A 52,661-nucleotide genomic window follows, 5' to 3' on the forward strand; every position below is an offset into this window, starting at 1 on the left:
CGAGCATCGCAACCTCACTGCGCCTCAGTCCAGCCACCCGGCGGTGCGTCCCGACAGGCAACCCGGCCTGCCCGGGTGCGAGTTTCGCTCGGCGGGACATGAGGAACTCGCGCACTTCGTTCCGGTTGTTCACACCACCGACGCTACGACCCGGGGGGCTGCTTCAGGGAGTCTCTGTCAGTACACCCCTCATCAGAGACTCCCGCCGGCGGCGAATACGAGATGTCATGGAGATACCGACGAAGAAGGGAAATGATCATGACCGAAAATACTGAAACGGGTTGGACCGGCGGACAGAAGGCCTTCGGTGACTTCGCGCCCGGAATGGTCCACTACACGGACAAAGTCCTGTTCGACGAGGTATGGGAACGTGAGGGCCTGTCCAAGCGGGACCGAAGCCTGATCACTGTCGCCGCACTGACAGCCATGGGCAAGGCCGAACAGCTCACCTTCCATCTCGACTACGCGCGCCGGAACGGCGTCACCGAGGACGAGCTGAAGGAGGCGATCCTCCACCTCGCGTTCTATTCCGGCTGGCCCAACGGCATGAGTGCGATGGCCGTCGCCAAGAACATCTTCAGCCAGGAGAGCTAACCATTACGCACGGAGCCATTATTTACGCCCCCGGCGACGTCCGGTACGAACCGCGCGAAGACCCGCAGATCCTGGCCCCCACCGATGCGGTCATCCGCCTGGCCGCGGCCTGCGCGTGCGGGTCGGACCTGTGGAGCTAGCGAGACATCAACGACGTCACCGTGCGCCGCTGGCTATCTGGCTGGTCTAGTAGACGGAGCCTTCGAGCAGCTCGGAGAGTCTGCCCGCGGCCCGCCGCAGTTCAGGGACACCGGCCGTCAGGGTGGCGTGGCTGGCTGCCTCCACGGGGCTGGTCAGGGAAATGGACTCCGTGTGGCGTCCCAGCCGGTTGGGCACGGCCACAGCCACCGAGTGGACCCCAGTGGCCCGCTCATCGGAGGAGTACGCATAGTCGGTTCCAGGCTCGGGCAGTCGGGAGCGCAGCTCCACGGCCGTGAATGCCGCGTCCTCCTGGCCCATCGCGATTGCCGCCGTCACCACCTGCTGAAGCTCTTCTTCGGATGCTGACGCGAGCAGAATCTTGCCGGCCGCCCCCAGAGTGAGGGGGAGCCGCTTGCCCAGGGGGAGGTCGTAGCGCAGGGGAGCATCACCGTCGACGCGTGCGACCAGGATCCTTTCAAAGCCAAGCCTGGTGTAGAGGGATGCCGTGAGTCCCGTCTGGGAGGCCACCTGCTGGAGTACCGGCCGGGCGGCCACCACGAGGGGGTCGTTTTCCAGGTAGCTTCGGGCCGCAGGCAGGACTGCGGGACCAATCCGGTACGACTTGTCGGTCTGGCTGACCATGCCGAAATCCTGGAGGACCCGCAGGATCCGCAGCGTGGTCGGCAGGCTCATGCCGCAGGTCCGTGCCAGGTCACTCAGGCGCTGGGGCCGCTCCGCGCGCTGGAGTTCTGCGAACACCTCCATCGCCCTGGACAGTGAGCGCATATTTGAGGCCTTCGGGCCGTCTTCCGCTGAACTGCCCGGGCGTGTGGAGGCTGTCGTCGTCATTCTTCCATTCTATGTAACTTCCCGCCGCTTGACAGAGCGTGTGTCCCCTGTCACTATTTCTTCAGACGAAATGTTCTTTCATTCTATGAAATGAACGATCACGCAATGTAAGAAGGAAACGATGACAACGGAGTCACTACTGACCAAACCGGAGCGCGCCATCCGCGTCGCTCCGTCGGTGCTCACGGGCATCGGCGCGTTCACCGCCGTCGGCGTCTATGTCGTGGCCAGTTCGGTCAGCCTCGGCCTGTGGACGTCGCTGGGACCGGGCCCCGGCCTGTTCCCGTTCGCCATGGGCGCTGTGCTGGTCGCGATGTCGGCGCTCTGGCTGGTCCAGGAACTGCGCCGGCCGAGCGAGAGGGCCGAGGGGATCGACCGGGGTGTGGTCATCTCCGTTGTGGTCAGCCTCGTTGTCCTGGCATCCGTCATGGACCTGCTGGGCTTTCAGCTGAGCATGTTCCTGTTCCTGCTCTACCACCTGAAACTGCGCGGCCGCCGGCCTGGGTGTCCTCGCTGATCATCGCCCTCGCCGGAAGTGTCGGCGCGTTCTACGCCTTCAACTACGGTCTGAACGTCGCCCTCCCCGTGTCGGCCTTCGCTCCGCTGAACCTGATCGGACTCTAGACGTGGACACACTTAACGAACTGCTCGGCGGCTTCGCCACCGCCATGACCTGGCAAAACCTGCTCTTTGCCTTCCTCGGCTGCCTGCTGGGCACCATCATCGGAGTCCTTCCCGGTGTCGGCCCGGTGGCCGGCGTGGCCCTGCTCATCCCGCTCACCCTGAACCTGGATCCCGCCGGCTCCATCATCATGCTGTGTGCGATTTTCTACGGCACCCAGTACGGCGGAACCATCACCAGCGTCCTCTTGAACACCCCGGGTGAGGCATCGTCGGCGATCACCACTATCGACGGCTACGCGATGACCAAACTTGGCAGGGCCGGCGCGGCACTGACCCTCGCCGCCGTGGGATCCTTCATCGGCGGAACCATCGCCACCATCGGCCTGGTCTTTGCCGCCAAACCCCTGGGCGAACTGGGGCTGCTCATCGGGCCCCCGGAATTCTTCGCACTCATGGTCGTCGGCATCTCCCTGCTCGTGGCACTGGCCGGCAAGTCCATGATCAAGGCCATCATCTCCGGCGCCCTGGGCCTGCTGATATCCATGGTCGGCATCGACCCCGTCGCCGGCGCCCCGCGCTTCACCTTCGGGATGGACCGGCTCCTGGACGGCGTCAGCTTCGTCGCCGTCATCGTCGGCGTCTTCGGGCTCTCCGAAATCCTCTCCTACCGCAAGAACTCCGAAACTCCCTTGGTGCACGCCCCCGGCATGCGCTCCCTGCTCCCGACCCGGACGGAATGGCGCCGCAGCGCCCCCGCCATAGCCCGGGGCACCGGCGTCGGCTTCGGACTGGGCCTTATCCCCGGCATGACCGGATCAGTGTCCTCCCTGTTGTCCTACGCCGCGGAAAAGAAGTTCTCCCGCTTCCGCCACCAACTCGGCAAGGGCGCAGTCGAAGGCGTCGCCGGTCCCGAAACGGCCAACAACGCCCACGCCAATGCCGCACTCATCCCGCTCTTCACCCTCGGCATCCCCGCATCCCCGACCATCGCCGTGCTGATGGGCGCGTTCCTCCAGCAGGGCCTGACACCCGGGCCCGCCCTGTTCACCGACCACTCCGAGATCGCCTGGGCCATCATCGCCAGCCTCTTCATCGGCAACGTGCTGCTGCTGCTGCTCAACGTCCCCCTGGTCGGCCTCTGGACCTCCATCCTGCGCGTTCCCACCCCCGTCCTGACCGCCATCATCCTGCTCTTCATGGTCATCGGCGCCTACACCATCAACTTCGACGTCTTCGACGTCTTCGTCATGATCGGCTTCGGCCTCCTCGGCCTGGCCCTGAGGAACCTGGACATCCCGCTGGCGCCCATGGTCCTCACCCTGGTGCTGGGCCCGCTGATGGAACGCTCACTGCGCGAATCACTGGAAATCTCCCAGGGCGACTTCAGCGTCTTCACCAGCCGCCCCATCTCCGCCGTGCTGATCGGCGTCGGAGTGCTGATCATCTGCAGCCCGCTGCTCAAGTTCCGCAAACCCAAGGCCCTCACCGAGGATCCCGAAGCCTAAACCTGCTCATCCCACCCGAGTTCCTGTCAACCCGTCTCACTCACACATTTCTTCAAAGGAGAAGACCCTTGTCACCCAAGAAAATCACCGCAGCCCTCGCAGCAGCGGCCCTCATCGCCCTCACCGGCTGCGGCGCCAACGCCAGCGCCAACAACGCCGCCTCCGCGGACGACTTCCCGAAAAAGGGCAAGTCCATCGACCTGATCGTGGCCTTCGGCTCCGGCGGAGCCGTGGACACCGCAGCCCGCCTCGTCCAGCCGATCCTTGAGAAGGAACTCGGAACCAACGTCGAGGTCATTAACAAGCCCGGCGCCGGCGGACAGATCGGCTACACAGCACTGACCAGCGCCAAGCCCGACGGCTACACCATCGGCGCCACCGGTTCCCCCTCCGTCGTCGTCTCACCGCTGGACCCCGCCCGCGGCGCCAAATACACCCGGGCCAGCTTCCAACCCCTCGGCCGCCAGGTCATCGACCCCGCCGTCATCGCCGTCCAGCCCGACAGCCCCTACAAAACGCTGAAGGACCTCCTCGACGCGGTCAAGGCCAACCCGAAGTCGATGACCGCGAGCACCACCGGGCTGCAGACCGGCGAACACTTCGCCCTGGCCCAGATCCAGGAGGCCACCGGCTCCGAGTTCGCTCCCGTGCACTTCTCCGAAGGCGCCTCGCAGGCCACCACCGCGTTCCTCGGCAAACACGTGGACGTGTTGGTCGCCAACGTCAGCGACGTGACCGACCTGACCAAGCAGGGCAAGGCCCGCGTCCTGGGCGTCATGACCGCCGAGCGTGCCCCCTCGCTGCCGGATGTTCCCACCTTCAAGGAAGCCGGCTATGACCTGACCGCCGGCACCGTCCGCGGTTACTCGGCCCCGGCCGGGCTGCCTGACGCCGTCGCCAAGAAGCTCGAAGCCGCCCTGCAGAAAGCCATCGAGGACCCCACCGTCAAGGAAAAGATGAGCGCCCTGGGCCTTCAGACCAGCTACCTCTCCGGCGGCGACTACGAGAAGTTCTGGGCCGGACAGGAAGAGGACTTCAAGAAGGTCCTCCCGCTGGTCCAGAAAAAAGACTAGCCCTCCCACCAACCCCTAGCCCCGGAAGAAACCACCATGACAACGCCCGTCCTTGAGGACATCGACGCAGACTTCGCCCGCCCCGACAAGGACGTGCTCGAGCGCCTCGCCAAACTGCCCGCCGCCAACATCGGCGACGCCATGGACCGCCTCGGAATCGCAGACTCAGCCATCCAGGCCATCTGGCCCGGCGCCCGCCTCGCCGGGCCGGCCTTCACCGTCTGGACCCGACCCGGCGACAACCAGGGCATCCACCGCGCACTGCAGCTCGCCCGCCCCGGAGACGTGATCGTCGTCTCCGGCGGCGGGGACGAATCCCGGGCACTGCTGGGCGAACTGATCGGCGAACGCGCCATCAACCTCGGCATCGCGGGCTTCGCCGTGGACGGTGCAGCCCGCGACGCCGAAGCCCTCGGCGAGATCGGCATGCCGGTCTTCGCCCGTGCCGTCACCCCGGCGGGCCCATACAAAAACGGACCGTCGCGCCTGGGCACCCCCATTTCCTTCGGCGGGATCCCCGTCCTCCCGGGGGACATCATCATCGGCGATTCCGACGGCGTCGTCGTCATCCCCAGGGACCAGGCAGCAGCCGTGGCGGAAGCCGCCGAGGCCGTCTTCGCCGACGAAACCAGCCGCCGGGCCGCCATCATCGCCGACCGCCACGAGACAGAAAAGACACATACCAAATGACAGCGTGCACCGTCATCGGCCTCGGTGAGGCCGGAGCCACCTACGCGGCCGCCCTGGTCGACGCAGGCCACAGCGTGACAGGATTCGATCCCGTCGCCCCCTCCACGCCGGCCGGCGTCACCCGGGCAGCAACCGCCGCAGAAGCCTGCGCCGGCGCGGATATCGTCCTTGTCCTCACCGGGGCTGGCGCCGCACGAAGCGTGGCCCAGGAATGCCTGCCGGTCCTGCCGGCCGGCAGCTGCTACGCGGACTTCACCTCATCCTCACCGCACGTCATGCAGGAACTCGGGCAGCTGCCCGGCGCGGCGGTCTTCGCCGACGTCGCCATTCTGGGACCCGTCCCCACCCAAGGAGTAAAGACGCCCCTGATGGTCAGCGGCCCGGGATCCCGGGCAGTGGCCGGGCTCCTGTCCCCGCTGGGCGCCGACGTCGAAATCGCCGACGGGGAGCCCGGGGCCGCGATGGCCCACAAGCTGCTACGCAGCGTTCTGATGAAAGGCATGGCCTCAGTCGTCGTCGAAGCAGTCACCGCCGGACGGGCCGCCGGCCTGGAGGACTGGATCCGAGGGCAGATCGCCGGGCAACTCGCCGGTGACGGCCACGCCGTCATCGACAGGTTCCTGACCGGCACGGCCAAGCACGCCCTGCGCCGCTCCAAGGAAATGCAGGACACCGCCAGCTATCTCTCCGACCTGGGGGTGCCCGCCGAGATGACGGCAGCCTCAGCTGCCGCCCTGACGCGCATGGCCCAGGACACGGCGTCGGCGGCACCGGCGTTGCGCTGACCCCGGCATCAGGGAGAATCATTTACAGGAATCAACGATGAACCTTCCAGCAAGAAATCCCCTGTCAGGAGCGGCAACATGATCGGCATCTGGGCCCTGGGGGCCTACCTGGCCGTCATCCTGCTCTGGACGACACTGATCAAGCGCAGTGTCGGCGAAGCCATGATCCTCGGGTTCCTGGCCGTGCTCCCGTTCACGGGGGCCGCCGCTGCACAGATCGGCTGGGCGTCCTTGTACTCGGCCGCCACGGACGAAATCGTCTACGCCACCATGGCCTTCGTCTTCATGGGATACCTGCTGGACAAGACAGGGGTGCTGGACAAGCTCATCGACCTGCTGAATTCCCTGATCGGCGGGGTCAAGGGGGGCCCCGCCTGGGTGTCCACCGTGGCGTCCGCTGGCTTGGGCGGGGTGGTCCACAACCAGGCGGCCATCGCCGCTACCGTCGGCTCGGTAACCATCCCTTGGATGGAAAAATCCAAGCTGGACAAGCCCTCGGCCGCGACGCTCGTGGCCGGAAACGCCGGAATGGGCATCACCTTCCCGTTCAGTGCCTCCATGTTCGTCCTCGTCGGATCCGCCACCGTCGGGCCCCTGCTGAACGTCAACGACCTCGTCCGTCCCCTGCTCATCGGCGGCCTCTGGTGCTTCCTGCACCGGCTCATCGTCACCTGGCTGCTGATCCGCAAGAGCGGGATGTCCCCGCTGGACCCCGCACACCGCCTGACCGCCCGGATAGCCTTCGGGCACGGCTGGGCCACCCTGCTGCTCTTCATTGTGGTGGCCATCCCGCTGATCATCACCTCCGGCTCCATCGCGACGGCGCTGTCGGACTGGACCGGAGGAGATATCACCAAAACCGTCAGCGTTATCGTCTGGATTCCGGTTGTCCTCCTCATCACCGGGGCCCTGCTGGGCAGGAAACAGCTTCCGGGCAGCGGCCGCGCCTGGTGGACCCTGCTGCGGGACTCCGCCCCGAGGTTCGGCATCGTCGGCATCACCGTGGTCTTCGCCTTCGCGGGCGCCAACGCCCTCGCCGCCACCGGCCTGCCCAAACAGATGACCGCCCTGCTCAGCCAGCTGAACCTGCCCCTGTGGCTCCTCGCCATCCTCATCGGGCTGATCGTCATCGCCGTCGCCGCACCGCTCTCCGCCACGGCCACGATGGCCGCCGTCGGAACCGTCGGCGTCGCCACACTCGTCGCCGCCGGCGTGCCTGCCACCACCGCCGCCGTCGCCGTGCTGATCTTCTCCTCCTGCGAAGCGGCGGTTCCCCCCGGAGGCGCACCGCTTTACGTGGCCTGCGGCATCGCTGACGTCAACCCGGTCAAGACCTTCTCGCGCCTGCTCACCCACTACGCCCTGCCACTGCTGGGAATCGGCGTGCTGATCATCGTCGGCGTCCTGCCGATCTAAAGGAACAAGACATGCACCAGACCAGACGAGCCATCGAAGTCATCTTCGTACTGACACTCGCCTTACTCCTGCTGGGCGGAGTCGTATTCGTCGCAGGCCAGGCCATCGCCCTCATCGCCGGGCAGGGTGACTGGCTGCAATTCTTCAATGACGCGTTCAAGCCCCCTCTGTGCATCGTTGCCTCGGCGTGCGCCATTGCCGGGTTCCTCCTCAGCTACAAGCACCAGCAGAAAAAAGTAGAGGCGCCCCAGGAGGTAGCGGCGCGATGACATTGCCTGCCGGGGACGGAACCTACCCGACATTTGCCCAACTGCTTGAAAGGGAGGGCGGGCTAGCCGGGACATCCTGGGGATTGTTTCCCGAACCGGAGCGGGGAACGCCATCCTTCATCACCCAGGACACCATCCTGGAAGCCACGAACTGCGTCAGGACCGGCACGGTCTTCGGTCTGGACTACCCGGCCGATGCCTTCGATCCCGGAATGTCGCTGAAACGCAGCGCACCGCGCCACACGATCTACTCCTCCCACCCAGCCCACCGGGACGACTACCTGGACGGCTACTACCTTCAGGGCTCCACACAGATCGACGGTCTGCGGCACCGCCGGGCGGACGACGTCGGTTTTTACAACGGCACTCCGGATGACCGAATCACAGAAGACACGCCGGACCTCGGCATCCAGGAATGGGCCGAAAATCCCATCGTCGGCAGGGGAGTGCTGGTCGACCTGGACGGGCACCGGAACGCCCTCGGCGAGCCCATCGACCATGCGGCCGGTGAACGGCTCAGCCTCGATTTGATCCGGGAAGCCATTGAGGCGCAGTCCCTCACCATCTGCCCGGGAGACGTCCTCATGCTCCATACCGGATGGTGCGAGTGGTTCCTGGCCCTGACCCCCGAGGAGAAACAGCGGACCCGCGACGGCCGGCGTGCCACCGGCATCGCCCAGTCAGAGGATTTCGTCGCCTGGGCCTGGGACCACCGGCTCGCACTCCTTGCCGCCGACAACTTCGCGCTCGAATGCCTCCCGGCCGTGCCCGGAAGCCCCTTCCTACGGTCAGCCCCCAACGACCACGGCATGATGCACCAGCAACTCCTCGCCAAACTCGGCATGCCCCTCGGGGAACTATGGAAACTCGCCCCCCTCGCCCGACACATGAGAACCACCGAAAAATGGGATGCGTTCGTCACCATCAAACCGCTGAACATCACCGGAGGAACGGGCTCGCCGGCCAACGCCACCGCCATCACCTGACCGCAAAGAGCCTCCTTCCCGCCGGGAGCACACGCCGAACGGTCGAAATGTTCAGGGCCGCGAACGCGGTGTCCAGCTGAATCCATGCTTGCGGACCGGCGCCGTTGGTCAGCTGCACCAAAGCTAGGCGATGCAGCTCGGGCGAGTTTTTGCTGTCTGGCGGTCGAGGGCGCCTTTGCCGCACCCCAACATCTGGAGGCTGTGTCGTTCGGCTAGGCGACCAGGTTGTCGGCCGCGGTGTCCATGTGTTCGCGGATGGTCTTGCGGGCCAGGGAGGCGTCGCCGGTTTCGATGGCGGCCACGATGTCCCGGTGGCGTTTGACGCTCATGTTTTTAACGCCCTTTTCCAGCCCTCCGAACATGATGGACATGCGGATGGAGCCTTCGAGGGCGGTCCAGGAGTGGAGAAGTGTTTCGTTGCCGGTGAGCCGGCACAGAGTGCGGTGAAATTCCATGTCGGATTCGATCCTCTCCTCCAGTGACGCGTCCTGGCCGGCTTCCATGGCGTCTATTGCCAGATGCAGGGATTCGATCACCCGTACGCGGTCGGGGAGTTCGCAGAGTGTGCGGGCGGCCAGAGATTCGAGGGCCGCGCGCACGGCGAAGATATCTTTGATCTCTTTTTCATCGAGGTGGCGGACGGACAACCGCCCGCGCGGGCCGGCGGAGAGGAGCCCTTCCTGTTCCAGCTGGCGCAGTGCTTCGCGCAGGGTTCCGCGGCTGATTTGGAGCATGTCGGACAGTTCCGTTTCCACCAGATGGCGGCCGGGTGCCAGTTCGCCGCTGGTGATGGCGGTGCGCAGCGCGGCAAGGGCCTGCTCGCGGAGGCTTTTCTTTTGCAGTCCCAGCAGGGGTGCTGTTGCTCCAGCCATCGTGGTGCTTCCTTACTGTCAGTGGTCGACTGTTTACCGTCGGTGTGTTAACCGTCGATCTTACGGCAGAAGCGCGGGGCGGGGATGGTGCCGCCCCGGGCCGCTGCAGCTCATTCGTTCTAGCCGAGTTCGGCGAGGACTTTCGCGACGATCCGTTGCACGGACAGTCCGTAGCGTTCGTGCAGGGTAGGAAGAGCGCCCGCGTCGAGGAACTGGTCGGGGAGTGCCACGGGCACCACGCGCTTTCCCAGGCCGGCGGTGACGACGGCGGAGGCGACGGTTTCGAATAGGCCGCCGATGACGCTGTGGTTTTCCAGCGTCACTGCAAGGCGGTCGGTGTTGACTTCCGCCAGGACGGCTTCGGCGTCGAAGGGTTTGATGGTGGGGGTGTGGACGACGGCGACATCCACGTTGTGCTCTGCGAGGGCTCTGGCTGCCTGCAGGGCGCGCATGGTCATCAGGCCGGACGAGATGAAGACGACGTCGTTCCCGCCGCGGAGGACTTTGGCTTTGCCGAGTTCGAACGTGTAGTCGTATTCATCCAGGACGGTGGGGACGTTCCCGCGCAGCAGGCGCAGGTAGGTGGGGCCTTCGCTGGCTGCGAGTTGGGGGACGGCCTGTTCGATGTCGATGGAGTCGCAGGGGTCCACGATGGTCAGGTTGGGCATGCCGCGGAAGATGGCCATGTCTTCGGTGGCCTGGTGGCTGGGGCCGTAGCCGGTGGTCAGGCCGGGGAGGCCGCCGACGATGTTGACGTTGAGGTTCGGTTCGGCGGCGTCCAGGCAGAGGAAGTCGTAGGCGCGCCGGGCCGCGAACACGGAGTAGGTTGATGCGAACGGCACCAGGCCCGTCTCAGCCAGGCCGGCAGCGGCGCCGAAGAGCAGCTGTTCGGCCATGCCCATCTGGAAGAAGCGTTCCGGGAACGCCTGGGCGAAGATATGCATGTCCGTGTATTTGCCGAGGTCTGCGGTCAGTCCCACGATCTTGTCGTTTTCCTGTGCGGCTTTGACCAGGGCATGCCCGAACGGGGCGGAGGCGGTCTTCTGGCCGGGATCGGCGAAGGACGCGATCATGGCCGAGGTCTTCAGCTTCGGGGCGGTGGCCTTTACTGCGGTGCTCATCGGGTTGCCTTTCCTTTGTATCCTGCGGTCAGTTGCTCGCGGCATTCCTGCCATTCGTGTTCTTCGATGCGCATGAAGTGCGCCTTTTCGCGGTCTTCCAGCAGCGGCACGCCGCGGCCAACTTTCGTGTCGCAGAGGATCACGGAGGGACGCCCGACGGCGGCGGCCTGGGCGGCCGCGTTGTCGAAGGCGTGCAGGAGTTCGGCCATGTTGTTGCCGTCCACGCGCTGGGTGTACCAGCCGAAGGCCTCCCACTTCTCGGTGACGGGCTCGGTGCGCAGCACCGTGTCCGTCTTGCCGTCGGCCTGGAGGGCGTTGATGTCCACCATCGCGGTGAGGTTGCCCAGCTGGTGGTGGTGTGCGCCCATGGCGGCCTCCCACGTGGAGCCTTCGTCGAGTTCGCCGTCGGAGAGGAAGTTGTAGATCCTCGCCGCGGAGCCCTGGTGCCGCAGCCCGAGGGCCATGCCGACGGCGATGGAGAGGCCGTGGCCGAGGGAGCCGCCGGAGATTTCCATGCCGGGGGTGTAGGTGGACATTCCGGACATGGGCAGCCGGGAATCGTCCGAGCCGTAGGTTTCCAGTTCCTGGATAGGGATGATTCCGGCTTCGGCGAGGGCGGCGTAGTGGCCGATCGCGTAGTGGCCGGTGGAGAGCAGGAACCGGTCCCGGGCTTCCCAGTGCGGGTCATCGGCGCGGAACCGGAGCTGGTCGGCGTAGACCGCAGCGAGCATGTCGGCCGCGCCGAGGGCCTGGCCGACGTAGCCCTGGCCCTGCACCTCGCCCATGTTCAGGGCATGGTGCCGGATCCGGTAGGCCGCGGCCGAAACGCGGTCAGTACGTTCTGTGCTTCCATCGCGAGTGTTGCTGGGGGAGGTTTTTTCCTGTGTAAGAGCCACAAGTCTGCCTTTCGAAAGTGGTGGATGCGTTCTTCAGGGATGCCTTCGATGGCGTCCTGATGGTGTCTTCTATGCGCTCACGTGGGCGGGGGTGCTTTTCGTGGCCTCATCGGCGAGCTCACGCTCCCGCTTGCCCCAGGTCTCCCGGGTCGTAACTGCGGCCCAGAGGCCGATGGCTGCGTACAGGCCGAAGAGCAGCGCGGGGCCCATCCAGCCGAAGCTGACGAACAGGAGCGTGGTGATGAAGGGGGTGAAGCCGGAAACCATGGCGGAGATCTGGTAGGCGAGCGATGCACCCGAGGCGCGGGTCTTGGCCTGGAAGAGCTCCGGGAACCAGGCGCCCTGGGCGCCGGCCAGGGAGTTCTGGCAGACGGCGTAGGAGATCACGAGGGTGGCGATGATGAAGATGAACAGGCCGGTGTTGACCAGCAGGAACATCGGTACAGCGAACGCCACGGCGAAGGCGCAGGACCAGATGTACACGGGCCTCCGGCCGATCCTGTCCGTCAGGCGCGCCCAGGCCTGCGTGGCGAAGATGCCGATCGCGGAGGCGATGCACAGCGCGACGAGGGTTTGGGTCTTGTCAGCCAGGTGCTGGCTGTTGAGGTAGGAAATCATATAGGTGATGGACACGGCATAGCCTGCGGTTTCGGCGATGCGCAGGCCGATGCCCTTGACGATGTTGCGCCAGTCGGTCTTGATGACCTCGACGATGGGGGACTTCACTATGTCGCCGCTGTCCTTGACCTCGTCAAAGACGGGGGATTCCGGGACCTTGGAGCGGATGATGAGCCCGACGATCACGAGGACGATGCTGGCGAGGAAGGGGATGCGCCAGGCGAGTTCGCCGCCGAGCTGGATGCTGAAGAGGAAGACAAGGTTGGCCAGCAGCAGTCCCACAGGGAAGCCGGCCTGGACCATTCCGGTGTATTTGCCCTTGGACTTCCAAGGTGCGTGCTCATAGCTCATGAGGATTGCGCCGCCCCATTCTGCGCCGAAGGCCAGGCCCTGGACAATGCGGACGAAGACCAGGAGGCCAGGGGCGAGCAGCCCGACCTGGCTGTAGGTGGGAAGCAGACCGATGACGAACGTGGCGATACCCATCAGGATCAGGGAGGCCACGAGGACGGGCTTGCGGCCGAGCTTGTCGCCCAGGTGGCCGCCGATGATGCCGCCGATCGGGCGGGCCGCAAACCCGACGCCAAGGGTGGCGAACGCGGCAAGAGTGCCGGTGACGGGGTCGCCGGTGGGGAAGAACGCCGTTCCGAAGTACAGCGCGGCGGCGGTGCCAAAACCGATGAAGTCATAGGTCTCGATCACTGCGCCGACGCTGGAGCCGATGGCAACCCGTCTGGCGGCCTTGGTTCCGTGGACGTGCCCACGCATTTTCAGAGCTTCGTTGCTCATTTGGTGAATCCTTTCGAAGAGCGGACGCCGCTGCGGCGGGGCCACGGTCGACTGTTAACAACGGATACATCAGTGTGATCTGGATCATTCAATTCTGTCAACTGGCAACGTCAGAGGTTGACTGTCAACAGGCCGGCCCGTAACGTGGTCCTCGTCACTTCCACGTAAGGCAAAGAGGCTCAACGACGATGTTCAATTCCCGACTCGGCTGCTCGTCCATCAGCTTCCGCCACCAGGACCTGCCCACGGCGCTGCGGACCATCACGGACCTCGGCTTTAAGGAAATAGATCTGGGCGCCCTCCCCGGAGTGTGCGACCACGTTCCATACGACCTCGACGCCGAGGCCGTCGCCGCCGTGACGGCCGAGGTGGTCGCATCCGGGCTGCGGGTCCGGTCGGTCAACGGGGACATCGGGGACCTGAACGCCGTGCTCGACGCCGACGCACAGGAAGCGCGGAACCGGCACGTTGAGGCCCTCCTCACTTTGGCGGCCGGCATCGGCGCCAAGGCCCTGGTCCTTCCGTGCGGGGCCCTGGGCCACGAGCCGGTCCGGAGCATCGACGCGGACCTGGACGCCATTGCCGCGCAACTTCTCGCTGCCAAGCAGCGGGCGGACGGGTTCGGCGTCGAGCTCTGGACCGAATCGCTGCACTTCCTGCGGTTCTGCTGGAACCTGGAGCGCGCGGAACTGCTGGCCCGCCGACTGGACGGGTCCGGCGTCGGGATCGTTATGGACTTCAGCCATATCGTGGCCGCCGGCGAGGACCCGCTGGAGTACCTCACACGCCATCAGGGCCGGATCGCCCACGTCCACCTGCGCGATGCCGTGCCGGGGAACATCAACGTCAGCATCGGCAACGGCCAGGCCGATTTCGCCGCAGGTCTGGGCGCTCTCGCGGCCGAGGGCTACACCGGCCATTTCTCCCTGGAGCTGGAAACACGGGACGTCACCCACGAGGAACGTCCGGCGGCCGCCGCCAAAGCAGCCAGCTACATCACTGACCTCATCTGACCGTCGACTGCTCCGTAGCTGCCTTTATGAGCCCTCAAAACGGCAGCTACGGAGCAGTCGATCCAACTCACAGACACACGAAGCAAACCCAAGGAGCATCATGACCACCACCACCCAGCGCACCGCCGTCCTCACCGGGGCAACCTCGGACCGGGGCATCGGCATCACCACCGCACGCCGCTACGCCAGCCAGGGCTGGGCCGTGGTGATCCTGGACCTCGACGGCGAGAAGTCCGCCAAGGTCGCGGCCGAAATCGGCAACGAATTCAACGTTCCGGCCTTCGGCCACGAGATCGACGTCGCCAACGAGGATTCCGTCAACGCCGCTTACAAGGCAGTGGCGGCCGAGGTCGCCTCCGGCGCGCTCCCGGCAGTCGGCGCCCTGGCCAACATCGCCGGCATCACCTCGCCCTTGCCGTTCCTGGAGACCACCCTGGAACTTTGGAACAAGGTCATGGCCGTGAACGCCACCGGCACCTACCTGGTCACCAAGGCGTTCCTGCCGGACATGATCGCCAGCGGTTGGGGGCGGATTGTCAACATGTCCTCTGTGTCCGCCCAGCGCGGCGGCGGCGTGTTCGGCAAGGTGCCCTACTCGGCCGCGAAGGCCGCCATCCTCGGCTTCACCAAGGCCCTCGCCCGCGAGATCGGCGCCACCGGCGTCACCGTCAACGCCATCACTCCGGGTGCCGTGGACACCAACATCCGCGTAGGCAGCACCGCGGAACAGGAAACCGCCATCAACGCCGGCATCCCGCTGGGCCGCAATGCCAGCACCGAGGAAATCGCAGCCGTCATCACGTTCCTGTCGTCCGAGGAATCCGCCTACCTCACCGGAACCACCATCGACATCAACGGCGGCAGCCACATCCACTAACAACCACGACACGCTGTACTGGAACACGGCTCAGTGCCCGACCCTCAGGACCCGTGCAGCCAGCGGCAGGCTCCCAGGGGTAGTTGATGGAATTCCTGGCAAGGTCCGATCCACTCCTCCCAAAATGCGCAAATGGAAATGCGTAGCGCCCGGACCTGTAGAACGACGATGCGTGCCTGCTCCATGTTCACAGCTTGCGACGCCTGCTTGGCCGCTCCGGCCGCCAGCTTGTCATAATCGCTGCTATCGGGAGTGTAGTAGCGCGGCCAGGCCTCAGATTCGGCAGGGTTCGCGCTGTTTCAGGAAGTCACGTCCCTCCGGGTGTCTCGCTCACGTCACATCCACGCTGGGCCAAGATCCCCATCCTGTGTTGACGCCGATTGGGCCATCAGGCGAGGTGGGGCACGCTGGCGAGGATGTAGTCGGTAGCGGCCGGTCCGGTCATCGTCAGACGGTTGTCCGCCGGGTTGATCCGGCGTTCCTTCAGTGCGGCCCAAAGGGACTGGGCCGTCTGTGGCCGGTCTTGGTTGATCAGGCACCAGCTGGTGTAGAGGCCGTAGAGTTCGTCTTTGCCCAGTCCGGCGTCGGATTCGCGCCCGGTGGCGAGGGCTTCGCTGAGGAACCGGTCAAAATGCGGGGAGGTCATGTCAGTTCCTTTCATACCGTTGTTCTCGGTTCAGCCGCCGTTGATAGCGCGTTTTACCCCGGCCCCTGGGCCTTGAAGTGTGGCGTGCAGGGGATCTTATGCCCGGTGCAGGGTGCGGACTAGGGCTGGGTGCCGTAGATGAATTCCTTCGCGTGGCTCACGGCTTTTCTGAAGGCGTCGTTGCGGAGGGAGAGCTGTTCCTGGGTGCTTTCCTTGCCGCCCTCTGTGTAGGCGGTGATGCCGGGCCGCAGCACCCAGATATCCCCGGCGGGTGGGAGATAGAAAACTCCGAAGGAGCGGTGCTGCGGATCGTCGGTCCAGATGGGGACCACGGCCAGGGCAGCTCCGGTGTCCGGGTTGATCCACTGGGCCCGTGGCAAGGGCTGCTCGTGCACTTCGGGATCCAGAAAGGGTGCGGTTCCCTTTCCCCAGCGTTGTTCGAACCGCTCGTAGAATGCCGGCAGCAGCTGGCTGTCGTACGGGCGCCAGGCGCTCATGTCGGGCTCCTTTCCCGGACTGGCTGGCGGGATGGTCCCCGGTCCACGAGGAACCGGGGACCACCAGTGGGCGGTCAGGCGTTGATTTCCTGGCGCTGGTTTCTGTCGGTCTCGATCTGGATCCGGCGCGGCTTGGCCTTTTCGGCCATCGGGATCCGCAGCGTGAGTACCCCCGCGTCATAGCCTGCCTTCACCGCTTCGGCGTCAAGGGCATCGCCGAGGATGAGCTGGCGGCTGAAGACCCCCCGAGGACGCTCGGAGGCAATCAGCTCCGTGGTCTCGCCCGTCGGGCTCTTGCGTTCGGCCTTGACCGTCAGGACATTGCGTTCGACGTCGATGTCCACCGAGTCGACATCCACCCCCGGCAGGTCGAATGCGACGATGAATTCTTCCCCGTCCTGCCAGGCGTCCATGGGCATCGCGGCGGGCCTGGCCGTCGTCCCGAGGACCTGCTGGGTGAGCCGGTCGAGCTCACGGAAAGGGTCGGTTCGCATCAGCATGGTCTTCTCACTCCTTACATATGTTCGTTGGTCCAGCCAGATTATCTGTGGTGGCTGGCATAGATTTTTTATAGCATCGGTGCGACACTGAGGCAAGAGGGCATTTCGAGTTTTTTAGGAGGATGCGATGGCGTCGGGCACCGGCAGGGCCGCGGGGCTCTACGCCATCTCCGTGGCGGCCGAGCTTGTGGGAATGGGGCAGCAGAACCTGCGCCTGTATGAGAGCGCAGGGGCCTGCTGGAACCGGGCCGCACCCTGGGGGACACCCGCCTGTACAGCGAACAGGACCTGACGACCCTGCGCCGGATCAGCACCCTGCTTCAGGACGGTCTTAACCTGGCCGGTATCCGCACGGTCCTTGAACTCGAGTCTGCCAACCGGCGCCTGGAACGCGAACTCGCCGCAGCCAAGGCACGGCGCAAACCCTGATCCGAGTCAGCGCCGGATGGGCGCTCAGTTATGGGCTTCGAAGCGGCACCTACCGGCCAATTCCGATGAAGCCGATTACGGATCTTTCGTCAGGCCGGGGCATCGGCGGCTGGAGGGCGTCATTGTGCGGACCACTTGAGGAGTTGAGAGACTGCCTGCGTGGAACCACGCGAAGCCGAGGCGGCCGCCGGCGCGGATTCGATTTTGGAGGTCCGCGTGGGGCGGGTCGATTGCGAACCCGAGATATGGCGGCAGCTGGAGCTGGCTGGTTTGTTGTCACTAGCGCAAGTCGACGAAGTCCTGCAGGTGGCCTTCGGGTGGGAGGATGCGCACCTGCACCGGTTTACCGCGGCCGTTCCCTTCGGGCGGCTGCGCCCCGTTGACGGGGAAATCATCGAACCCCCGCAGTGGCTCCCCGCCCAGTTGTGCGAGGAACCTACCGACCTGGCTGAGGAGGACGGCTCGCTGGGCCAGCTCCTAGCGGCTGGATCAGGGAGCGCGTTTTGCCTCCCAGCGCGCACCGGCCAGCAGCCCTGCCTAGTTCAGGCTCTCGTCCCGCTGTTCCGGGGCGACAACTCCATGCGTTTCAGGTCTCCAGGTCATCCCGTTCAGAGCGCTGGGGTCGTCAGGACGCAGCTTGTACCCCAGACTGCTCAAGGCCGGTCAGCTCGTTTCCCCGGTGCCGGCAGCACTAGCCGGGCGTTTCTGTCTCCCGGCGGCGAGACTACAGCAGGCTCGTGCCGATGTCCTTTCCGATCCGGCGAAGCAGCGCGGCGGAAAGTTCGGGGTCCTTGGACGAGTCCTGATCGGTGTACTCGGCCAGGGTGTAGACCCGGCTGAGGTCCATTTCGGCCCACCGCTCCTGGGGCAGGAGGGAGCGGCCGGCGACGGCGATGATGGGACGGGAACCGGAGCGCCGGGCGACGGCGGCGGGCAGCTTCCCCGCAAGGGTTTGCTCGTCGAGGCTGCCTTCACCGGTAATGACGACGTCGCAGGTGTCCTTGCGGGCATTGAACTCCAGCAGGTCCAGGAAGTAGTCGGCGCCCGAGACCTGCTTTGCCCCGAGCAGCAGGCACGCGTAGCCGATGCCCCCGGCGCTGCCGGCGCCCGGACGCCCAGCCAGCCGGTCCGCGCCGGCGAATCCCGCCGCCGCCAGCTGGGCGACGAAATGTTCGAGGCCTTTGTCGAGGGCCGTGATCTCTTCCGGTCCTGCGCCCTTTTGGGGACCGAAGACCGCCGGTGCGCCCTGGGCGCCGAGCAGCGGGTTGTGGACGTCGCTGGCGACGACCAGCTCGGTGTCGGCCAGCTCAGCGAGGGCGGTCCGGTGGATGCTGTGGATCTGTGCCAGCGCCCCGCCGCTGCCGTAGAGCTGGCGGCCGTCGGCGTCGCGGAAGCTGTACCCGAGGGCCGTGAGCATTCCCATGCCGCCGTCGGTGCTGGCGCTGCCGCCCAGGGCCAGCACGATCCTGGCCGGTTTCAGGCTGAGCGCTAACAGCACAGCTTCGCCGAAGCCTCGGCTGGAGGCGCCCATCGGATCCAGGGTTCCGCCCGGCAGGACTCCGAGGCCGCAGGTGTTGGCCACCTCGACGACGGCGGTGGTGCCGTCAAACGCGATGTTGGCCTGGACGGGCTGGCCGGTGGGTCCCGAGAGGGTGTAGTTGCGCCGGGCGAAGCCGGAGGCGACGGCGGCGTCCACGCTGCCGTCACCTCCGTCCGCCAGTGGAAGCAGTTCGCAGTGGATCGTCCCGGCCGTGCCCGTGACGCCGGTTGCGGAGCGGAGTCCTGCCGCCAGGGCATCGGCCACTTCGCCGGCCGTGAGGCTGCCTTTGAACTTGTCGGGTGCGATCAGGGCTCGCACGCTTTTCGGGGCACGGGCGGTGGCCATGTCAGATGGTTTTCGAGTAGGCAGGGTGGCGGTCCTCGCCGGATGCCAGGCCGACGGCGGCCGGTTCTGTGCGGGGGGAGTCGGTGGCCCGGGGTGTGTGATGGTGCTCGGTCAGGTCGGCAGCGATGTCGGTGAACTCGTCGAGCGGTGTCGGATCCTCGCTGGGCAGCGGCTCAACGACTTCGCCGTTGAAGACGCGGCGGACACGGTCCGCGTCCAGCGTCCGGTCCCACCAGGCGATGAACAGGGTGGCGACGGCGTTGCCGGTGAAGTTCACCAGCGCCCGGCATTCGGACATGAACTTGTCGATGCCGAAGATGAGCATGATGCCGGCAGCAGGGATGGTTCCGAGGGTGGCCAGGGTGGCGGTCAGGGCGATGAAGCCGCCGCCGGCGACGCCGGCCGCACCCTTGGAAGTGAGCAGCATGACCGCGATCAGGCCCAACTGCTGGCCGATGGACAGCTCGGTGTTGGTGGCCTGGGCGATGTACACGGCGGCCAGCGAGAGGTAGATGGCGGCGCCGTCGAGGTTGAAGCTGTACCCGGTGGGGACAACGAGCCCGACCGTTTCCTTCTTGACCCCGGCGTGCTCCAGCTTGCGCATCAGGCCCGGCAGCGCCGGTTCGGCGGTGGAGGTGCCCAGGATGAGCAGGTACTCCTCTTTGAGGTGGCGGATCATCTTGAAGATGTTCAACTTCAGGAAGGCCATGACGGACCCGAGGACCACGACGACGAACAGGATGGAGGTGGCGTAGAAGAGGGCGATCAGCCCGCCCATGCTGGAGAGGGACGAGACGCCATACTTGCCGACGGCGAAGGCCATCGCGCCGAACGCGCCCAGCGGGGCGGCCTTCATGATGAAGCCCAGGATCTTGAACATGACCCCGGTGAGGCGCTGGACCCCGTCCAGGACCGGCGCCCCGACTTTGCCCATGGCGTTCAGGGCGATGCCGAAGATCACGGCGATGAAGATGATCTGGAGGATGTCGCCTTCCACGAAGGGCGCGGCGATGCTGGTGGGGATGATGTGGGTCAGGAACTGCCACCACTCCTGGTGGGCGCCGGTCTCGATGAGCTTGGCCGCGGAGTCCGTGGTCTTGATGGTGCTGGCGTCGGCGTTGACGCCCTCGCCGAGGCGGAAGACGTTGATGGCGACCAGGCCGAAGAGCAGGGCGAAGATCGTGCCGATCTGGAAGTACGTCAGGGCCTTCAGGCCGGTCATGCCGACCTTTTTCAGGTCCGCGACGCTGGCGATGCCGCCCACGATGGTCAGGAACACGATCGGACCGATCAGCATTCTCATGGCGTTGACGAAGGTGGTGCCGATCGGTTCCAGCGCGATGCCGGTGGAGGGCGCAAGCCAGCCGACGAGAATGCCGAGGACGATGCCGGTCAATACCCAGAAGTACAGCTGCCGGTACCAGCGTGTCTTGGGTGCCGCGCTTTTAGCTGCCGCGGCTCTGCCCGTGGTGGTGATTGGTCCCATGATTCCTACCTCATTGTGGAATGTGAATGGCGTGGTGCTTGAAGAGTGGTACTTGGAGAATGAAGAGCTGGGCCGGGCGGGCGGCGGCGACGGTGCGCGGCGCCGGCCGCCCCGAACAAGATCTGGCTAGACGGCGGCCAAGCTGTGGGCGAGGGCCTTGATGATGGCGTCGGTGACGTCATCGGTGTTGGCCTTGCCGCCGACGTCGCGCGTCAGGTAGCCGGCGGCCGTGGTCTGCTCGATGGCGGCCTCGATGCGGCGGGCTTCCTCGTGCAGGCCGAAGTGGTCCAGCATCAGCGCGGCGCTGGCGATCGCGCCGATCGGGTTGCTGATGCCCTTGCCGGCAATGTCCGGCGCGGAGCCGTGGACCGGTTCGAACATGGACGGGAAGCGGCGTTCCGGGTTCAGGTTCGCGCTGGCCGCCAGGCCGAGGCTTCCGGCCAGAGCCGAGCCGAGGTCCGAGAGGATGTCCGCGTTCAGGTTCGAGGCGACGACGACGGAGAGGTCTTCGGGGTGCAGGATGAACTTGGCGCTCATGGCGTCCACCAGGACGCTTTCGGTGGCCACGTCGGGGTAGTCCAGGGCCACGCGCTGGAAAGTTTCGTCCCAGAGGACCATGCCGTATTGCTGGGCGTTGGACTTGGTGACGGAGGAGACCTTCTTCACCGTGCGGGTCCGGGCGAGGTCGAAGGCGAAGCGCATAATCCGCTCGCAGCCCTTTTCGGTGAACAGGGCCGTTTGGAGGGCCACTTCATTGCCGGGGCCGCGGCCGCTGAGGTTCCGTCCACCCAGGCCGGCGTACTCGCCTTCGCTGTTTTCGCGGACCACTATCCAGTCGAGCTCGGTGTGATCGGCTTTGCGCAGCGGGGACTGGATGCCGGGCAGGAACTTCACCGGGCGGACGTTGGCCCACTGGTCGAAGTTCTGTGTGATGTTCAGGCGCAGGCCCCAGAGGCTGACGTGGTCCGGGACGTTCTCCCAGCCGACGGCGCCGAAGTAGATGGCGTCAAAGTCCTTAAGGACTTCCAGGCCGTTCGGGTCCATCATCTGGCCGGTCTTTTCGAAGTAGCCGCAGCCCCACGGGAACTCAGTCCATTCGAAGGCGAACTTGCCGCCGGAATTCTCTGCAAGGGCATCCAGGACGCGGCGTCCGGCGGAGACAACTTCCTTGCCGACGCCGTCGGCGGGGATGGAAGCGATGCTGAATTTCTGGGTGGCGCTCATGTGCCTACCTCCTCGTTGAGTGTTAGCAGCGTCACACTGCTTGTCCTCTTCAAGTAGACGGCCCGGCACCAGCCGCCGTCCAAGACCAAGATTCGATACGCTAAATAGGCTCAACCTATTGGTCGACGGCGTGCGGCCCGTTGGCAGCCGCCACATGCAGCTCCGCGACGGCCAGGAAGGCTTTGGCCGCTGGCGTCAGGTCGTCCTTCCGGCTCAGGATGGCGACGTCGAGATGGGACACCGGTTCGATCAGCAGGGTCCGCAGCCCTGACTTGTGCGCCAGCGGCGCCCAGGATGAGGGCATCACGGCGTGGCCCACCCCAGCCAGGACCAGCGGCAGGATGGAGGTCCGGTGCGCGACCTCCACCACGATGTCCGTGTTGACGCCGCGGGCCAGGGCGTCGTCGACCAGCCAGCGCATCAGGGACCCGCGCTGGCTTGCGATCAGCCGGTGCCCGCCAAGATCCTCACGCTGAATGGCCGTCCCCGGAGCGAACGCGTCCGCCTGCGGGTTGACGATGAGGATCAACGGCTGGCGCTCGACCTCCAGGACCTGGACGCCCGGGACCCGCATGGGGTTTGGGGATCCGGCCAGGCCGATTTCGGTGCTGCCGCTGCGGACAGATTCAACGACCTCCTCGGGCGTGAACGCGGCACTGACGTTCAGCCGCACCGACGGATGTGCCCGGGTGTACGCCGCGATCATGGACGTCAGAGGCTCGATGCCGGGGGAGGGCATGGTGATAATGTCCAGCCGCCCGCTCTGCACGCCCCGCAGCGCCTGAACCGCTGACTGCGCGGCATCCAGGTCCCGCATGACCAGCCGGGCCGGCCCGACGAGTTCTTTGCCCGCTTCGCTGAGCACCGCGCGGCGGCCGATGCGGTGAAAGAGCGGCACCCCGAGTTCCTTCTCCAGGCCCGCGATTGTCTGTGAGAGCGACGGCTGGGCGATGAGCAGGTGCTCTGCGGCGCGGCTGAAGCCGTCGTGGTCAACGACGGCCAGAAAAAACTTCAGCTTCCGTGTGTCCACGCCAGCTCCTTCACCGGTCCGGTCCTGGGGCTGCCGGCGCCGTGGAACGCACGGCCGGGGGCGGCGCAGCGTGCGGCGCGGACGCATAGATAGCCTACGCCTATCAGAGCGAAGCTGCCCAGCCTGGCTGGGCGCCGCGGAGGTCTGGTCGGGCTGTTCCCGCAGGCCTAGAATCGGGCTGGGCGGAACTGGCCAAGGCGCCGGCCTGACTCGCCCGCCGGAGACCAAGTCCGTGTTCCAGCGGTGCCAGTAGGGGGAGCCCGCCATGGGAACCACGGGAAAACTTGAAACGGAACAAAAGTTCGACGCCGAGACCTCCTCAGCGCTTCCGGACCTGCTGGAAATAGAGGGTGTTGACGACGTCGCAGAGCCGGTGACGGATCAGCTTGAGGCTGTGTACTTCGACACCCCGTCCTTGGCCCTCGCCGCACGGCGCCTGACCCTGCGGCGGCGCACGGGCGGAGCGGACGCCGGGTGGCACCTCAAGCTTCCCGCCGGAACCGACCAGCGGGAGGAAATCCATGCCCCGCTGGGCCAGCCGGAGACCGTTCCGGACGAACTATCCGCCCATGTGCAGGTCTTCACCCGGGGCGAGGAACTGGTGCCCGTCGCCCGGCTGAGTACGCGGCGCACCTCCTACCGGCTGTACGGGCCTCTCGGTGAGCACTTGGCCGACTTCGCCGACGACCATGTCCACGCCGAGGCGTTGCAGCCGCCAGGGCGGGCCCTCGAATGGCGTGAGTGGGAGCTCGAACTGGTCCATGGACCCCGGGAGTTCCTCGACGCAGCCGCCGCAACCCTGACGTCCACGGGCGCGGCCCAAGCCTCCTATCCGTCCAAATTGGCCCGTACTTTTGGGGATGCCTGGCCGGCCGAACTCAGTCCCCGGACCGGAAAACCCCGGAAGAAACTCCGGAAGAAGGGACCGGCAGCCGACGTCGTGACGGCGTATCTGGACGCACGGATCGAGGACTACATCGCCCATGATCCGGGCGTACGGCTGGGGGCACCGGATTCCGTCCACAAGATGCGGTCAGCGACCCGACGGGCGCGCTCCGCCCTGGCCACCTATCGCAAACTCTTCAAGCGCTCAGCAGTCCGGGAACTCCAGGCTGAACTGAAGTGGCTGGGCCAGACCCTGGGTCCGGCCCGCGACGCCGAGGTGATGCTGCAGCGGCTTCGCCAGCACGTCCTGGAACTCCCCGAAGAACAGCGGTCCGGCTCTTTGAACCAGATGATTGAACTGGAGCTGGTCGCAGCCCACGACGCAGGTTACAGAAACGTCCTGGAGACCCTCCGGACCGACCGCTATTTCCGTCTCCTTGGCTCCCTTGAAGATTTCCGGGACAACCCGCCTGCCAAGCCTCGCGCCTTCCGCCCCGCACGCAAAGTGACGGCCAAGCTGGTGAACAAGGCAGCACAACGGGTGGAGCGTTCCCGGAAGGCCGTCAAACGCTCGGCCGGCCGGACCGCCCGCGACACGGCCCTGCACGAGGTCCGAAAAGACGCCAAACGCCTGCGCCACGCGGGCGAATCGGTCATGGAGATTCACGGCAAACGCGCCGCCAAGCTCACAAAGTCGGCTGGACGGCTCCAGACAGTCCTCGGCGACCATCAGGACAGCGTCATGGCGACCACCCTGCTGCGGAGACTGGCGGCCACCCCGGACCGGCCCGCCGATACCGACCTGGGCTTCGAGACTTTGCTGGCGATGGAAAAACGCATTGCCCGGCAGACGGAGAGAAAAGCCCGCAAGGTAGGAAAAAAGCTTGGCCGCCTGCGGCTCCGCTCCTGATCCGCGGGCGCATCCGTGTCAGGATCAGTCATGACCGACCGCCTGATGTTGCTCGATACCGCGTCACTGTACTTTCGCGCGTTCTACGGCGTGCCCGACACGATCCGCCGCGCCGACGGTACGCCGGTGAACGCCGTCCGCGGGCTGCTCGACATGATCGCGCGGCTCACCACCGAATACGGCGCGACGCATCTCATTGCGTGCTGGGACGACGATTGGCGTCCGCAGTGGCGGGTGGACCTCATCCCGAGCTACAAGTCGCACCGGGTCGCCGAGATCGTGGCCAGTGCCCCCGACGTCGAGGTGGTGCCGGACGCACTCGAGGCGCAGATTCCGATGATCCGCCGGGTGCTCGAGCTCGCCGGCATCGCCGTCGTCGGGGCTGCCGAACACGAGGCTGACGACGTGATCGGCACCTACGCCAGCCACGCCGGGCTTCCGGTCGATGTGGTGACGGGTGACCGCGACCTCTTCCAGATCGTCGACGACGCCCGTCAGGTGCGGGTGCTTTACACCGCGCGTGGGATGAGGAACCTCGAAGTCCTGACCGACGCCGTCGTCGTCGATAAGTACCGGGTGCTGCCCGGGCAGTACGCCGACTACGCGACCCTGCGCGGCGACAGCTCCGACGGGCTGCCGGGCGTCGCCGGCATCGGGGAGAAAACCGCCGCGTCGCTGCTCGGAGAGTACGGCACACTCGACGGGCTGCTAGCGGCTGCGGTGGACGCAGGAAGCGCGCTGTCCACTGGCGTGCGGTCGAAACTCGCCGCGGCGGCGGACTACCTCGCGGTCGCGCCCGCCGTCGTGAAGATCGTGCGGGACCTGGAACTGCCTACGCTCGAGGAGGCGGGCGCACAGCTGCACCCGGTCCTCGGCGGCTCGCGGGCCGACCTTGAGCGTCTCGCCACAGAGTGGAACCTCGGCGGATCGGTCGGGCGGCTCCTGGAGGCGTTCGACCTGCGTCGTTAGGGAATTCCTTGGATTGTTTGGGCAAAAAGCCGGGGCGGAGGTGCGATCCGGACTGCACCTCCGCCCTCCGGCGGCCTGTTTTCAGTGTTTCTTGAAAGCGTCCTTGACTTTTTCGCCGGCCTGCTTCAGGTCTGCTTTGACTTGGTGGCTCTTGCCTTCGGCCTTCAGCTTGTCGTCTCCGGTGGCTTTGCCGGCTGTCTCTTTGCCCTTGCCGTGGAGTTTCTCGGCGGCATTGTGGATCTTGTCACCCAGGCCCATGATGATCCTCCTTATTTGGTCGCCCCCGCGACGTGAATGCCATGGAGGCCACAGTTAATTGTAGGGACAGAAGTGCCGAAAGTGGAGGCGATGGTTCATCAACAATTGCGCTGGCCCGGACCAAAGAGCGGCCCTGGGGCGACTAACAAATTTAGCCGATCAAGGTATGCAGATTCACTCCGAAGATGGCCACCAGGGGCCAGAGAATAATTGCCGCCAGGCCCTCCAGAATGTTGCCGGGGATGTTCCATGCCACAAAGTAGCCGTGCGTGGCGGCGACCACTACGCCGATGGCCAGATCCACGGTCCCGATCAGACCTATTCCGCGCCCGCCAGATTGGCGCCTGCCTATTCCGCGCATCATCGCTCTTTTCCCGCCGCGGGGTGTGGCTCTAACTATAAAGTTCCGGAGTGTTTTCCGGGAGGGACCATTGGCAGGGGTCGGCGCCCCTCGGGATCGACGGTGATTCTGCGGTTGATGATTCTTTCCGCGGTGTCGTAGAGCGTCTGGTTGTGGGCGCGGGCGTAGCCGCGGAGCAACGCAAACGCCGTGTTCATGTCGACATTGGAGGTGTGGGCAATCACGCCCTTGGCCTGCTCGATCAGGATGCGGCTGTTGAGTGCTCGCTTCAACTGTTCGTTGATCAGGGCGTTTTCCCGCTCCGCGCGTTCCTGCAGGAGGGTGATGGTTGCCACGTCCGCGAACGCCTGTGCAATTGCGGCGTCCTCGGAACTGAGGGGACCGGTCTCATGGCCAAAGAGGTTCAGGGCACCGATGGTCCGGCTGCGCAGGCGCATGGGGACGGCGTGCAGGGACCGGAATCCCTGGGACAGGGCAGAAGACTGGAAGAGGGGCCACCGGGAAGCCTGCGCCGCGATGTCATCAATAGCTACGACAGCGCCGGTACGGAAGCAGTCCACGCACGGCCCCGCCCCAGCCTCGAGCTGAAGAACTTCCACCAGTTGGCTTTCCTCGCTGGTCGAGGCCATTACCTGGAGGTCTCCGGCCGGATCGACAAGCACAAGTCCGGCGGCCGCGGCATCAAGAATTCCCACTGATTCCTCCACCAGGGTGTGGAGAAGGTCCAAGACGTCATACTCCGCCACAAGAGTGTCCGCTATCTTGACGAAAGCGGCACTCACGCGAGCGGCACGGCCCAGCATCGCCATACAAGGACTTTACTCCAGGCGCCCATTTCAGTCGCCCCCCGGGGTGAAGTCAAGGCCCCTGCTGACCACATCCCGGGCGACCTCCCGGACGGTACGCCCCTGGGCAAATGCGTACGCCCGCATCAGCAGGAGGGCGTCCCGCGCCGAAGTCCCGGCCTGTGCCAGAACCATTCCTGTGGCCTGGTGGATCTCGCGCCGGGACAGGGGAGAGTCATCCGCCGGAGCGTCCGTGCCGTCTCCGGGGGTAATGGACAGGAGCTGCCGCAGCAAAAGCCAGGTCGCTTCGTCGGCGAGTTGCAGGGCCGTGGATTGCTCCGTCTGGCTCAGCGGGCCCGATTCGGACCTGTAAAGCTCCGCCACGCCGATGTCCAAGGCACCGAGCACGAGCGGGAAAACGAAAAGGGCCGAAACATCCAGTTCCAACAACGATTCAGCAAAGACCGGCCACGCGGCGTGCGGTCCCCTGCGCATATCCGGCAAAAGCACGGGCCTGCGGGTTTGCAGGGCCTCCCAGCGCGGTCCTTCCCCCAGATCGAACTGCAGCTCATCGATCCTGGCCGCCACCGCGTCGCTGGCGCACACCATGGTCGCCGGTGACAGGCCGGAAAAGACAGAAATCGCTGCACCGGAGATCGCCAACGACTCAACGAATCCCTTGCACAGGCCGGCATCGAGTCCCTCCGCCATTGAACCGGTGCCTGAGCCTGTGCCGTCAGCCATTGTTCCTCCAGTTTATGCCCACCTGAACTGGACCCGGATGGCAACTGTTGTCAGTTCTGCCGCGGCTGTCGAGAGCCATGGCCCGGTCCTTTGAGGCCTACCTTCCTGATCCAATGCCAGATAAAATAAGTGTGTTGCCCCGGACCCTGGTAGCGCCATCCTCTCAGCGCACTTTCCAGGAGGCTCCTGATGCGAGGCAACCCAATGATCCGTCCAGCGTCCACACACCCGTTCCATCGGTCCGGACCAATCACCGATGTTCCGCGCATGGGACTGATGAAACCCGATGCGGGACAGCGGGCCCAGGATTTTGATACCGCCCAGGAATGGCCTCCCTCCACGTCTGCCCTGGCGCTCGAGGAGCTGGCCGTCGAGCTGGCCGAGTTCCTGGGAGGGCGGCAAAAACCAAGTCTGGAACGGGTGCCCTCTTCCGCTTGGCATCGCAGCGGCGCGCAAGATTTCGGCGTTTGGCGGGACCAGCAACTGGCAGAGATCGAGGATCTCGCCGGGGACCTCAAACGGAAGGTAGCCCGGTATGCGTCGTTGCGGGCAGTCCAGTCCTCCGACGTGAGCACGAGGCCAGCCGACGCGGCTGCCGTAGCGTGGATTCACGAAGCCCTGGAGGATATCGCCGCGACTGCCTTGGGTCTGGAAATCGCGTCCCGGGAACTGTTCCTTCGGGCCGGGATGGCCGAGGGGCAGACTTTGAAAGTTGAGGCAGCCCAGGACCAAGCCGCAGAATGATCAGCCCCATCGGGGTCAGGCAGGTTAATTTGAGCCCGACCGCCTAGAGCCCAGGCAGCCACGTCTGACAAACAGCGGTGTTAGTCGGCGAGGATGCGGTAGAGCGCGCGGCGGGTTTCATCGAGTTTTTCCATTGCGGCATTTCGTTGCTCCTCGGTTGCCGAGAAGCGGAACTGGTGGATGACTCCCATGAGCTTCCCCACGCTCTCGTGAAACGCGGGCCCGGAGCCCTGCGCGTCGGTGTTCCACGCGTTTCCCAGCTCTTCTGCGTGATCGGCCACGTAGGTCTTGCCCACATCGGTCAGCGTGAACTCGGTGCGCCGGCCCTCACCGACGGGCGCGATGAGATCCTCATCGACGAGCTGCTGGAGCGTCGGGTACACGGAGCCCGGGCTCGGCCGCCAGGCACCAGAGGTCTTTTCGGCAATTGTCTTGATCAGGCCGTAGCCGTTGGACGGTGCCTCGGCCAGGAGGGAGAGAATCGCCGAGCGGACATCGCCCCTGCTGGCCCGCCGTGAACCGCCGGGACCGAACCCTGGTCCGAAGCCAGGACCAAATCCTGGCCCAAACCCGCGGCCCGGCCCGAAACCACCGTGTCCGTGGGGTCCACGGCGGCTCCTGCCTCGACCGAAGCGTCCCGCGGCGGGTCCGCCGTCGTTGAATTTATCGTGGAATTTGTCGTCGTGAATGCCTTTCATAGCGGCATCGTCCTTCCAGTTCAAGTGAATCTGACTAGTAGCGCCGATGTTTCGGCGATACTTAACGATATATCGGTGAGTATCGCCGGTCAAGAGTCATGACAACTGGATTTCGGGGTTCACGGAGATCGCCCGCCGCAGACCGACAGCTCACAGAACACGCAGATCACCGAGCAGGCGCTGCACCTGCTCCGGCCGCTCGATGTTGGCGAAATGGCCGCAACGCGGGATCGTCACCGTCTGGGCGTGCGGGATGATGCTGGCCAACTGAACCAGGTCGGACTGAGGCGTGAACACATCGCGGTCCCCGCGGATCGCCAGGGCGGGGGAGCGGATGCCGCGCCACTGGCCAAAATCGTAGTGGGCCGCGGCCCGGGCTGCCGCGGAGAAGCTGGCCGGCCGGGCGTCGTCGCCGAGCCCGCGGAGCGCGCCGGCGGGAATGGCTGCGGGTTCTGCGAAGAATGGCGACATCAGCGGTCGCATCACAGGGGTGGCCCCGATTGCACGGACCAGGGCCGACCCCGCCGGACCCAGGACTGCCATGGAGCGCATGGCGAGCAGCATGCCAACAAACGCCGGGAACGTGAACAGGCTGCGCAGTGGCCTGCGGGCCGCCCCGGACACGCCGAATGTGGTGGCTGAAATGGTGGCCACGCTGGCGGTCCGTTCGGGCTGCACCGCGGCAAGGTGTAATGCCAGGAACCCTCCCATGGAGTGGCCCACCAGGTTCCAGCGCCGGTAGCCGAGTGAATTCAGCACGTCGGTGACAGCCTGTGCCATCGCCTCGATACCGAAATCTTCCAGCCGGGCACCCTTGGTGGATTCACCCCAGCCCGGAAGATCAATCAGCACCCGATCGTGGGCCGAGGCCGCGGGAAGCAGTGCCCGGAAGGTAGTCCAGGATCCCGCGGCGCCATGAAGGTAGACATCCGCTGTGCCGGACGCCGGACGCCGGCCACCGGTACCCTGCTGGACCCGCACCGTGCAGGGACCCAGCTCCGTGGGAAAAACTTCCCGCCGCAGCGGAGCCATTCCCGTGGCGGCGGCTGCCTGCTGAACACTCATGGTCACCTTCCGTTCGTGGTCTCTGAAAGTGATTCGGAGCGGCGGGCGTGAAGGACCGGGGGCGGCAGGTTTATCCGTGGCTCGGGGGACGAGGCGGTCCGTCCGCGCCTGTCTGGGCGAACGCGGGCACCGTCGTCACGGATCCCACGTTCGGGAGTGCCTGGCGGACGGCATGGTCGAGTTGGTCGTGGATAGTGGCAAGTTCCCCTAAAGCGGTGAGTTCGGTCAGCGGGATAGAGACCTCGACATGTAGCCGGTGGCCGGACCAGCGCAGCCGGGACGTTGCGCCGGCGGGGGCGTGGGCGGTGACAACCGCGGCCAGGCGGTCCGTCAGGTCAGGGTCGACGCCGTCCATGAGCCGGCGCCCGATGTCGCGAATGGTTCCCCACAGCAGCACGGCGATTGCGGCGGAGATGAACAGGCCCACGATCGGGTCCGCGAGGGGAAACCCGAGCCAGATGCCAATGACTCCGGTGACGACGGCCAGTGAAGTGAAGCCGTCGGTGCGGGCGTGAATGCCGTCGGCGACGAGCGCGGCGGAGCCGATCCGTCGTCCCACGCGGATCCTGTAGATCGCGACGAGTTCGTTGCCGGCAAAGCCCACAAGCCCGGCGGCGAGCACCCAGCCCAGGTTCTGGACCGGCTGGGGTTCAAAGAAGCGCCGGATCGATTCGACGGCGGCCACGACGGCCGAGAGTGCAATCATCGCCACGATGAACAGCCCTGCAAGGTCCTCGGCGCGGCCGAATCCGTAGGTGAACGTCCGGGTCGCGCGGCGGCGTCCGAGCAGGAAGGCGATCCACAGCGGCACGGCGGTCAGGGCATCGGAAAAATTGTGGACCGTGTCCGCCAGCAGCGCCACGGACCCACTGATCAAGACGATGACCAGCTGGAACAGTGACGTCGCCCCCAGCCCGAGCAGGGACACTTTCACGGCACGAATGCCCTGGGCGCTTGTCTCCATTGCTGAGTCGATCGAGTCGGCCGCGTCATGGGAGTGGGGCACGAAGAGTCCTTGCAGCCACCCCTTGAACCCGGTCGCGTGAACGTGCCCGTGCGAGCCGTGGTGATGGTCGTCGTCGTGAGCCTGAAAGCCGCCGTCGTCTGCGTCATGCCCAGAGTGACTGTGCGGGTGCCGGTGGATCTCGTGGCCGGGATGCGTGGGCCGGTTCATGCGCCGGCCTCCGTCTTGAGGCCGTGCGGAGCGGCGGTGTGATGCGGAGCTACGCCGAGGGTGTGTTCGGCCTGGTGAATGGCGTCGGCTACGAGCTGCCAGGCGTGCCCGTCCTGCAGGCGGTAGTAGACCTTGGTGCCCTCCTGGCGGGTGGCGACCATGCGCGCCAGCCGCATCTTAGCCAGATGCTGGGAAACCGCAGCCGCAGATTTTCCGGCCTTTTCGGCAAGCACGTTGACGGGAAGTTCGCCGTGGCGCAGGGCCAGGATCAGCCTCACCCGGGTGGCATCGGCCAGCATGGCAAAAACCTCCACCGCCAGTTCAACGTACTGACTGTCCGCGGTGAGGGTGCAAGCATCGCTATCTGCATTCATACGCAGATACTTACATATAACAGCACCGCTCACAAGGCGGCTGTCAGTCGTCGTCCCGCTCACTCCGAAGACTCAGCTGCTTGGCGTGGAAGTCGAAATGGCGTGTGGGGTAGGTGTACACATCGTTGAGCGTCATCAGCGGTGTGAAGAACGGGTCCCACCTGTCGGGGAACGGCATCGACCTGGCTAGCAACTCGGAGCTCTCGTGGCCGAGGCGGCGGGAGAGTGCGGCGATGGTTATGTCCAGTTTCCGGCTCATTCTGCGTCTGTTGTAGACGACGGCGGCGGCCCGGGAACCCCAGTAGTTCACCGCATCAAACGGACGAGTGCCCGCGTTGAGGACGGTTGCAAATGCTCTGCCAACCGGCCGGGGGAGGCGGCGGACAACGTTGACGAGCGGAAGCAGGGCGCGGACCACCATGTAGCCGAAGACCATGTGGAAGAGCAGCTCCTCGTTGGTCCAGCGTGTCCCGTCGGATTTGCGGTGGAGATCTGCGGGCGCTGCGCCCTGCAGGAAGGCGTCGAGGTCGCGGTGGGCGCGGCTGTACCCCGCCAGGTTCTGGTCCTTCGTCGGGTCCACGATGTGCGCTCCGGCGTCGCGGGTACGGTCAGTTTCCGGTGAGCTCCGCGTACAGTTTCTGGACTCGGGCCTTAATGTCGTCCCGGACCAGGCTCATGCGCTCCATGCCTTCGATGCCGCGTTCGGAGGGCTCGTCCGTATCCCAGAACTCGAGCCGCTTGCCCTCGCGGGGCTCGACCTTAGCTTCGGTGCCCAGGACGATGACGACGTCGGCCGCCTCCAGGGCGTCCTCGGTGACGGGTTTGGGGTGTTCGGAGCTGATGTCGATGCCGAGCTCGTTTAGGGACTCCACGGCCTGCGGGTTCAGCGATTCGGCGGGCTTGGTCCCGGCGGAGTGCACCGTAACGGTTCCGTTGGCGAGCTGGTTCATCAGTCCGGCGGCGAGCTGGGATTTTCCGCCGTTCTTGCTGCAGACGAACAGGACGCTGGGTGTTTTCGTGGTCTCGGTCATGCCTTCGATTCTTCCTTATCGGCGCCGGGGCTGCTGAACACGGATGCGGCCGGTTGGCTTTCGCCGGATCGGCCGTGGGACAGCCCCGTGGGGAAACCGATGATGAGCGGCACCGGAGCCGCGCAGCATGAGGACTCGGACACGAGGTCGGCGGCGGCCGGAACGTCGCAGCCGGTCCCGGCGTCGGAGGAGCAGACGCCGGTTTCGGGGAGTTCAAGCTGGACGGTGTCGGCGGCTTCGCGGTCACCGGCCAGGGCCGCGGCGACGGAGCGGACCTGTTCGTAGCCGGTGGCGAGCAGGAAGGTCGGCGCCCTGCCGTAGGACTTCATGCCGACGATGTAGAAGTCCTTGTCCGGGTGGGCCAGCAGTGCTGCGCCGTGCGGAGGGACGGTGCCGCAGGAATGGAATTCAGGGTCGATGAGCGGGCCCAGTTCGGTGGGTGCTTCGACGGCCGGATCCAGGTTCAGCCGCAGTTCCCGCAGGATCTCCAGGTCCGGGCGGAAGCCGGTGCAGGGAACGAGGATGTCGGCCTCGAGGGTCCGGCCGTCCACGGACTCGACGGTCACGTGCGAGGGGAGGGATTTCAGCGAGCCGATGCCGAAGCCGGTGTGCAGTTCGATGGTTCCTGCCTCGACGAGGCGGCGCAGGCGGGCACCGAGCTGGCCGCGGGCGGGCAGCCCGTCGGCGTCGCCGCCGCCGTAGACCTTCTCGGCGGACGCGCCGCGGACCGCCCAGAGGATCCGGGTGTCCGGTTCGTCCTTGGCCAGGTCGGCGAGGCTGATGAGGGTGTTGGCGGCGGAGTGGCCGGCGCCGACGACCAGGACACGGCGGCCGGCGAACGCGGCCCGGTCACGGCCAGTAACGTCCGGCAGCGGGGCGGAGATCCTGGAGGCAGCGGCGGCTTCGCCGACCGCGGGGAGCCCGGAGGATCCCAGCGGGTTGCGGGTGGACCAGGTGCCGGAGGCGTCAATGACCCCGGCCACGGTGTGGTCGCGGGTTTCTCCGTCCTCGTGCTCGACGCGGACCACGAACGATGCGGCGTCGCGGTTGCGGGTGTGGGTCTTGTCCATGCCCTGGCGGGTGACCGCGAGGACGCGGGCGCCGGTCCGCAGGCGCGAGGCGATCTCGGGAAGGGCAGCCAGCGGTGTCAGGTACTGCTCAATGAGCTCCCCGCCGAAGGGCAGGGCCGTGGGCCGGGGCGATTCCCAACCGGAGGCTTCGAGCAGGCGGACGGCGGCGGCGTCGGTGTTGTACCGCCAGGGGGAGAACAACCGGATGTGGCGCCACTGCTCGATCGCGGCACCCGCGGTGGGGCCGGCTTCGAAGATCAGCGGTTCCAGACCGCGTTCCAGCAGGTGGGCCGCAGCGGCCAGGCCCACGGGACCGGCGCCGATCACGGCAACGGGAAGGTTCTTCGTTGAATCCATAGTGCCCTCTCTTTCATCCGTAAGTGTGGCGGTTCTGTTGGGAGACACCTGCCGGTCCTGGTGGGGCCGGCGAACGGGGTGTTAGCAGCGGCCCTGCATGTCATCAGGGCAGTCGTCGCAGCAACCCGAGTCACTGCAGCATCCTGTCTTCATTCAGCTCACCCCCCTCCGGTCGAGGTCAGGGGCTTCCTGTGGCTCGGTACGGGTTACTTGGCCACGGGGGTGAGGGATGCGATGAGGGCCTCGATGCGGGTCTTGATCTCGTCGCGAATCGGACGGACGGAGTCCACGCCCTGCCATGCAGGGTCCTCCAGGACCCAGTCCTCGTAGCGCTTGCCGGGGAAATAGGGACACTCGTCGCCGCAGCCCATGGTGATCACGACGTCGGATTCCTTCACGGCCTCGGTGGTGAGGATCTTGGGGATTTCAGCCGACATGTCGATGCCGAGTTCCGCCATGGCCTCCACGGCTGCCGGGTTTACCTGGTCCGCGGGCTGGGAACCGGCTGAGCGGACCTCGATCCGCCCCTCCCCGAGGTTGGTGAGGAAGGCGGCGGCCATCTGGGACCGGCCGGCGTTGTGGACGCAGACGAACAGGACGGACGGCTTCTTGGCGGTTTCGGTGCTCACGAGGTTTCTCCTGGAATCAGTTAGGTGCGGATCGGTTTTGATGAGGTCGACGTCGTCGCGCCACTTTTGACTGCCTAGACATTGATGCCTGTCGATGTATGAAGTATCGAACAATAGATCGATAGTTGTCAATATTTGCGGGTTTCGGGTTTTAGGCCGCGAGTACGCGGGGTGCGAGGTCACTGATCCGGTGGGCGATGTCAGTGAAGGCGCTCTCGAAGGCGTCTTCGGTGCCCAGGCGCAGCGGATCCGGCACCGACCAGTGCGCGCCGCCTAAGCCGGGAAGCTCCTCATGGGCGTTGTCGCAGACGGTCACCACGAAGTCCCCCGTCGCCGCCACTTGATCCAGCCTGCGGGGAGGAAGGTCCGCGAGCTCCACGCCGTGACGGCGGGCGACGTCGATGGCGCCTTGGGCGATGCGGTCCGCGGGATGCGTTCCCGCCGACGTCGAGGGGATTTCGCTGACCTGCTGCCAGAGTGCGGCGGCCAGCTGGGACCGTGCACTGTTTCGGGTGCAGACGAACAGCACGCGGCGGGCCCCGTGTTCGGCCCCCGGAACCAGGCCCTCCAGGGCGCCGGCGGCAAGCCGGACATAGCTGCGCCGACGGTCCGCTTCGGAGCGGCGACGGGTTGCCAGCCCGGCCTCTTCCAGCGCGCGCAGGTGGTGGGAGAGCAGATTCGAGGGCATTCCCAGCTCTGCCTGCAGCTCCGTCGGGGAGAGGTCGCCCAGGGTCAGCAGGTCGACGATGCGCAGCCGCGCAGGATCGGCGAGGGCCGCGTGCTTGGTTACCCGCGCCCGGAAATCGTCTGCTGTCTCAATATTCATTGGGTCAATTTTGACTGAGTTAATTCCTTCGGTCAAGCTGTTGGCATGACTTCCAACCAGCCGCCGCTGTGGCGCCGCGCCGTCGCCGAACTGCTCGGCACCAGCCTGCTCGTGGCAATCGTCGTCGGCTCCGGGATCGCCGCACAGCAGCTTTCCCCCAGTGACATCGGCCTGCAGCTGCTCCAGAACAGCACCGCCACGGTGCTGGGCCTGACGGTTCTGATCCTGGTGCTCGGGCCCGTGAGCGGCGCGCACTTCAACCCCGTCGTGTCCCTCGCCGACTGGATCCTGGGCCGACGCGACGGTACCGGACTGGCCCTGCCGGAGCTCTGCACCTACATCGTTGCCCAGACCGTGGGGGCGGTCAGCGGCAGCGTGGTCGCGAACGCCATGTTTGAGGTGGGCACCGCCATTTCCGTCAAGGAACGCACGACGCCGGGACATCTGCTGGGTGAGGTTGTCGCGACCGCGGGGCTCGTCCTGCTGATCTTCGCCCTAGCCGCCACCAACCGTGGCGTTCTTGCCGCGCCGGCGGTGGGTGCCTACATCGGAGCCGCATACTGGTTCACGTCCTCGACGTCGTTCGCGAACCCGGCCGTGACGGTGGGCCGCATCTTCAGTGACACCTTCGCCGGCATCGCACCGGCCTCCGTTCCGGGATTCGTCGTGGCGCAGCTGGTTGGCGCGGCAGTAGGCCTTGGTCTCCTTCTCGTCCTGTTCCCCTCCGCGGCCCGCAGCGCGGACGACGTCGTCCTGGCGCACAGTGCCGAAACGGGCCGCCCGCAGCCGATACATTGATGATTATCAATATCAGGCCATAATGGGTACATGACCTCGCTGCCTATCGTCGAATCAGCCACGGATGAAGCCTGCTGCGTTCCCGCAGGACGGCCCACCCTGAGCGCCGAAGACGCCCAGCAGAGGGCTCTGGTTTTCAAGGCGCTGGCCGATCCGAACCGGCTCCGGCTGCTCTCCCTCGTCAAGGCCGGCGATTCCGGCGAGGCATGCGTCTGCGACCTCACCGAACCCCTGGACCTGGGCCAGCCGACGGTGTCCCACCACCTGAAGATCCTGGTCGAGGCCGGGCTGCTGCATCGCGAAAAGCGCGGCACCTGGGCCTATTACTCCCTGATGCCCGGGGCGCTCGAGCAGGCGGCCGGACTCCTGGCAACCCTGTGACCGCGCACGAAGGGTCTGGGGTCAAGATCCGCTCCATGCGCGAGGACGACTGGCCAGCCGTCCGGGGGATTTACCGCGAAGGAATCGCCACCGGCCACGCCACCTTTGAAGCAGACGTGCCGGACTGGGAACGCTTCACCAGTTCCCGGCTCCCCGGCCATCGTCTTGTCGCCGAGGGACACGGGGGCGCCATCCTCGGCTGGGCGCCTGTCTCCGCCGTGTCCGCGCGGCCCGCATATGCCGGCGTGGTGGAACACTCCGTCTACGTCGCCGCAGAAGCCCGTGGCAGGGGAGTGGGAGCCGGACTGCTTCAGGCCCTGGCGGCGTCGACCGAGCAATGCGGGATCTGGACCATCCAGGCCAGTGTCTTCCCCGAAAACGAAGCAAGCCTGAAGCTCCACCTCGCAAACGGTTTCGCCGTCGTCGGCCGGCGAAACCGCATCGCCCGTATGAGCTACGGCCCCAGTGCGGGGCAATGGCGGGATACGGTGCTGATCGAGCGGCGCTCCCCGGTCATCTAGGACTCCGTCCCGCCAAACCGCTGGAAAGATGCGCTTTGCTGGGCAAGCCGGCGCATGGCCAGAAGTACCGGTTCCATCAGGAGCGTTCCGAGAACCACGTGCTGCATCGCGGCCTCGGCCGAATCCGTGGGAACACTTTCGACGTCGGCCTCTGCGATGTCCTGCATGGCCGAGGCATAGCGGTCCAAGAGCGCGGCCGGCGCGTCGAATCCTGCCTCCGAGAGCCCGTGCAGGGCCTTTACCAGGGCCGCTTGGGTATCGCGGTCGCAAGTCTCTGCGCCCCAGCCCCAACGGTCCAAGAGCTTTTGTGCCGAGGAGAGGTCGACGTCGTCCGGTGCGGTCCGGGTGACCGCGTGGTGCGCTATTCCGAGCAGGTCGTGGCCGGACTGTGGCGGGTTTTCGAGGCCACGAAGTACCTCGCGGGTGGCGCTGACGCTGAGCCCCGCGGTGCCAATGAGTGCCCGGATCAGCTTCAACCGTCGCACATGCGAGTCGTCGTAGCGGGCCTGGGTCGCGGAGGTCAGCACGCCGTCGTGAAGTAGTTTCTCCCGAAGGTAGTACTTGATGGTGGCCACAGGAACCCCGGTGGCAGCGGCCAGTTGTGAGATGCGCAAAGTTTCTCCTTGACTTAGATAGTGGCACTCGCCAATATTGGAGAGTATCGGTATCTAGTTAGGGGAAAGTATGGCACGCATCAACGCTGGACGTTTCACGCACCGCCATTCAGGTGATTTGGTGGTCTTCCTCATCGGCATGCGCATCAACAGTCCCTGGCGGCCGGATCTGTGGCTGCCGGCCTTACTGGCGATGCCGAGCATGCTGGCCGAACTCTTCCGGGAGCCGGGTTCCGGCCTTCTTGGTTGCCGGTTCGCCCTCGGCGCCGGCGGGCCGGTGATCGTGCAGTACTGGGAGTCGGTGGAGAAGCTGTATGCCTACGCGAGTGCGCCCGAATCCGAGCACAGGCCGGCCTGGACGGCTTTCAACCGCCAGGCAAGAAAAGCCCCCAAGGCCGTCGGTATCTGGCACGAGACATTCCAGGTGAGCCGAGCCGAGAGCATGTACGTCTCGATGCCTACCGAAGGTCTCGCGAAAGCCACGGAACTAGTGCCTGTCGGGCCCGGAAGCCATCACGCGAAGGATCGGCTGTCTAAGCCCCGCTGATGCCGCACCGGCCTGCCTAGCTCAGGAGCATGTTTTTCTGCCGCGGCTTGACGACCGAGTTCTGTCCGCAATTGGAGCAGGTGATGTTGAAGGCCTTGGAGGTGGTGAAGACGGGGATGAAAAACAGGGTGAATTTGGTGGCGCGTTCTTGCAGTCGATGCTGCACGAACTGGTGGCAGTACTGGCACGTTGCCATCCGTTCGGGAAGGCCGCGCAGCACCGTCTTGAGGCCGAGGAGGAGAAACATGGCGGATCCTTTCAAGGGAATTTCCGGATCAGGGTTTGGCCGAGGCTCCCGGTGGCGGGAGATGGGCTGCCAGGCCTGAAAGCAGGATGCTGATTCCTTCATCCAGTTCGGCCATCCCGTCGTAGTCGGCAAGGACAGGGGCGAGGGACCGGAGGCGGGGGAAGTCTTTCGGCGGCAAACGGTGCAGGCCCAGGCGGAGAAGTGCCTCGTTTTCGTCGGGGTCGACGACGAATTCCTGCAGTTCGTTGAGGATGTGCCCGTAAAGGTATCCGTAGTAGGCGCGGTAGACGTGCAGGGCGTCAACAGGCGCGAATCCGGCGTCGATCAGCAGCGACAGGATCTGCTCCAGCGGCCGCAGCGTCCCCAATGGCCGGAGGCCCAGGGGCGTTGACAGGGGGCGGGTCACAAGCAGCGGAACGACGTTGGGGTGCCGGAGGGCGAGCTCGCGCAGGTCGTGGGCAATGCGTCGGAGCTGCGCCTGCCAGTCCGGATCATCGGGAAAGATGACCAGTTCATTCAGGACGAGCTCTGAGACGCCGTCCAGCAGTGCTGCGCGGTTTTCTGCGTAACGGTACAGGCCCATGGGATCCCGCCCGAGTTCCTGCCCGAGCCTGCGCATGGTGAGGGCGTCGAGTCCTTCGGCGTCCACCAATGCCAGCGCCGCGGATAGAACAACGTCCCGGCTGAGCCGCGTCTTCTTGCCAGGAGTCGCTGGGGGCGCCGGATACTCTTCGGGCGACATGGTGTTCCGTTCAGGTTGGTGCGGACTAGTCACATTTCAAGGTAATTAGCTGGTTGCTTAATGTGTAGTCTACGCCTACAGTCTACATTGTAGAGAAGTTGTTTTGACTGGTCCCAGAGCACGTGGACTCCCAGCTCGACAGCACTTTATCCCCGGATCTGCGGTGACGCAGCAGGCCGGGGTCATGCTTCAGCGCCCCGTGCACGGCCTGGATGCTTAGCTGCTGTAGCCACACGGCGGCACAAAATGCACCGCGAGGAAACGAGCCACTCATGGCAACTTCTCAGTATGACCAATTCCTGCAGGAAGCCACTGCCCAAGACCCTGCATCCGACCACGCCCTGGGCAAGGACTGCCTCTACGGCCTCTACACCAGCTGGTGCTTCCTTAGCCAGGCCACGCCCCGACCCGAAGATGCCTTCTGGGCGGCCATGAAAGAGAAGCAGATCCATCCCAAGCGCAACGGCCTCCGCATGAAAGGACCTGCCGCTGCGGACTACATCCTGGCCAGCTACCCGGGCCTGGTCTGACCCGGATGACCATCACGTCAAGCACGTACGTGCCACGGGATGCCCACCAGCCCCGGGGCCGCCGGCCATGGTGCGCGACATGCGACACCGACCGGCACCTCCTTCTGGACTCCGTCACCACGATGAATCCGCAGCGGGAAACCCTCGCGGCAGCCATCAGCTGCACCAATTGCGGAAGCTCGCACGTGGTTGCTACCACTGCGGCATTTCTCGCAGCCATCCCGGGGCGGAACGGAAACAGCGGCGGCGCCGTCCACCGCGACGACGCCTACAGCCACTGCCAGGAGCCGATGTCCGCGGTGGACCCCGAGCGGCGCAGCGCGCATCGGCCGGTTTCCACTCACGCCGGCACCCCGGATTTTTTGGGCGACTATTTCCGGACCCGTGTTCTGCGCTGCCGGTGCGGGTTCCAGATGGAAATACCCGGCCCATGACAGGCAGCATCCTCCCGGGCCTGTATCCAACAAAGTATTAGGGGCACACCGTGACCAACCACAGCACACCCATCGCCGGGCACTCCGCGGCCCCCAATCAACTCCCCGGGCTGATGGACATGGATCTGTCGCCGCAGGGACTTGCGGACGCCCCGGCGAACGAAGTCGACGCGGACAGCCTCGTCTACACCGGCAACAGCTAAACAGTGGACCCTGGCCCCGCCGGCTTCACCCCCGGGCCGGGCTCACATCGACGCACCATCACCAACCCCGGCCACTACCGCTAGGGCCCACGTAGGAGAAAACATGAAGATCCCTGACGCGCGCGGACCCATAAGCGGAGGGCTCTTCCGGCTCTTGGCGGGCAGGACCGGAGATGATTCCGCAGCACAGGGCGCGCTGCACGATCTCATCGAGGCGCAGCTGCCACTCACCGATGACATCATCGACGACGGCGACATCCAGCTGACCCTGTTCTGCCTTTATGAGCTGCATTACGGCGGCCTGGACGGAGTCGATGACCGCTGGGAATGGAGCCCCGGTCTGATCGCGCTCCGGCAGCTGCTGGAGGAACCGTTCGAGATGGCGCTGCGGTCCGCGGCCCGCTTGTCCGCAGGACCGGTTCAGTCTCCTCCTGCCGCGGTCCTGGACAGTGACGCTGTGGCGGACATACTGTTTGGGCTCGCGGGCCAGGATGGTGGACCCAGCATGTCCCGTTTTGTGGCGAAGAAGGCGACCCTCGAACAGCTCCGTGAATTCCTGGTCCACAAATCGATCTATCAGCTCAAGGAAGCCGATCCGCACACCTGGGCGATCCCGAGGCTGACCGGTCGGCCCAAGGCTGCGCTGGTGGAGATCCAGGCCGACGAGTACGGCGGAGGCCGGCCGGACCGCATGCACAGCGCCCTTTTCGCCCGGACCATGCGAGGACTGGGGTTGGACGACGTCTACGGCCGCTATGTGGACGCCGTCCCGGCCATCTCCCTCGCCGCGGTCAACATGATGTCCCTTTTCGGACTGAACCGCAGACTGCGGGGAGCCATCTCAGGGCATCTGGCGATTTATGAGATGACGTCCTCCCGGCCGAACCAGCTGTACGGCAACGGTTTCCGGCGGCTCGGATTCGGACCCGAGGTGACCGCGTACTTCGACGAGCACGTCGAGGCGGACGCTGTGCACGAACAGATCGCAGGCAGGGATCTCGCCGGCGGGCTCGTGGAGGCAGAACCGGACCTCTTTCCCGACGTCCTGTTCGGCGCGACGGCGGTGCTCGCCATCGACGCACGGCTCACCCTCCACATCATGGAGGCATGGGAAAACGGCACGTCCTCGCTGAAATCGCTCGTCCCCGCCGCGGTCTGACCGGGCACGAACCCAGACAGGGAAAATCCATGAACCAGAACCCGCAGGAATCTTCCGGCGACGGCGCCATTGTTATTTGTCCCGACGGGCCAATCCTGGTCCGCGGCGAATTCGAGATCGTCACCCCGTCCGGGGAAGCAGTGCCACGGACGCGCAAAACAATCGCCCTGTGCCGCTGCGGCGCGTCCGCGATCAAGCCCTACTGCGACGGTACCCACAAATTGATCGGGTTCCGGACCGAAATCCGCGCTACCCCGGGGACGAAGGACGCGACGTAAGGAACCCTGCCCGGCTCTGATCAGCTGTTGCCCTAGGCGGCGGGGATTCGGACAGCCGTGCCGCTCACCACTATTCCGCCGGCGGCGGGAATGTCCACGGTGAGTAAGCCCGGGCGGCCGACGTGCCGTCCCTGGTGGATCAAGACCCTCGCCGGGGGCCCGACCAGGCCCAGGAGGCGCAGGTAGGCGCCCACCGCCGCAGCGGCGGCCCCTGTTGCGGGGTCCTCGGTGATGGCTCCGACGGGGAACAGATTCCGGGCTTCGAATTCGCCATCCGCAATGCGGTGCAGGACGGCCACCGTTGCGGCCCAGCCCTGAGCGTCCATGAGCCGGCGCACTGCCTCCGGATCGAAGCCAAAGGAGTCGAAAAGGCTGCGGTCGGCCAGGACCAGCACCGGATGCCAGTTCCCGGAATAGGCGATCCGCGGCGGGTAGGCGGGATCGAGATCCGCCGGCCCGACGCCGAGCAGGCCGAGGAGTTCGGCCAGGACGCCGTCGTCGAATACGGCCACCCGTGGCTCCACGGCGGTAAACGATGCGGTGATGTCGGCGCCGTCGCCTGCTGTTTCGATGACGACGGGGCCGACGGGGGTGTCGAAGGTGAAGGATCCAGCCCCGTCGCGTGCGCTCAGCGCAACGGCCAGCGCGATCGTCGCATGGCCACAAAACGGGACCTCGGCGATCGGGGAGAAGTAGCGAACCCGGCTACGGCGCGGGTCCCCGCCGACGCCCGGCTCCGTTACAAAGGCCGTTTCGGCGTACCCGACGGCGGCCGCCACGGCCAGCATCCCGGCATCGTCCAGATGGCCGGCATCCAGGACCAGGCCTGCAGGATTGCCGCCGTCCGGCGTCGTGGAAAAGGCCGCATAACGGAGGACCTCGGGGGAGTTTTCCATACCAGGATCCTCCCACGTCCGGCCGTCAGCGGGGCCATGGGGCGGTAGATGATCATCAGGGTCCTCCTCTTGGCGGGTGTTCCTGTGACCACTCTGTTGCAGCGGAATTGCTAGGGACTCAGGGGAACCTTTGCGCTGGCTGGGTTTGGCGCAGGTGACCTGAAGCCCCGATGCCATCCGCGGCCGTCGGGGGCCTGCAAAAGGCGTGCCCTAGCTCTTCCGGTCGATTGGCATAGCTGCCTGCTGTTCCCAAAGGGGGATACGGTTCAGGGAAGGTTTTCCTTGAGCAGGGCGCGGTGTTCTATGGCGGCTTCCCGGTGGAGTGCGCGGCCGGCGTCGGTGAGTTCCAGAAAGAGTGAGCGCCGGTCATCTTCGCAGGAATGGCGGGAAATGAGGCCGGCCTTGTCGAGCCGGTCCACCACCTTGGACATAGCGCTCTGGGTCATGGGGGTGCGCTCACCCAGTTGCTTCATCCGGCACGCAGCGTCTTTGCTTTCGGCCACGAGATCCAGGATTTCAAATTCGGTCAGGCCGATGTTGAATCGCGTTTCCAGGGCACGGTCGATCGCCCCCGCGGTGCGGAAGTACGTGGTCTGGATGCTGCGCCATTGCTCAACCAGCTGGCGGTCCTGCGGTGTTGCCATGCCGAAATTCTAGTTCATGACGAATTAAAAGTCCACGTCATAATATTCCTTGTCATTCAATGACGTGTCATATAGGTTGGTGCCATGACCTCAACTTCCACTCTTGACAGACCTGCCGGCGAACGGCTTACTCCCGTCCGCTGGACGCGTGCGCAGTGGATGCTGCTCCTGGTCTTGTGCACCGTTCTGGCGCTCGACGCGCTGGACGTATCCATGGTGGGTGTGGCCCTGCCCTCGATCGGCACCGAACTTCACCTGGAAACCGAATCACTCCAGTGGATCGTCTCCGCCTACGTGCTCGGCTACGGAAGTCTGCTCCTGCTGGGCGGCCGGATGGCCGATCTGCTCGGCCGGCGGCGGATCTTCCTGATTGCACTCAGCGTGTTCGCCGCAGCTTCCCTGCTTGGCGGCCTGGTGGATGACCCGGCCCTGCTGATCGGCACCCGCTTCCTCAAGGGACTGGCGGCCGCGTTCACTGCTCCCGCCGGTTTCTCGATCATCACCACCAACTTCGCGGAAGGCCGCGAACGCAACCGGGCTGTGTCCATCTTCACCACTTTCGGCGCCAGCGGTTTCTCACTCGGGCTTGTGGTCGGAGGCCTGATGACGGCCATGAGCTGGCGCTGGACCTTCCTGGTCTCGGTCCCGGTGGCGGTCGCCGTCGTGCTTCTTGGCCTGAAATTCATCCCCCGGGACAACGCCGCCGGCAAGACCGAAGGCAGCGGACAGGACAGCGGGCACGACCCCTGGGGCGCCGTCACCCTCGCCGCCGGCATGCTGGGGCTCGTGTACACGCTTGTTGCGGCACCCGGGAACGGCTGGGGATCTGTGGCAACTATCGCCGGATTCGTGGCCTCCGCAGCGGTGCTGGCGGCCTTCGCGGTGATCGAGAACCGTGTCCGGCACCCCCTGATCCGGTTCGGCATTCTCAGGGAAGGCTGGGTGGCGCGGGCGAACCTCAGCGCCGTGGGCCTGTTCGGCTCCTACTTGAGTTTCCAGTTCATCCTCACGCTCTACCTGCAGTCCGTGCTGGGCTGGAGCCCCCTCGGCATGGCCCTGGCGCTCCTTCCCACGGGCCTGCTGGTGGCCTCGAGCGCACCGTTCGCGGACCGGCTCATCCACAAGTTCGGCGCCCCGCGGCTGATCCTGACCGGTTTGGCCTCCCTGACGCTCGGCTACCTGCTGTTCCTGCGGGTGGGCACCTCGCCGAACTACGTGACGGACATTCTGCCCTCAGTTCTGCTGCTGGGCGTCGGCTTCGCCCTGGCCTTCCCGTCCATCAACGTCCAGGCCACCGCCGGCATCCGGAACTCGGAACAGGGCCTTGCGGCCGGCCTGATCCAGACCAGCACCCAGGTGGGGGCCGCCCTGGTTCTCGCCGTCACCACTGCCATGGTCAGCGGTCACGGCCACGCGTCCGGCAGGGCCGCCGGCGTTGACGCGGCCGCAATGCTGGAGCAGTACCGCCCGGGACTGATCCTGAGCGCGGCGGTGGCACTAGCGGCCCTGCTGATCGCCGCGGCGCCCTCCCGGAACCGAAAACGGGTGGCAGCACCTCGCTGAACCGCACGGACGTGACATCCAACCAGAGCCCCCGGCCTCGGCCGGGGGCTCTGGTGCGCCGTGCCCAAGCCGCCGTGCTGGGCTGAACGGCGGCTGCCTTTCGGGCGGCAGGCGGGTAAACAGCCGGCGACCTCGATCATAAATCATATTTTTTATGAACATTTGACTCCAGATTAGCGCCATGGCACGCGCGCGGAGATGTCGTGCAAGCGCTTACATTCGTTGCGTTCTAAACCGCTTTAGTGCCGGAAATGCGGTTTTGAATCCTGGCCAGCACTGTCTACGGTGATGAACGTCCGGGAAATCAGCACCCTCCCGGGCCATCAGGCGGGGCCCTACCGAGGTCCCGCCCCTCGACACAATGGCGTCCTCGATGACGCCTGCGGTGTCAGCGGGGCTGCCGGAGTTTCGGGGATAGAGGGCACACGCCCGTCTTCCACGAATGGTCTCACTCCGCGAGAAGAGCAAAATGCACGAGCACCCCAATACACCCCGGAAGCTGCGGTGGCGTTCAGTCGCCGCGGCACTGGCAACGGCCGTTGCGGCCTCCGTCTTCCTTTCCGTCCCGTCGGCGCAGGCAAACGCGCCCTCGGATCCGCCGAGCGGCGGGCAAATGCCGGCTCCGACGCCGGGCTTTCCCCTACCCACCAAGCACACCCAGCAGCCGTTCGATCCGGCCGCGGCCTTCACCTCCAAGTGGACGCGTGCGGATGCCAAACAGATCATGGCCCAAAGCAGCACCGCCGTGTCCCCGGGCCAGAACTCCATGAGCCCCAACGTCACCATGCCGGAAATCCCGCCGGACTTCCCGGCCATGAACGACGACGTCTGGGTGTGGGACACCTGGTCCCTGACCGACGAGAACGCAAACCAGATCAGCTACAAGGGCTGGGACGTCATCTTCTCGCTCGTTGCCGACCGCCACGCCGGCTACGGCTTCGACCAGAGGCACTGGAACGCCCGGATCGGCTACTTCTTCCGCAAGACCAACGCCGACCCGGCCAAGGACAAGTGGAACTACGGCGGACACCTGTTCCTGGACAACACCTCCATCGGCAACACCGAATGGTCCGGTTCCACCCGCCTGATGCAGGGCAACCACGTCGACGTCTTCTACACGGCAACCACTTTCTTCGACGTTGCCGAGCGCAATGCCGGCCGCGGCGGAATCGCCCCGGACGCCGTGATTGCCAAGGCGCTGGGCAACATCCACGCTGACAAGAACGGCGTGAGCTTCGACGGCTTCGAGCACACCAAACTCCTTGAGCCGGACGGCGTCCTGTACCAGAACAAGGCCCAGAACCCGGGCTTCGCCTTCCGCGACCCGTACACGTTCGCAGACCCGGCGCACCCCGGTAAGACCTTCATGGTCTTCGAAGGCAACACCGGCGGTAAACGGGGCGACTACAAGTGCACGAACGCGGACCTGGGCTACCGCCCGGGGGACCCGAATGCCGAGACACTTGAACAGGTCAACAGCACCGGGTCATGGTTCCAGACCGCCAACGTGGGCCTGGCAGTGGCGGACAACAAGGACCTGACAAAGTGGCACTTCCTGCCGCCGGTCCTGTCCGCCAACTGCGTGAATGACCAGACCGAGCGTCCGCAGATTTTTATCCAGAACGAGGGCGGCAAGAACAAGTACTACCTGTTCACCATCAGCCACCAGTTCACCTACGCGGATGGCATGCGCGGCCCCGACGGCGTCTACGGCTTTGTGGGCGACGGCGTCCGTTCCGACTACCAGCCCATGAACAACAGCGGCCTGGCTCTGGCATCCCCCACGGACCTGAACATGCCGGCCAATGCGCCCGAAGGACCGGATGCCCGCCAGAACGGCCGGCAGTTCCAGGCGTACTCGCACTACGTCCAGCCGGGCGGTCTGGTGCAGTCCTTCATCGACAACGTGAACGGCGTCCGCGGCGGTTCCCTCTCGCCCACCGTGAAGATCAACTTCCGCAACGGAGTTTCGGCAGTTGACCGCACCTTCGGCCAGAACGGCCTGGGCCCGTTCGGGTACCTGCCCACGAACCTCAAAATCGGCGGCGCGGGCCTGTACAAGTAGTCAGCAGGCAGTCATGAGGCGGAAGCGCCCGGAACTCCGGGCGCTTCCGCCCTCCGCACATACGGGCCATGGATGGGGCGGGATGGCTTCCACCAGAACCAGGAATGTTGAACCCATGAATAACCTCGCCCGCGCGCTGAGGCTGAAAAATTGAATCCATTTCGACGCCGGCGCCCACCGCAGTGGCGGCCTGCCGTTTCCTTCGCCAAGCGGGCATGCAGACATGCCGTAGGGAAGTTCTCTCCCGGAATGCCGAGCCTCCGGACGATCTGGATTGTGCTGGCAGCCGCGGCCTCGGCCGTTCTGGTTGCGGTGGCGCTGGTTCCTGCGGCGGGACCCTGTCCGGGCGCCCAGAGCCCGGCCGCGCAAGGCCAGACCGGACCGGCGCCTTCAGCTTTTAACCGGTTCACCAGGCCTGCCGCGCAATCGACCGCACGGCGGGAAATCCTTTACCGGAGATAATCCGGGGCCGCTTCCAGACCGAAGTACTCCTCGAGGGTGCTGATCCCGGTCCAATGCATATCCTCGGCAATGGCCCGACCCACATAGCGCAGATGCCAGGGCTCGTAGGTGTAGCCGGTGGTGGCCCCGGCCCCGGCCGGATATCGGATGATGAATCCGTACTCCCAGCCGTGCCCCGCCGCCCACTGGCCCGCCGGGGTATTTGCGAAGCAGGCTTGCAGGGCGCAGATTCCGCTGGCATTGCCGATGTCCATCGCCAGGCCGGTCTGGTGTTCGCTATAGCCGGGCCTGGCGGAAAGGGTGTCCGCCGTAGCCTGTCCATACTGGCGCACGTAGCTGTCATAGAGGCTGGCCTGCTGGCTGAACGAACGGTAGCCGCTGATCGGCAGGATGGTCACGCCGGCCGCCTTGGCGGCTTTGGCAAACTGCTTGTAGGCGTCCTCGGCCGGCGCCCGCAACCGTTCCGCCTGGACTCTGACCAGCTGACCCGGCACATACGCGGCCGGGTACAGCTGCCGGTGCTTGTTGACCACCACCTGCAGGCTGGAGGCGGAATTGAAGTCGTAGACTGCCGCGCCCGCTGCCGTCACGGACGGTGCGATCATGCCGAGCGAAAGCACCAGCCCCGCCACAGCACCTGTCATCCTGCTGATTCCTTTAAGCACGGTGGCCTCCAAGAAGCGTCCGGAACAGATTCGGGAACTGTATCGGTCGGCAGGGGTCAGAGTCGATGGTGTTCGGAACAACTGCGCGCCCGCGCCGGCGTCAGCCGACGACGGCGAGGCTCGTCAGGGTGCCGCCGTCGCCTTCTGCCAGCAGCCCGACGGCGTTGCCGGAGTGTGCCGGAAAAACCAGATCCGTGACGGTCGCCAGCCCGTCCTGCGCGAAGACCTCGACGGAGCAGCGGTCCAGGAAGACCCGGATCCGTAACCGGCCGTCCTCCAACGGCACGGCAACGCGCTCTACCGACGCGAATGCCTCGTGGAACCCCACGTTGCCGGATTCGGTCCTGTCCAGGCTGAGCTCCGCCGTGAGGCAGTCGTATGCCAGGACAGTGCGCTCTCCGGCTCCGGGCCCCGAACCGGATGCACCGCCGGATTCGCTGCCGGCCCTGAGCACGAGACCTACCCTGCGGGCAGCGCCCGGCTCGAATTCGGCATCGATCCTCAGCACGTCACCGCGGGCCCCGGCTGGAAGCCAGGTCACCCCGTCCGCCAACGGCTGCCGGTCCAGGGCGAACAGCTCTGTACCGTGGTGGTCGAACGGGTCCACCGCCGCCTGCACCAGCAAGGGGCGGCCGCCGCGGGACACCAGCATGACTTCGCGGACCAGGGACATCGCGCTGCGCCAGCCCTCTGAGGGTGTTGCGGCGGCGTACTGCCAGTTGTTCATCCAGCCGATCATGAGCCGCCGGCCGTCCGGAACATTGCTGAAGGATACGGCCGCGTAGTAGTCCCGCCCCCAGTCCAGCCATCCGTACTCGGCCATCCGGCTGTCGTCGGCCTGCACGCCTTCGGTGACGGTGGTTTCGGAACGGAACGTCACGCCGTCGAACGTTCCAATGAAGTACTGGCCGCCTGAACCGCCGGCGATACCGCCGGGGCTCAGGTTTACCACCATGACCCACCGGGTGTTTGAGGCATCGCCGTCCACCGGCAGTTCAAACAGGTCCGGGCACTCCCATACCCCTCCCGTTGCGTTCGCTGGGCCGAACGTGCTCAGGTACTCCCAGGACAACAGATCCGCAGACTTGTAGAGAACCACTTCGTGGTGGAGTGCCTCGACGGCGACCATCACCCAGTAGCCGCCGGCGCCGCCGTTGTACCAAAAGACTTTGGGGTCCCGGAAGTTCGGGGACAGCCGGTCAAGCACGGGGTTCCCGGCGTACTTGGTCCAGGTGGCGCCCTCGTCCGTGCTGTAGGCGAGGGACTGTGCCTGCCGTCCCGCGAGCGGCGACGCGGGCGAATACGCGCTGGTGTAGATGGCCACAAGGGGCGGTACTGTTCCTACGCCGAAACCGCTGGTGTTTTGGACATCCACCACTGCGGAGCCGGAAAAGATGGCCTCCTGCTCATCGCACTCGATGGCAACGGGTTGCTCCTCCCAGTGCTGCAAGTCTGTGGAAGTGGCGTGGCCCCAGGACATGTTGCCCCACTCAGTGCCGTGCGGGTTGTGCTGGTAGAAGAGGTGGTAGATGCCGTTGGAGTAGACCAGCCCGTTGGGGTCGTTGAGCCAGTTGCGCTCCGCGGAATAGTGCCACTTGGGCCGGTACTGGCAGTCGAGCTCGGTGATTGTTTTCATGAGGGTGTTTATGGGCTTTCGCGTGAGGAGGCCGGTCAGCCCTTGACGCCGCTGGAGGCGATGCTGTTGATGAAGGAACGCTGGAACGCGACGAACAGGACCACCACGGGAATGGTGATGAGGGATGCGTAAGCCATCACCTCGCCCCAGGAGACGTTGAGCTGGAAGAAGTACTGGATGCCAATCATCACCGGGCGGAGCTCCTCGGACTGGACCACCATGAGCGGCCACAGGTACGAGTTCCAGGCGGGGAGGAAGGTCAGAATGGCAACGGTGGCGGTGGCCGGTCCCGCAAGGGGCATAACCACTCGGCGGTAGATGCTGAACCAGCCGGCGCCATCGATCCGGGCCGCCTCGTCCAGTTCCTTCGGAATGGACTCGAAGTACTGGTGGTACAGGTAGATGGAGAACGCGTTGGCGATGAAGGGGATGATCTGGACCTGGTAGGTGTCCAGCCAGCCCTTCGAGATCTCTAGGCTGAAGCCGTTGAGCTCAAAGTACGGCAGCTGGTTGACCCACCACACCAGCGGCAGTGCCAGCGTCTGAAAGGGCACGATGAGGGTGGCGAGGATCGCGGTGAATACCACGCGCTTGCCGCGAACTTCCATGCGGGACAGGGCAAACGCGCAGAGGCTGTTGATGAAGATGCCGAGCACCACCGTCACCGCGGAAATGCCGATGGAGTTGATGAGGAATCGGGCGGCCGGGACCCGGTCGAACACTGCGGTGTAGTTGTCCAGGGAGATGTTTCCGATCGGCAGGAAGGCTGCCACGGAGGACATGTCGCCGAAGATCTGCTGGTCCGGCTTGAGGGAGGACACCATCATGAACACGATGGGGAAGGCGGCGACGGCAGCGAACAGGATGCGTACCGCCATGGTCGCTGCGCTGCTGAGACCCTTTGAATGGAGCGTCTGTTTCACGTCAGTCCTTCTCTCGGGTCACGTAGCGCTGCACTGCGGAGATCAGCAGCACGAGGACGAAGAATACGAGCGAGATGGCCGAGGCATAGGACGTTTCCTGCTGCTTGAAGCCGGAGCGGACCGCCTCGTAGATGATGGTGGTGGTGGAATCGAGGGGGCCGCCCTGGGTCATGACGCTGACCTGGTCGAAGAGCCCGAGCGCCTGGATGGTGATGGTCACCAGGACCAGGGTGCGGGTGTGTCTGAGTCCGGGCCAGGTCACGTAACGGAACTGATGCCAGCGGCTGGCCCCGTCGAGTTGGGCGGCCTCGTACAGTTCGCCGGAGATGCTCTGCAGGCCTGCGAGCCAGATGATCATGTGGAACCCTGCGGCCTGCCAAATGGACAGGGCGATGATGGCCGGCATGGCAGTGGCGGGATCGTTGAGCCAGTCCGGGCCGTTGATCAGGCCGAAGCTGGCCGCCGACAGCATCTCGTTGATCAGGCCGTCCTTGCGGTACATGAACAGCCACAGCAGGGACACCACCACCATGGACGTCACCACGGGAAGGAAGTAGAGGGTGCGGAAGAAGTTCACGCCGCGGAACTTCTTGTTGATCAGGAGGGCCATCGCCAGAGCGATGCCGGACTGGACGGGCACCACCACGACGGCAAAATAGCTGACGTTCAGCAGCGACCGCCAAAACGTGGGATCCGCGAAGAGCCGCGCGAAGTTGTCGGTTCCGACGAACTCTACGGGCCGCGGAGACACCAGCCGGGCGTTGGTAAACGCCAGGCCGAAGCCCAGGATTGCCGGGAGGAAGACGAAGGCGAGCAGGAGGACCGCGGCCGGGGCGATCATTCCCCACCCGCTGATCTGTTCGCGCAGGTGGCGCGTCCGGCGGCGCGGTTTGTTGGGCGGTCCGGCCGGGGCCGGATCCGCCAGACGGCGGCCGGTGGAGGGAAGCTGGGTGGTTGTCATGGGTTTCTCCGTCGACAGTCAGGGCCGGGGGTACTTTCGACGGCGGCGGTTGCGCACCGCCGTCGTCGTACCGCTGGCAGCCGGCTAGTTCTTGTAGCCGCCGTTGGACTTGATGTTGGCGTCGATGGCCTTGACCGACTTGTCCAGTGCCGTCTTGGGGTCGGCGCCGGCGAGGATGTCCTGAACAGCCTTGCCGTATTCGGTGGCGATGAAAGGGTAGGCGGGGGTTTCAGGACGCATCACCGCGTAGTTGCGGGACAGTTCCATGAAGATCCGGTTGGTGCCGCCCTTGGCATATTCGGGGAGGAGCGCGGCGGCTTCGTCGGTGGCCGGGATGGTACCCGTCGCCTTCGCCACTGCGGCCAGGTTTTCCGGCTTGAGTGAGTAGGAGAGATAGTCCATGGCTGCCGCGGAGTTGCCGCAGCCGCTGGTCACGCCCCACTGCCAGGAGGCGCCGCCGATCTTGGGGCCGTTCCCGAGGTCCACTGACGGCATGACCACGAGGTCCGCGCCCACCGCAGCGCGTGCCTTGTCGGCAGCCCAGGAGCCGGTGTAGAGAATGCCGCTCTTGTTGTTCAGGAAGTCCTGGGTGGAGTCCTTGCCGCTCTTCTTAGCCATGAATCCGTGGTCGGCAAGGCCGCGGAACCACTGGGCCCATTCGACGGCCTTGTCGCCATTGAGGGCGCCGTCTGCGGAC

At 65.5% G+C, this 52,661-nt stretch carries 64 protein-coding genes (2 of these 64 only partly in view); 28 read left to right on the forward strand and 36 right to left on the reverse strand.

The genetic code is table 11. The features are described from left to right. Positions 1-133, reverse strand: partial view of a helix-turn-helix transcriptional regulator gene (locus AC1DKQ_RS06190; protein ID WP_476918449.1) — the beginning only. Its footprint begins 776 nt before the window's first position; 133 of the gene's 909 nt are visible here — the first part of the coding sequence; its start codon is at positions 131-133; its stop codon lies off the left edge, out of view. A 125-nt stretch (positions 134-258) separates the two neighbouring features. On the opposite strand from AC1DKQ_RS06190, the gene AC1DKQ_RS06195 reads away from it, so the two are divergent. Further along, the gene (locus tag AC1DKQ_RS06195; protein ID WP_476918450.1) at positions 259-594 is read left to right on the forward strand and encodes a carboxymuconolactone decarboxylase family protein; all 336 of its coding nucleotides are present in this window, start codon (positions 259-261) and stop codon (positions 592-594) included. A gap of 186 nt (positions 595-780) precedes the next feature. Here AC1DKQ_RS06195 and AC1DKQ_RS06200 read toward each other — a convergent pair whose 3' ends face one another. Further along, positions 781-1,584, reverse strand: coding sequence for an IclR family transcriptional regulator (locus AC1DKQ_RS06200; RefSeq protein ID WP_476883153.1), 804 nt, complete (start codon positions 1,582-1,584; stop codon positions 781-783). Between the two features lie 121 nt (positions 1,585-1,705). On the opposite strand from AC1DKQ_RS06200, the gene AC1DKQ_RS06205 reads away from it, so the two are divergent. The 8 genes from AC1DKQ_RS06205 to AC1DKQ_RS06240 all read left to right on the forward strand — a co-directional run bounded on the left by AC1DKQ_RS06205 (position 1,706) and on the right by AC1DKQ_RS06240 (position 8,932). Beyond that, positions 1,706-2,101, forward strand: a complete 396-nt coding sequence (locus tag AC1DKQ_RS06205; protein ID WP_476918451.1) for a tripartite tricarboxylate transporter TctB family protein — start codon at positions 1,706-1,708, stop codon at positions 2,099-2,101. A 109-nt stretch (positions 2,102-2,210) separates the two neighbouring features. Beyond that, positions 2,211-3,713, forward strand: coding sequence for a tripartite tricarboxylate transporter permease (locus AC1DKQ_RS06210; RefSeq protein WP_476883155.1), 1,503 nt, complete (start codon positions 2,211-2,213; stop codon positions 3,711-3,713). Between the two features lie 68 nt (positions 3,714-3,781). Then, positions 3,782-4,786, forward strand: coding sequence for a tripartite tricarboxylate transporter substrate binding protein (locus tag AC1DKQ_RS06215; protein WP_476918452.1), 1,005 nt, complete (start codon positions 3,782-3,784; stop codon positions 4,784-4,786). 36 nt (positions 4,787-4,822) lie between these two features. Continuing rightward, positions 4,823-5,476, forward strand: coding sequence for an RraA family protein (locus AC1DKQ_RS06220; RefSeq protein WP_476918453.1), 654 nt, complete (start codon positions 4,823-4,825; stop codon positions 5,474-5,476). Then, positions 5,473-6,261, forward strand: a complete 789-nt coding sequence (locus tag AC1DKQ_RS06225; RefSeq protein ID WP_476918454.1) for an NAD(P)-dependent oxidoreductase — start codon at positions 5,473-5,475, stop codon at positions 6,259-6,261. Before AC1DKQ_RS06220 ends, AC1DKQ_RS06225 begins: the two co-directional genes overlap by 4 nt. 78 nt (positions 6,262-6,339) lie before the next feature. Beyond that, complete coding sequence (locus AC1DKQ_RS06230; RefSeq protein WP_476918455.1) at positions 6,340-7,677, forward strand: TRAP transporter large permease subunit; 1,338 nt, start codon at positions 6,340-6,342, stop codon at positions 7,675-7,677. Between the two features lie 11 nt (positions 7,678-7,688). Then, positions 7,689-7,946, forward strand: coding sequence for a hypothetical protein (locus tag AC1DKQ_RS06235; protein ID WP_476918456.1), 258 nt, complete (start codon positions 7,689-7,691; stop codon positions 7,944-7,946). Further along, a complete protein-coding gene (locus AC1DKQ_RS06240) occupies positions 7,943-8,932 on the forward strand; it encodes a cyclase family protein (RefSeq protein WP_476918457.1) in 990 nt (329 codons plus the stop codon). Before AC1DKQ_RS06235 ends, AC1DKQ_RS06240 begins: the two co-directional genes overlap by 4 nt. Before the next feature lie 212 nt (positions 8,933-9,144). Here AC1DKQ_RS06240 and AC1DKQ_RS06245 read toward each other — a convergent pair whose 3' ends face one another. From AC1DKQ_RS06245 to AC1DKQ_RS06260, 4 genes are all read right to left on the reverse strand, one after another. Further along, positions 9,145-9,804: a GntR family transcriptional regulator gene (locus tag AC1DKQ_RS06245; RefSeq protein WP_476883162.1), complete on the reverse strand. Its 660-nt coding sequence runs from the start codon at positions 9,802-9,804 to the stop codon at positions 9,145-9,147. 119 nt (positions 9,805-9,923) lie between these two features. Further along, a complete protein-coding gene (locus tag AC1DKQ_RS06250; RefSeq protein ID WP_476918458.1) occupies positions 9,924-10,925 on the reverse strand; it encodes a transketolase family protein in 1,002 nt (333 codons plus the stop codon). Then, positions 10,922-11,821: a transketolase gene (locus AC1DKQ_RS06255; protein WP_476918459.1), complete on the reverse strand. Its 900-nt coding sequence runs from the start codon at positions 11,819-11,821 to the stop codon at positions 10,922-10,924. Before AC1DKQ_RS06255 ends, AC1DKQ_RS06250 begins: the two co-directional genes overlap by 4 nt. Positions 11,822-11,890: 69 nt before the next feature. Beyond that, complete coding sequence (locus tag AC1DKQ_RS06260) at positions 11,891-13,228, reverse strand: MFS transporter (RefSeq protein WP_476918460.1); 1,338 nt, start codon at positions 13,226-13,228, stop codon at positions 11,891-11,893. A 188-nt stretch (positions 13,229-13,416) separates the two neighbouring features. Between AC1DKQ_RS06260 and AC1DKQ_RS06265 the strand changes: the two genes are divergently transcribed. After that, positions 13,417-14,241, forward strand: a complete 825-nt coding sequence (locus tag AC1DKQ_RS06265; RefSeq protein WP_476918461.1) for a sugar phosphate isomerase/epimerase family protein — start codon at positions 13,417-13,419, stop codon at positions 14,239-14,241. 100 nt (positions 14,242-14,341) lie between these two features. Beyond that, positions 14,342-15,118, forward strand: a complete 777-nt coding sequence (locus tag AC1DKQ_RS06270) for an SDR family NAD(P)-dependent oxidoreductase (protein WP_476918462.1) — start codon at positions 14,342-14,344, stop codon at positions 15,116-15,118. Between the two features lie 388 nt (positions 15,119-15,506). On the opposite strand, the gene AC1DKQ_RS06275 is transcribed toward AC1DKQ_RS06270, so the two are convergent. From AC1DKQ_RS06275 to AC1DKQ_RS06285, 3 genes are all read right to left on the reverse strand, one after another. Continuing rightward, positions 15,507-15,764 (reverse strand): hypothetical protein, encoded by a 258-nt coding sequence (locus AC1DKQ_RS06275; protein ID WP_476883168.1) that lies wholly within the window; start codon positions 15,762-15,764, stop codon positions 15,507-15,509. Between the two features lie 119 nt (positions 15,765-15,883). Further along, positions 15,884-16,261, reverse strand: a complete 378-nt coding sequence (locus tag AC1DKQ_RS06280; RefSeq protein ID WP_476883169.1) for a hypothetical protein — start codon at positions 16,259-16,261, stop codon at positions 15,884-15,886. Positions 16,262-16,335: 74 nt separating this feature from the next. Further along, positions 16,336-16,761 (reverse strand): Hsp20/alpha crystallin family protein, encoded by a 426-nt coding sequence (locus AC1DKQ_RS06285; protein ID WP_476883170.1) that lies wholly within the window; start codon positions 16,759-16,761, stop codon positions 16,336-16,338. A gap of 127 nt (positions 16,762-16,888) precedes the next feature. Between AC1DKQ_RS06285 and AC1DKQ_RS06290 the strand changes: the two genes are divergently transcribed. From AC1DKQ_RS06290 to AC1DKQ_RS06300, 3 genes are all read left to right on the forward strand, one after another. Then, positions 16,889-17,053 carry a hypothetical protein gene (locus AC1DKQ_RS06290; RefSeq protein WP_476918463.1) on the forward strand — a complete coding sequence of 55 codons (165 nt, stop codon included), beginning with the start codon at positions 16,889-16,891 and terminating at the stop codon, positions 17,051-17,053. Continuing rightward, the gene (locus AC1DKQ_RS06295) at positions 17,032-17,190 is read left to right on the forward strand and encodes a MerR family transcriptional regulator (RefSeq protein WP_476918489.1); all 159 of its coding nucleotides are present in this window, start codon (positions 17,032-17,034) and stop codon (positions 17,188-17,190) included. Before AC1DKQ_RS06290 ends, AC1DKQ_RS06295 begins: the two co-directional genes overlap by 22 nt. Before the next feature lie 216 nt (positions 17,191-17,406). Continuing rightward, positions 17,407-18,030 carry an IS1096 element passenger TnpR family protein gene (locus AC1DKQ_RS06300; RefSeq protein ID WP_476918490.1) on the forward strand — a complete coding sequence of 208 codons (624 nt, stop codon included), beginning with the start codon at positions 17,407-17,409 and terminating at the stop codon, positions 18,028-18,030. Here AC1DKQ_RS06300 and AC1DKQ_RS06305 read toward each other — a convergent pair. From AC1DKQ_RS06305 to AC1DKQ_RS06320, 4 genes are all read right to left on the reverse strand, one after another. Continuing rightward, a complete protein-coding gene (locus AC1DKQ_RS06305; RefSeq protein ID WP_476918464.1) occupies positions 17,915-19,075 on the reverse strand; it encodes a glycerate kinase in 1,161 nt (386 codons plus the stop codon). The two genes, AC1DKQ_RS06300 and AC1DKQ_RS06305, sit on opposite strands and share 116 nt — an antisense overlap. A gap of 1 nt (position 19,076) precedes the next feature. Further along, the gene (dctA, locus tag AC1DKQ_RS06310) at positions 19,077-20,561 is read right to left on the reverse strand and encodes a C4-dicarboxylate transporter DctA (RefSeq protein WP_476918465.1); all 1,485 of its coding nucleotides are present in this window, start codon (positions 20,559-20,561) and stop codon (positions 19,077-19,079) included. Between the two features lie 126 nt (positions 20,562-20,687). Further along, positions 20,688-21,785, reverse strand: a complete 1,098-nt coding sequence (locus tag AC1DKQ_RS06315) for a tartrate dehydrogenase (protein WP_476883174.1) — start codon at positions 21,783-21,785, stop codon at positions 20,688-20,690. 115 nt (positions 21,786-21,900) lie between these two features. Continuing rightward, the gene (locus AC1DKQ_RS06320; RefSeq protein ID WP_476918466.1) at positions 21,901-22,815 is read right to left on the reverse strand and encodes a LysR family transcriptional regulator; all 915 of its coding nucleotides are present in this window, start codon (positions 22,813-22,815) and stop codon (positions 21,901-21,903) included. Positions 22,816-23,080: 265 nt separating this feature from the next. On the opposite strand from AC1DKQ_RS06320, the gene AC1DKQ_RS06325 reads away from it, so the two are divergent. Together AC1DKQ_RS06325 and AC1DKQ_RS06330 are read left to right on the forward strand one after the other, a co-directional pair. After that, the gene (locus tag AC1DKQ_RS06325; RefSeq protein WP_476918467.1) at positions 23,081-24,610 is read left to right on the forward strand and encodes a CYTH and CHAD domain-containing protein; all 1,530 of its coding nucleotides are present in this window, start codon (positions 23,081-23,083) and stop codon (positions 24,608-24,610) included. 30 nt (positions 24,611-24,640) lie between these two features. Continuing rightward, complete coding sequence (locus AC1DKQ_RS06330; RefSeq protein ID WP_476918468.1) at positions 24,641-25,579, forward strand: 5'-3' exonuclease; 939 nt, start codon at positions 24,641-24,643, stop codon at positions 25,577-25,579. 81 nt (positions 25,580-25,660) lie between these two features. Here the strand turns inward: AC1DKQ_RS06330 and AC1DKQ_RS06335 are convergent, their stop codons facing one another. The 4 genes from AC1DKQ_RS06335 to AC1DKQ_RS06350 form a co-directional block, all read right to left on the reverse strand. Then, a complete protein-coding gene (locus tag AC1DKQ_RS06335; RefSeq protein WP_377984368.1) occupies positions 25,661-25,837 on the reverse strand; it encodes a CsbD family protein in 177 nt (58 codons plus the stop codon). Between the two features lie 151 nt (positions 25,838-25,988). Continuing rightward, the gene (locus tag AC1DKQ_RS06340; protein WP_476918469.1) at positions 25,989-26,141 is read right to left on the reverse strand and encodes a hypothetical protein; all 153 of its coding nucleotides are present in this window, start codon (positions 26,139-26,141) and stop codon (positions 25,989-25,991) included. Between the two features lie 92 nt (positions 26,142-26,233). After that, positions 26,234-27,007: a GAF and ANTAR domain-containing protein gene (locus AC1DKQ_RS06345; protein WP_476883179.1), complete on the reverse strand. Its 774-nt coding sequence runs from the start codon at positions 27,005-27,007 to the stop codon at positions 26,234-26,236. Between the two features lie 27 nt (positions 27,008-27,034). Further along, positions 27,035-27,727 carry a GAF and ANTAR domain-containing protein gene (locus AC1DKQ_RS06350; protein WP_476883180.1) on the reverse strand — a complete coding sequence of 231 codons (693 nt, stop codon included), beginning with the start codon at positions 27,725-27,727 and terminating at the stop codon, positions 27,035-27,037. Between the two features lie 267 nt (positions 27,728-27,994). On the opposite strand from AC1DKQ_RS06350, the gene AC1DKQ_RS06355 reads away from it, so the two are divergent. Beyond that, on the forward strand, positions 27,995-28,471 hold the full coding sequence (locus AC1DKQ_RS06355) for a hypothetical protein (RefSeq protein ID WP_476918470.1): 477 nt from the start codon (positions 27,995-27,997) through the stop codon (positions 28,469-28,471). An 80-nt stretch (positions 28,472-28,551) separates the two neighbouring features. Here the strand turns inward: AC1DKQ_RS06355 and AC1DKQ_RS06360 are convergent, their stop codons facing one another. The 9 genes from AC1DKQ_RS06360 to AC1DKQ_RS06400 all read right to left on the reverse strand — a co-directional run bounded on the left by AC1DKQ_RS06360 (position 28,552) and on the right by AC1DKQ_RS06400 (position 35,695). After that, positions 28,552-29,169 (reverse strand): PadR family transcriptional regulator, encoded by a 618-nt coding sequence (locus AC1DKQ_RS06360; protein WP_476918471.1) that lies wholly within the window; start codon positions 29,167-29,169, stop codon positions 28,552-28,554. A gap of 150 nt (positions 29,170-29,319) precedes the next feature. Further along, a complete protein-coding gene (locus AC1DKQ_RS06365) occupies positions 29,320-30,234 on the reverse strand; it encodes an alpha/beta fold hydrolase (protein ID WP_476918472.1) in 915 nt (304 codons plus the stop codon). A 70-nt stretch (positions 30,235-30,304) separates the two neighbouring features. Next, the gene (locus tag AC1DKQ_RS06370) at positions 30,305-31,408 is read right to left on the reverse strand and encodes a cation diffusion facilitator family transporter (RefSeq protein ID WP_476918473.1); all 1,104 of its coding nucleotides are present in this window, start codon (positions 31,406-31,408) and stop codon (positions 30,305-30,307) included. Further along, positions 31,405-31,782 carry an ArsR/SmtB family transcription factor gene (locus AC1DKQ_RS06375; RefSeq protein WP_476883185.1) on the reverse strand — a complete coding sequence of 126 codons (378 nt, stop codon included), beginning with the start codon at positions 31,780-31,782 and terminating at the stop codon, positions 31,405-31,407. The genes AC1DKQ_RS06370 and AC1DKQ_RS06375 overlap by 4 nt, the downstream gene beginning before the upstream one ends. A gap of 43 nt (positions 31,783-31,825) precedes the next feature. Next, entirely contained in the window at positions 31,826-32,362 is a 537-nt protein-coding gene (locus AC1DKQ_RS06380; protein ID WP_476918474.1) for a DinB family protein, read from the reverse strand. A gap of 28 nt (positions 32,363-32,390) precedes the next feature. Further along, a complete protein-coding gene (locus tag AC1DKQ_RS06385; protein WP_476918475.1) occupies positions 32,391-32,813 on the reverse strand; it encodes an arsenate-mycothiol transferase ArsC in 423 nt (140 codons plus the stop codon). Further along, the gene (locus AC1DKQ_RS06390; RefSeq protein WP_476918476.1) at positions 32,810-34,240 is read right to left on the reverse strand and encodes an FAD-dependent oxidoreductase; all 1,431 of its coding nucleotides are present in this window, start codon (positions 34,238-34,240) and stop codon (positions 32,810-32,812) included. The genes AC1DKQ_RS06385 and AC1DKQ_RS06390 overlap by 4 nt, the downstream gene beginning before the upstream one ends. 206 nt (positions 34,241-34,446) lie before the next feature. Then, on the reverse strand, positions 34,447-34,869 hold the full coding sequence (locus tag AC1DKQ_RS06395) for an arsenate reductase ArsC (protein ID WP_476918477.1): 423 nt from the start codon (positions 34,867-34,869) through the stop codon (positions 34,447-34,449). 151 nt (positions 34,870-35,020) lie between these two features. Beyond that, a complete protein-coding gene (locus AC1DKQ_RS06400; protein WP_476918478.1) occupies positions 35,021-35,695 on the reverse strand; it encodes a metalloregulator ArsR/SmtB family transcription factor in 675 nt (224 codons plus the stop codon). Positions 35,696-35,740: 45 nt separating this feature from the next. On the opposite strand from AC1DKQ_RS06400, the gene AC1DKQ_RS06405 reads away from it, so the two are divergent. Genes AC1DKQ_RS06405 through AC1DKQ_RS06415 form a run of 3 tightly spaced genes read left to right on the forward strand, consistent with a single transcriptional unit; the run spans position 35,741 to position 37,395 of the window. Continuing rightward, positions 35,741-36,493: an aquaporin gene (locus AC1DKQ_RS06405; protein WP_476918479.1), complete on the forward strand. Its 753-nt coding sequence runs from the start codon at positions 35,741-35,743 to the stop codon at positions 36,491-36,493. Between the two features lie 30 nt (positions 36,494-36,523). Beyond that, positions 36,524-36,874, forward strand: coding sequence for an ArsR/SmtB family transcription factor (locus tag AC1DKQ_RS06410; protein WP_476883192.1), 351 nt, complete (start codon positions 36,524-36,526; stop codon positions 36,872-36,874). Between the two features lie 35 nt (positions 36,875-36,909). After that, positions 36,910-37,395 (forward strand): N-acetyltransferase family protein, encoded by a 486-nt coding sequence (locus AC1DKQ_RS06415; protein ID WP_476883239.1) that lies wholly within the window; start codon positions 36,910-36,912, stop codon positions 37,393-37,395. Here AC1DKQ_RS06415 and AC1DKQ_RS06420 read toward each other — a convergent pair. After that, a complete protein-coding gene (locus AC1DKQ_RS06420; protein WP_476883193.1) occupies positions 37,392-38,009 on the reverse strand; it encodes a MerR family transcriptional regulator in 618 nt (205 codons plus the stop codon). The two genes, AC1DKQ_RS06415 and AC1DKQ_RS06420, sit on opposite strands and share 4 nt — an antisense overlap. A 70-nt stretch (positions 38,010-38,079) precedes the next feature. On the opposite strand from AC1DKQ_RS06420, the gene AC1DKQ_RS06425 reads away from it, so the two are divergent. After that, positions 38,080-38,556: a DUF4188 domain-containing protein gene (locus tag AC1DKQ_RS06425; RefSeq protein ID WP_476883194.1), complete on the forward strand. Its 477-nt coding sequence runs from the start codon at positions 38,080-38,082 to the stop codon at positions 38,554-38,556. Positions 38,557-38,572: 16 nt separating this feature from the next. Here the strand turns inward: AC1DKQ_RS06425 and AC1DKQ_RS06430 are convergent, their stop codons facing one another. Further along, positions 38,573-38,803 carry a zinc-ribbon domain-containing protein gene (locus AC1DKQ_RS06430; protein WP_476883195.1) on the reverse strand — a complete coding sequence of 77 codons (231 nt, stop codon included), beginning with the start codon at positions 38,801-38,803 and terminating at the stop codon, positions 38,573-38,575. Positions 38,804-38,831: 28 nt separating this feature from the next. Further along, the gene (locus tag AC1DKQ_RS06435) at positions 38,832-39,545 is read right to left on the reverse strand and encodes a TetR/AcrR family transcriptional regulator C-terminal domain-containing protein (protein ID WP_476883196.1); all 714 of its coding nucleotides are present in this window, start codon (positions 39,543-39,545) and stop codon (positions 38,832-38,834) included. Between the two features lie 272 nt (positions 39,546-39,817). On the opposite strand from AC1DKQ_RS06435, the gene AC1DKQ_RS06440 reads away from it, so the two are divergent. The 5 genes from AC1DKQ_RS06440 to AC1DKQ_RS06460 all read left to right on the forward strand — a co-directional run bounded on the left by AC1DKQ_RS06440 (position 39,818) and on the right by AC1DKQ_RS06460 (position 42,149). After that, positions 39,818-40,075, forward strand: coding sequence for a hypothetical protein (locus AC1DKQ_RS06440; RefSeq protein ID WP_476883197.1), 258 nt, complete (start codon positions 39,818-39,820; stop codon positions 40,073-40,075). 5 nt (positions 40,076-40,080) lie between these two features. Continuing rightward, entirely contained in the window at positions 40,081-40,509 is a 429-nt protein-coding gene (locus AC1DKQ_RS06445; protein WP_476883198.1) for a hypothetical protein, read from the forward strand. A 50-nt stretch (positions 40,510-40,559) separates the two neighbouring features. Further along, positions 40,560-40,712 carry a hypothetical protein gene (locus tag AC1DKQ_RS06450; RefSeq protein ID WP_476883199.1) on the forward strand — a complete coding sequence of 51 codons (153 nt, stop codon included), beginning with the start codon at positions 40,560-40,562 and terminating at the stop codon, positions 40,710-40,712. Between the two features lie 103 nt (positions 40,713-40,815). After that, positions 40,816-41,871, forward strand: coding sequence for an iron-containing redox enzyme family protein (locus tag AC1DKQ_RS06455; protein ID WP_476883200.1), 1,056 nt, complete (start codon positions 40,816-40,818; stop codon positions 41,869-41,871). 29 nt (positions 41,872-41,900) lie between these two features. Then, positions 41,901-42,149: a CDGSH iron-sulfur domain-containing protein gene (locus tag AC1DKQ_RS06460; RefSeq protein ID WP_476883201.1), complete on the forward strand. Its 249-nt coding sequence runs from the start codon at positions 41,901-41,903 to the stop codon at positions 42,147-42,149. A gap of 32 nt (positions 42,150-42,181) precedes the next feature. On the opposite strand, the gene AC1DKQ_RS06465 is transcribed toward AC1DKQ_RS06460, so the two are convergent. Further along, entirely contained in the window at positions 42,182-43,045 is an 864-nt protein-coding gene (locus tag AC1DKQ_RS06465) for a PhzF family phenazine biosynthesis protein (protein ID WP_476883202.1), read from the reverse strand. 266 nt (positions 43,046-43,311) lie between these two features. After that, positions 43,312-43,689 carry a MarR family winged helix-turn-helix transcriptional regulator gene (locus AC1DKQ_RS06470; protein ID WP_476883203.1) on the reverse strand — a complete coding sequence of 126 codons (378 nt, stop codon included), beginning with the start codon at positions 43,687-43,689 and terminating at the stop codon, positions 43,312-43,314. Between the two features lie 84 nt (positions 43,690-43,773). On the opposite strand from AC1DKQ_RS06470, the gene AC1DKQ_RS06475 reads away from it, so the two are divergent. Then, the gene (locus AC1DKQ_RS06475; protein WP_476918480.1) at positions 43,774-45,252 is read left to right on the forward strand and encodes an MFS transporter; all 1,479 of its coding nucleotides are present in this window, start codon (positions 43,774-43,776) and stop codon (positions 45,250-45,252) included. 469 nt (positions 45,253-45,721) lie between these two features. Continuing rightward, positions 45,722-47,317: a glycoside hydrolase family 68 protein gene (locus tag AC1DKQ_RS06480; RefSeq protein WP_476883205.1), complete on the forward strand. Its 1,596-nt coding sequence runs from the start codon at positions 45,722-45,724 to the stop codon at positions 47,315-47,317. A gap of 449 nt (positions 47,318-47,766) precedes the next feature. Here the strand turns inward: AC1DKQ_RS06480 and AC1DKQ_RS06485 are convergent, their stop codons facing one another. The 5 genes from AC1DKQ_RS06485 to AC1DKQ_RS06505 all read right to left on the reverse strand — a co-directional run. Continuing rightward, positions 47,767-48,423, reverse strand: a complete 657-nt coding sequence (locus AC1DKQ_RS06485; protein ID WP_476918481.1) for a M15 family metallopeptidase — start codon at positions 48,421-48,423, stop codon at positions 47,767-47,769. A 121-nt stretch (positions 48,424-48,544) separates the two neighbouring features. Then, complete coding sequence (locus AC1DKQ_RS06490) at positions 48,545-50,080, reverse strand: glycoside hydrolase family 32 protein (RefSeq protein ID WP_476918482.1); 1,536 nt, start codon at positions 50,078-50,080, stop codon at positions 48,545-48,547. A gap of 35 nt (positions 50,081-50,115) precedes the next feature. After that, the gene (locus AC1DKQ_RS06495) at positions 50,116-50,958 is read right to left on the reverse strand and encodes a carbohydrate ABC transporter permease (protein WP_476883240.1); all 843 of its coding nucleotides are present in this window, start codon (positions 50,956-50,958) and stop codon (positions 50,116-50,118) included. A gap of 46 nt (positions 50,959-51,004) precedes the next feature. Then, a complete protein-coding gene (locus AC1DKQ_RS06500) occupies positions 51,005-51,964 on the reverse strand; it encodes a carbohydrate ABC transporter permease (protein WP_476918483.1) in 960 nt (319 codons plus the stop codon). Positions 51,965-52,048: 84 nt separating this feature from the next. Then, positions 52,049-52,661 carry the 3' portion of a sugar ABC transporter substrate-binding protein gene (locus AC1DKQ_RS06505; protein ID WP_476918484.1) on the reverse strand. The gene runs 683 nt beyond the window's last position, so only the last 613 of its 1,296 coding nucleotides appear in the window; its start codon lies beyond the right edge, outside the window; its stop codon occupies positions 52,049-52,051.

It is taken from the genome of Arthrobacter sp. 05L421, assembly GCF_056397785.1.

What these genes read in the sequence shown, in the direction of transcription:
- AC1DKQ_RS06370 (WP_476918473.1), bottom strand. Translation starts at nt 31,408, where the DNA reads ATGAACCGGCCCACGCATCCCGGCCACGAGATCCACCGGCACCCGCAC.
- AC1DKQ_RS06330 (WP_476918468.1), top strand. Translation starts at nt 24,641, where the DNA reads ATGACCGACCGCCTGATGTTGCTCGATACCGCGTCACTGTACTTTCGC.
- AC1DKQ_RS06285 (WP_476883170.1), bottom strand. Translation starts at nt 16,761, where the DNA reads ATGCTGATGCGAACCGACCCTTTCCGTGAGCTCGACCGGCTCACCCAG.
- AC1DKQ_RS06195 (WP_476918450.1), top strand. Translation starts at nt 259, where the DNA reads ATGACCGAAAATACTGAAACGGGTTGGACCGGCGGACAGAAGGCCTTC.
- AC1DKQ_RS06355 (WP_476918470.1), top strand. Translation starts at nt 27,995, where the DNA reads ATGGGACTGATGAAACCCGATGCGGGACAGCGGGCCCAGGATTTTGAT.
- AC1DKQ_RS06410 (WP_476883192.1), top strand. Translation starts at nt 36,524, where the DNA reads ATGACCTCGCTGCCTATCGTCGAATCAGCCACGGATGAAGCCTGCTGC.
- AC1DKQ_RS06385 (WP_476918475.1), bottom strand. Translation starts at nt 32,813, where the DNA reads ATGACCGAGACCACGAAAACACCCAGCGTCCTGTTCGTCTGCAGCAAG.
- AC1DKQ_RS06345 (WP_476883179.1), bottom strand. Translation starts at nt 27,007, where the DNA reads ATGGCGATGCTGGGCCGTGCCGCTCGCGTGAGTGCCGCTTTCGTCAAG.
- AC1DKQ_RS06230 (WP_476918455.1), top strand. Translation starts at nt 6,340, where the DNA reads ATGATCGGCATCTGGGCCCTGGGGGCCTACCTGGCCGTCATCCTGCTC.
- AC1DKQ_RS06415 (WP_476883239.1), top strand. Translation starts at nt 36,910, where the DNA reads ATGCGCGAGGACGACTGGCCAGCCGTCCGGGGGATTTACCGCGAAGGA.
- AC1DKQ_RS06360 (WP_476918471.1), bottom strand. Translation starts at nt 29,169, where the DNA reads ATGAAAGGCATTCACGACGACAAATTCCACGATAAATTCAACGACGGC.
- AC1DKQ_RS06325 (WP_476918467.1), top strand. Translation starts at nt 23,081, where the DNA reads ATGGGAACCACGGGAAAACTTGAAACGGAACAAAAGTTCGACGCCGAG.
- AC1DKQ_RS06220 (WP_476918453.1), top strand. Translation starts at nt 4,823, where the DNA reads ATGACAACGCCCGTCCTTGAGGACATCGACGCAGACTTCGCCCGCCCC.
- AC1DKQ_RS06500 (WP_476918483.1), bottom strand. Translation starts at nt 51,964, where the DNA reads ATGACAACCACCCAGCTTCCCTCCACCGGCCGCCGTCTGGCGGATCCG.
- AC1DKQ_RS06245 (WP_476883162.1), bottom strand. Translation starts at nt 9,804, where the DNA reads ATGGCTGGAGCAACAGCACCCCTGCTGGGACTGCAAAAGAAAAGCCTC.
- AC1DKQ_RS06390 (WP_476918476.1), bottom strand. Translation starts at nt 34,240, where the DNA reads ATGGATTCAACGAAGAACCTTCCCGTTGCCGTGATCGGCGCCGGTCCC.
- AC1DKQ_RS06280 (WP_476883169.1), bottom strand. Translation starts at nt 16,261, where the DNA reads ATGAGCGCCTGGCGCCCGTACGACAGCCAGCTGCTGCCGGCATTCTAC.
- AC1DKQ_RS06460 (WP_476883201.1), top strand. Translation starts at nt 41,901, where the DNA reads ATGAACCAGAACCCGCAGGAATCTTCCGGCGACGGCGCCATTGTTATT.
- AC1DKQ_RS06490 (WP_476918482.1), bottom strand. Translation starts at nt 50,080, where the DNA reads ATGAAAACAATCACCGAGCTCGACTGCCAGTACCGGCCCAAGTGGCAC.
- AC1DKQ_RS06430 (WP_476883195.1), bottom strand. Translation starts at nt 38,803, where the DNA reads ATGTTTCTCCTCCTCGGCCTCAAGACGGTGCTGCGCGGCCTTCCCGAA.
- AC1DKQ_RS06365 (WP_476918472.1), bottom strand. Translation starts at nt 30,234, where the DNA reads ATGAGTGTTCAGCAGGCAGCCGCCGCCACGGGAATGGCTCCGCTGCGG.
- AC1DKQ_RS06305 (WP_476918464.1), bottom strand. Translation starts at nt 19,075, where the DNA reads ATGGCCACCGCCCGTGCCCCGAAAAGCGTGCGAGCCCTGATCGCACCC.
- AC1DKQ_RS06225 (WP_476918454.1), top strand. Translation starts at nt 5,473, where the DNA reads ATGACAGCGTGCACCGTCATCGGCCTCGGTGAGGCCGGAGCCACCTAC.
- AC1DKQ_RS06315 (WP_476883174.1), bottom strand. Translation starts at nt 21,785, where the DNA reads ATGAGCGCCACCCAGAAATTCAGCATCGCTTCCATCCCCGCCGACGGC.
- AC1DKQ_RS06250 (WP_476918458.1), bottom strand. Translation starts at nt 10,925, where the DNA reads ATGAGCACCGCAGTAAAGGCCACCGCCCCGAAGCTGAAGACCTCGGCC.
- AC1DKQ_RS06205 (WP_476918451.1), top strand. Translation starts at nt 1,706, where the DNA reads ATGACAACGGAGTCACTACTGACCAAACCGGAGCGCGCCATCCGCGTC.
- AC1DKQ_RS06235 (WP_476918456.1), top strand. Translation starts at nt 7,689, where the DNA reads ATGCACCAGACCAGACGAGCCATCGAAGTCATCTTCGTACTGACACTC.
- AC1DKQ_RS06240 (WP_476918457.1), top strand. Translation starts at nt 7,943, where the DNA reads ATGACATTGCCTGCCGGGGACGGAACCTACCCGACATTTGCCCAACTG.
- AC1DKQ_RS06470 (WP_476883203.1), bottom strand. Translation starts at nt 43,689, where the DNA reads ATGGCAACACCGCAGGACCGCCAGCTGGTTGAGCAATGGCGCAGCATC.
- AC1DKQ_RS06335 (WP_377984368.1), bottom strand. Translation starts at nt 25,837, where the DNA reads ATGGGCCTGGGTGACAAGATCCACAATGCCGCCGAGAAACTCCACGGC.
- AC1DKQ_RS06405 (WP_476918479.1), top strand. Translation starts at nt 35,741, where the DNA reads ATGACTTCCAACCAGCCGCCGCTGTGGCGCCGCGCCGTCGCCGAACTG.
- AC1DKQ_RS06265 (WP_476918461.1), top strand. Translation starts at nt 13,417, where the DNA reads ATGTTCAATTCCCGACTCGGCTGCTCGTCCATCAGCTTCCGCCACCAG.
- AC1DKQ_RS06495 (WP_476883240.1), bottom strand. Translation starts at nt 50,958, where the DNA reads ATGGCGGTACGCATCCTGTTCGCTGCCGTCGCCGCCTTCCCCATCGTG.
- dctA (WP_476918465.1), bottom strand. Translation starts at nt 20,561, where the DNA reads ATGGGACCAATCACCACCACGGGCAGAGCCGCGGCAGCTAAAAGCGCG.
- AC1DKQ_RS06445 (WP_476883198.1), top strand. Translation starts at nt 40,081, where the DNA reads ATGACCATCACGTCAAGCACGTACGTGCCACGGGATGCCCACCAGCCC.
- AC1DKQ_RS06260 (WP_476918460.1), bottom strand. Translation starts at nt 13,228, where the DNA reads ATGAGCAACGAAGCTCTGAAAATGCGTGGGCACGTCCACGGAACCAAG.
- AC1DKQ_RS06400 (WP_476918478.1), bottom strand. Translation starts at nt 35,695, where the DNA reads ATGAATATTGAGACAGCAGACGATTTCCGGGCGCGGGTAACCAAGCAC.
- AC1DKQ_RS06480 (WP_476883205.1), top strand. Translation starts at nt 45,722, where the DNA reads ATGCACGAGCACCCCAATACACCCCGGAAGCTGCGGTGGCGTTCAGTC.
- AC1DKQ_RS06375 (WP_476883185.1), bottom strand. Translation starts at nt 31,782, where the DNA reads ATGAATGCAGATAGCGATGCTTGCACCCTCACCGCGGACAGTCAGTAC.
- AC1DKQ_RS06455 (WP_476883200.1), top strand. Translation starts at nt 40,816, where the DNA reads ATGAAGATCCCTGACGCGCGCGGACCCATAAGCGGAGGGCTCTTCCGG.
- AC1DKQ_RS06475 (WP_476918480.1), top strand. Translation starts at nt 43,774, where the DNA reads ATGACCTCAACTTCCACTCTTGACAGACCTGCCGGCGAACGGCTTACT.
- AC1DKQ_RS06440 (WP_476883197.1), top strand. Translation starts at nt 39,818, where the DNA reads ATGGCAACTTCTCAGTATGACCAATTCCTGCAGGAAGCCACTGCCCAA.
- AC1DKQ_RS06200 (WP_476883153.1), bottom strand. Translation starts at nt 1,584, where the DNA reads ATGACGACGACAGCCTCCACACGCCCGGGCAGTTCAGCGGAAGACGGC.
- AC1DKQ_RS06270 (WP_476918462.1), top strand. Translation starts at nt 14,342, where the DNA reads ATGACCACCACCACCCAGCGCACCGCCGTCCTCACCGGGGCAACCTCG.
- AC1DKQ_RS06435 (WP_476883196.1), bottom strand. Translation starts at nt 39,545, where the DNA reads ATGTCGCCCGAAGAGTATCCGGCGCCCCCAGCGACTCCTGGCAAGAAG.
- AC1DKQ_RS06425 (WP_476883194.1), top strand. Translation starts at nt 38,080, where the DNA reads ATGGCACGCATCAACGCTGGACGTTTCACGCACCGCCATTCAGGTGAT.
- AC1DKQ_RS06350 (WP_476883180.1), bottom strand. Translation starts at nt 27,727, where the DNA reads ATGGCTGACGGCACAGGCTCAGGCACCGGTTCAATGGCGGAGGGACTC.
- AC1DKQ_RS06275 (WP_476883168.1), bottom strand. Translation starts at nt 15,764, where the DNA reads ATGACCTCCCCGCATTTTGACCGGTTCCTCAGCGAAGCCCTCGCCACC.
- AC1DKQ_RS06485 (WP_476918481.1), bottom strand. Translation starts at nt 48,423, where the DNA reads ATGACAGGTGCTGTGGCGGGGCTGGTGCTTTCGCTCGGCATGATCGCA.
- AC1DKQ_RS06465 (WP_476883202.1), bottom strand. Translation starts at nt 43,045, where the DNA reads ATGGAAAACTCCCCCGAGGTCCTCCGTTATGCGGCCTTTTCCACGACG.
- AC1DKQ_RS06290 (WP_476918463.1), top strand. Translation starts at nt 16,889, where the DNA reads ATGGCGTCGGGCACCGGCAGGGCCGCGGGGCTCTACGCCATCTCCGTG.